Origin of the sequence: Streptomyces sp. NBC_00154 (genome assembly GCF_026342835.1) — a bacterium.
Classification (GTDB): Bacteria; Actinomycetota; Actinomycetes; order Streptomycetales; family Streptomycetaceae; genus Streptomyces.
In genome coordinates, this window is record NZ_JAPEMI010000001.1 from 7,265,013 (window position 1) to 7,322,096 (window position 57,084).

The window sequence follows — 57,084 nt, forward strand, 5'->3', positions numbered from 1 at the left end:
ACGGCCTCTCCTGTGAGATTGCTGGGTGCACACGGCGGCCCTCGGTGTCTGGACACGCCGGCAGTAGGAAGGCGGGGAACCGTCCTGTTTGTTCGGGGAGGGGTTGGTCACGGGCTTCGGGGGCAGGTGACGCGTGGCAGTCAATCGAGGATTGGTGGCGACGTGACGAGATCCATCCAGGCCCAAGGAATGTCCGTAGCACCGGAGCGGACGACATCGTCGGCGCGCAGCGAGCGGATCGTGGGTGACCTGCCGTGGATCGAGGACGCGGGCAAAGTGGCGCCCAAGGATGCGCGGGCCTTGTCCAAGCTGTTCTTGGACCAGCTTCAGGTCCTCGAAGAAGGCACACGCGAATACCAGTACGCCCGCAACACTCTGATCGAGATGAACCGGAGCCTGGTTGTCTTCGCCGCGAGCAGGTTCCGTAACCGCGGCAGAGGCGAGATGGAGGACATCCTCCAGGTTGGCACGGTCGGTCTGATCAAGGCCATCGACCGCTTCGACCTGTCACGCGAGGTCGAATTCACTTCCTTCGCCATCCCTTACATCGTCGGCGAGATCAAGCGGTTCTTCCGTGACACCAGCTGGGCTGTCCACGTCCCCTGAACCGCCCCGGGTTCGGTAGAGAGCTCAGATAGCGGTTGTGACCTGGGGTTTCGTGGTCGCGAGGTAGTAGTTGTTCTCGTACTCGACGGGCGGGACGTGGCCTATTTCACCGTGGAGGCGCCGGTGGCAGTACCAGTCGACCCATTCGGCGGTGGCCAGCTCGACCTGGGAGAGCGTCTTCCAGGGCCGTTGCGGCTTGATCAACTCGGTTTTGTAGAGACCGATGGTCGATTCCATCAGGGCGTTGTCCAGTGCGTCCCCGACGGAACCGATGCTCGCCGCGAGACCGGCGGCATCCAGGTGCTCGGCGAGACGGAAACTCGTGTATTGCGACCCGGCATCGGAGTGATGGATCAACTCGCCGTGCGTATACGGGTGTTGGTCGCGGTCGCGTTGCCACAGTGCCATCTCCAGCGCGTCCAGGACGAGCTGGGTCTCCTTCGATGTGGAGGCGGACCAGCCCACGATGCGACGTGAAAAGGTATCCACGACGAAGGCGACGTAGACGACGCCCGCCCAGGTCGCCACGTGGGTGAAGTCCGCGACCCAGGTGCGGTTGGGCGCCTCGGCGACGAAGTCGCGCTCGACGCGGTCCGGTGCCCGCTCGGCCTTCTCGTCCGGGATCGTGGTGATGACCCTCTTGCCGCGCACCGCGCCGGCGATGTTCAGCTCGCGCATCAGCCGCTCGACCGCGCAGCGGGCCACCGGGATGTCCTGGCGGTTCAGCTCGCGCCAGATCTTCCTCGCCCCGTAGACGCGGTAGTTGGACGCGTAGATCTCCTTGATCTTCTCTTTCAGCCCGGCGTCGCGCACGGTCCTCGCGGACGGCTCGGCCAGCCGCTTGTGGTGGGCGTAGTAGGTGGAAGGGGCGATCTTGCAATCGTGCTCGGTGAGCACGCGGCAGATCGGCTCGACACCGCCGAAGCGGGCCCGGTGCTCGTCGATGAACGCTACGAGCGTGTGTGTGGCCGGTCGAGCTCGGCCGCGAAGAAACTTGCCGCGGCTTTCAAGATGTCGTTCGCGCGGCGGAGTTCGGCGTTCTCCTTCTTCAGGGCCTTCATCGCCGCGGACTCCTCCGACGTCGTGCCGGGCCGCCGACCGGAGTCGATCTCGTCCTGCTTGACCCAGTTCCGCAGGGTCTCGGCCGAGCCGATGCCGAGTTTCTGGGCGACCGTCTTCAGCGCGGCCGACTCGTTCGGGTAATCACCGCGGACCTCGGCGACCATGCGGACCGCTCGTTTGCGCAGCTCAAGGGGATAGGAGGAGGGGCGTGCCATGACTCAATCCTTACATGGAATCGAGTCTCTATTCGAACCGGGGCGGTTCACCCCGCCGTCTGCAGGAACTCCGCTTGGAACTGGCCAAGGCCAAAGAGCGGCTGGCAGTCGCCCTGGACCGTCAGCCCAGCGTTCACGAGCTGGCCGAGTATCTCGACCTGAGCGACGATGAGATCAACGAGGGCCTGGTGGCCTCGAACGGCTACATGGCCGGCTCTCTCGACACTCCCGGCGGGAACGACGACGAATCCGACGGCGGCCCCACCTATGCCGAGATCCTCGGCGACCGCGATCCCGCCATGGAACTCGTGGAAGACCTTCACACTCTGGCTCCGCTCCTGGAAGAGCTCGACGACCGGGAGCGCCACATCGTCGAGATGCGCTTCGGCCAGGAGATGACCCAGTCCCAGATCGGTGCGGAACTGGGCGTTTCCCAGATGCACGTATCCCGGCTTCTGGCCCGCACCCTGACCAAGCTCCGCACCGGCATGCTCACTGACGCCTGAGCCGACCGTCAGAGGCCTTATGGGGACCCGCCCCTTGTATACATGCGTCGCCGGCGGCCAGGACGCGAAAGCGGAGGACCAGTGCGCCCAAGACCGTGCGGGGCGTGCCTGCGAGTCAGGACTCACTCCTACCTCGCTGCCCAGGAACGGTTCAGGCGTGATCCACGAGCTGGGACCGGGACAAACCTTTCTCACGCGCGCAGTGTGCGCAGCAGAAGAACTGTCCGTCAGCCTGCATGCCGTGGCCGAGGATGCGGCACTGGCAGTTGACACAGGTCGGGGCCATCTTCTGGGCGGCGCACTCGATGCTGTCGAAGACGTGGACCGCCCCTCCCGCGGCACGTACCTCGAACGCCAGCTCGTAGTCGTTGTGGCATACCTCGCACACGGCCATGGACGATCCTTCCTTGCTGCTGAATTGATGAGCTGGGGCGCCCGCCCGATTGCCCGTGAAGGCGCGGCGACCTGGACATTAGTGAAAGGGCGCCCCGATCCTCTGGCGGCGCGTGGACTGCGACCCGACCGCCCTGCCGGAATCACTCACATGGCGTCGCGCCCCCGCTCGAGCCCGATCCGGCTTGCTCGGCCCGGCTTGACGGAGGTTGCGCAAGCGGGCCGATGCGGAGAATCGCATGCTGGACGATCTGGGGGTTCGTGGCGTACCGGTTGTGCCAACACCGGCGACGTGGACCGTGTTGTGAACTCCAGTGCCTGCGACGAGGCACGCCTGACGTAGAAGGAACGTCCGGTAAAGCCCTCTTCGACGATCCCGGTCACGCGCTGCGGGCGAACACGCCCCTACGGATGCAACGACGTACGGCCACAGGCGCTGGCGACTGCGCAGCCACCGGTGCGCTCGCCACGAGGTTCCCGATGCCGGGCCGGCGGTCCGCGGCGACGCCGTTGTCCAGGCGCCTCAGTGGGAGCGTCGTCGTCCTGCGATGAGCCGGTAGATGGCCAGGACGATGACGGATCCGACTACGGCGGCGATCCAGGTGGAGAGGTGAAAGAAGCCTTTGATCGAGTGCACGCCGAAGATGACCTTGCCCAGCCAGCCGCCCAGAAGACCGCCGGCGATGCCGATCAGCATCGTGATCAGGCAGCCTCCCGGGTCCCTGCCAGGCATCAACGCCTTAGCGATGGCACCGGCCAGCAGGCCGATCAAGATCCACGCAATGATGCTCATACACACGCACCTTTCACCCAAACGCCGTTGCTCACTGTCCCTCGTGTCCCACTTCGGCCACAACGAACGGTTGGCCACTACCAGCCGGAAAACGTCCAGCATCCGTCAGCGGCTGCCCCGCACCACTTCAACGCGCGGGGCGATGTTGATCTGGCCGAGTGCGGCCATGCCCGAGGCCCAGACGCTGTGAGGACTCGACGAGCACAGCGCTGAGCCCTTCGTCGAGGGCGACGCTTTCTCGACCATACGCAAACCTCACCCTGGGCAGCCGGCCCGCCGATCGACGAGGCCGGAGGGCGCATCGTTTTACGCAGCAGCCCTTGCGGGCTCGATGGGACTGGTCTGTTTCGATCCTCAGCGGAACCGTCTCAGGTCCTGCTCGACAAGCCGTTCACCTCGTCGGTCCGCTGCGACCGTCCGTCCGCCGGACGTGCAGGTCGGTTAGCGGTGATCGCGCGCTGGAGAGAGTTCGGTATCCGCGTCGTGTCCGGTCTGCTGCGCCGCCGCCGTGAACTTCGGCGCGGTGGGTTCGGGCAGTGTGCGTTTCGGAGGAGTTGTGCGCCACCGTCGTGATCGGCACGAGGGCCGCCGGGCCCTCGGTTTAATCCGCGGTCAGAGGACCCTCAAGAGGACCTTAAGGATCACGGATATGCCTCTGAACAGCCTCTTTTCCTCGTCCTGCGCCTCTAGTCTCGCCGCGTGACGATCGAGGCCACTGACGATTCCCGGCTTGCCGACCACCCGGCGCTCGCGGCGTATCTGGCGACGCAGCAACCGAAGGAACAGGTTCCGGCGCGCATCCGCGTGCCGGAACCCGCGCGCCTGTCGCCACAAGGTCTGAAAGTGACGCTCGGCGGCGGTGCCGCGGGCGTCGTCGCGCTCTGGTGCGCCCAAGTGAGGCCGTCGGCGAGGCTCGACTCACTCTTCGCGACCGCCGCCCATCTCACCGGTCTGCTCGCCGGGTACGGCGTGCTCGTCATGCTGCTGCTGATGGCGCGCGTGCCCGCGATCGAACACGGCATCGGCGCCGACCGGCTCGCACGGTGGCACGGGCGCGGCGGACGGCATGTCCTCGCACTGTGCCTGGCGCACATGGGTTTCGCTCTGTGCGGATACGCGGCCCACACCGGCACCGACCTCTTCTCCGCCGTCAAGGACCTGCTCGGATACGGCGGGATCGCTGCCGCCGCTCTCGGCACCGCGCTCCTGGTCGCCGTCGGCGTCACCTCCGCACGTGCCGTGCGCGGGCGCGTCCCGCACGAGACCTGGCGGGCCGTGCATCTGCTCGCCTATTCGGCGGCAGCGCTCGCTTTCGCGCATCAACTCGTGGGATCCGACATCGCGGGCAGCGTCCTCGCAGTCTGGGTGTGGGCGATGCTGCACGCCTTCGTCGCGGTGCTGCTGCTCTGGTACCGAGGCGTCGTGCCCGTACGCCAGGCGCTCCGCCACAGCCTGTGCGTCCTCGATGTACGGCGTGAGGGGCCGGATGTCGTCTCGGTCGTTGTGCAGGGCATCGGCCTGGACGAACTCCGGGCCGAATCCGGCCAGTTCTTCCGCCGGCGTTTCCTTCAGCGCAGGCTCTGGTGCACCGCACTGCCCTTTTCGCTGTCCGCGCCCGTCCGCGACGACACCCTGCGGATCACGGTCAAGGTGATCGGCGACCACACCCGGCGGATACGGCGGCTGAAGCCCGGCACCCGTGTGCTGGCCACCGGTCCGTTCGGGGCGATGACCGCCCACCGCCGTACGCGGCGCAAGGTGCTGCTGCTCGCGGGCGGTGTCGGTATCACCCCGATGCGGGCACTGTTCGAGACGCTGCCGGGCGGCCCCGGCGACATCACGCTCCTCTACCGTGCGAACAACGCGGCCCAACTGGTGCTGCGCGAGGAGCTGGAGGCCATCGCCCGCACCCGGCAGGCCGGGCTGCACTATCTCCTAGGGCCCTCCGATGCCTCCTTCGACCCGCTGGCACCGCAGTCGCTGCGAAATCTGCTCCCCGACCTCGTCGAGTACGACGTGTATCTGTGCGGGCTGCCGGGAATGGCGGACGCCGCGACCGCTGCGCTCACCAGGGCGGGCGTCCCCGTCGAGCGCATCCACTCCGAAAACTTCTCCTACTGGGGCAGGGATCCTCATGGCACGTCACCGCAGACCTCGCAGGACCGGCCGCGGCGCCACTCACCGGTCGCGCCGGCAGCTCGCCACCGGGCTGGTCGGAGCGAGCGCGCTAGCCGCGACCCTGCTGACCCTGATGGTCGACCCGGCCGCCCCGCCCGCCCCGGACCGCTCACCCGCCGCAGGAACCTCGGACGTCGCTCAACTGTCGCGGCATTGATGGACGCCACGCCACCGGGGTCGGACTCCTCACCGTTGTCGGCCGCATCGAGGACGACCACCGTTTCCGCGCCGCCTGCGACCTCGCCCACGGCGCAGTCCTCGGCCGGTCACCCGGCAGTCGCTTCAGGGGCTATTGCACGGTCATGACCCCGGCTGCGGTGATGCCGATGGTGATGATGAGGGCGCGCAGTGCGGTTGGCGGCAGCTTGCGGCCCAGGCGTGCGCCCAGCATGCCGCCGAGGGTGGAGCCGACAGCGATCACTGCGGCGACGGTCCAGTCGACGTCGGTGACCGCGATGAAGATGACGGCTGCGATTCCGTTCACGATGGAGGCGAGGCGGTGGACCGCCGGCACGGGTGTCGCCGACTGGGACACGGCCATCCTCCTCGCAGAGCTCGGCCTCGGCCACGCCGTCGTACCCGCGCTGCCCGACCGCCACGGCGCGGACCACAACAGCGTCCGCCTGATACCGCTTCCGGCACTGCCCGCCCTGTCCGTCGGTTGGGCGGTTCGCCGGTGGGACGCCTTGAGCCCACTGGCTCGCGTGTTTGCCGACACCGTTACCCAGAAATGCGCGGAGATGCCCGGAGCACTCGTAGACCGGACATGATGTCCCGTCTCATTTCACCTTGGCTGTCGCCGGGGCTGTGACATGGGCGGATGCCAGGACGCGTGAGACGGAAACACGCCGGGATCTCAGATGATGGTGTCCTCCCAGCGGCGCCTGTGCGCGGTTGTGTCGCTTGAAGTTGTCGGTCACGGGTGGCGGCACCGGATGATCAGCGCGTCATTGAAAATCGATAGCAGTACCGTGTCTTGCCGGCGTGTCCGGCGGTCCTGGCAGGCGGATAGGCTCCCGTCATGGACGTCCGTGTAGAGATCATCCAGGAAGCGAGTGAGGAACTCGTCGAGGCCTTCGGCCGACTGCTGCCGCAGCTGTCTGCGACGGCCAACCCTCTCGACCATGAAGCGGTCGACCGGATGGTGACGTGTGATGCCAACACGGTGCTGGTCGCCAGGACATCCGACGCGATCGTCGGCACCCTGACGCTGGTGCTGCTGCCCTTGCCGTCCGGACTGCGGACCCGGGTCGAAGATGTAGTGGTTGACAGCACGGCGCGAGGCCAGGGAGTCGCGGGCCTTCTTACCGAGAAGGCCCTGCAGATCGCCAGGGAAGCAGGCGCCCGGACAGTCGACCTCACCTCCCGTCCGGATCGTGTGGCAGCGAACCGGCTTTACGAACGTCTCGGCTTCCAGGTCCGGCAATCTACGGTCTATCGCTTCTCGATCGATCGGTAGGAGAGTCATCCCAGTCGCAACTTGGGTCCCAGGGCAGTCGTCCTCGACGCCATGCATCGGCGGTAGGCCCGACACCCGCTACCAGCCGTCAGTTGCAGCACCGGGATCAGACCAGCTGACTTGATCCACAGGTCTTGACGATTCCTCCATGGACCGGCTGAACAGGCTCGCTCCCGGTCAGGGTTGGGTGAAGGCCGTCTGGAGGAGGTCGGCGAGGAGAGCCGCGCAGGAGCCGTCGGGGTCGAGATCGGGGTCGTAGATGGTGAGGTTGAATCCTACGCAGCGCTCGGACTGCACCAAGGTCCGTAGCAACGGGGCGAGTTCATCAGGCATCAGCCCTCCGGGGTCGGGGCTGTCGACGGCGGGCATGACGGAGGGGTCCAGCACGTCCGCGTCCAGATGTACCCAGAACCCCTCGGTCACGGGCACTTCAAGTGTCTGCAGAACCGCCCCCGCCAACTCCTCGGCGCTCCATTCCCGGATCTCCCCGACCGTCGCGTTTGTGATCTTCAACTCGGCCAGCTCGGACCGCTCTTCGTCGTAGTCCCGGATGCCGAATACTCGTACGTCCTCGTCCCTGACATACGGCTGCAGCCCTTCGAGGTTCGTCAGGTCCGCCTGGCCGCGGCCGGTCGCGATGGCGAGTTCTTCGCCGCCCGCGGCACCGATACGGTCGGAGTTCCCGGGGTGCCGGAAGTCCGCGGATCCGTCGATGACGGCGAGTCCGTACCGCCCGATGCGGCGGAGCGCGAGCGAGGCGCCGAGCTGGATGGAACAGTCCCCGCCCAGGACGACCGGAAAGTCCCCTGCCCGGACGTGGTGCTCGATGCGGTCGGCGAGTTGGCGGGTGTACGTGGCGATCGCCTCAGCGTTGAACACGCCGTCGCCTTCCCTCCAGCCGCCGCGGTCGTAGCGGGGCGGCACGACGACTCCGCCCTCGTACGCCCCGATCCGCTGCACCAGCCGCTGCTCGCGCAGCGCTCCGGCCAGCTTGTAGCATCCGGGCACGGTGCCTTCGGTGGGCGGCCGGAGGCCGAGGTTGGACGGGGCGTCAATGACGACGATGCGGCGCATCCGGCCATTCTGACCGCGCGGGGCGGCGCGGGCCACAGTGTTTCGCCGCTCGCGGAAGCGGAGCGGTCCACGGCGGGCCCCGGGGCCGGCCGGTGCTCAGCGCCGGCTGACGCCGAAGCCCTGGCGAGCTCCAGGGCAGCGTGAGTCAGACACCCCATGTCGTTTGAGGTCAAGCGGCAGAGGTGTAGGCATGGTGTGACCAGGCGGTGGCTTCGTCGTAGTGGGTACGGGTTTTGAGGCAGCCGTGGAGGATGCCGACGAGCCGGTTGCCGAGCTGGCGGAGGGCGGGGTTGTAGCCGACCTCGCGGGCGCGTTGCTTGTCGTAGTAGCGGCGGGCGCCCGGTGATCGCAGGGCAGCGAACGCCTGGGATTGCAGGGCGTCGGCGAGGCGGTTGTTGCGGACGTAGCGGGCCTGGACGCTGTGGCTCTTGCCGGAGGCTCGGGTGATGGGGCTGGTGCCGGCATAGTTCTTGCGGGCTTTCGCGTTGGCGTATCGGGTGGGATCGTCTCCGAACTCGGCAAGCACCCGGGCGCCGGTGATCTCCCCGATGCCAGGCATCGAGAGGTAGATCTCAGCGTCCGGGTGCGCCAGAAAATGGGTCTTCACCTGCTCTTCCATCGCGGCGATCTGCTCGTTCAGCGCGATGATCAAGCGGGCGTGGGCGGTGGCGGTGGCCGCGTAGGCGGCGGTGACCGGTTCGGGCAGACCAAGTTGCGGCTCACGCAGCGCGGCCTGGATGGTGGCCGCTTTCGCGTCCCGGTTGCGGCGGCGGTGTCGCGTCAGGACGGCGGTGATCTGGGTGCGGGTCAGCTTTGCCCCGGCTGCCGGGGCAGGTGCCTTGATCAGCAGTTCCAGCGCGTCCGTGCTGGTCAGTGTCAGGTCCGCGTATGCGGCCAAAGCGGCTGGGAAGTACTCGCGCAGAGTGCAACGCAGCCGCTGGAAGGTGCGGGTGCGTTCCCAGATCAGGCTCTGGTGAGCACGGGCGACGACCTTGACGGCCTGGGCCTGCTCGCTGTCCCCGGCCACCGGTCGAAGCTGGTCCCGGTCGATGCGGACCATGTCCGCCAGCGCGTGCGCGTCGCTCTTGGCGCCGGAGGAGGCATAGCGTTCCTTGAAGCGGTTGACCTGGCGGGGGTTGATCGCGAACACCTGGTAGCCGGAGGCGATCAGGGCCTGCACCCACGAGCCGCGGTCGGTCTCGATGCCGACCACGACCTCGGCTGGGTCCAGGTCCGCGCCGCCGTGGCGGGCGATCAGTTCGTGCAGCTTCGCGATGCCTGCCACCCCTTCGGGCAGGTTCGCGGCGGCCAGTTTGTGGCCGGTCTCGTCCTGGACCTCGACATCGTGGTGGTCCTCGGCCCAGTCATCACCGATCAGCAGCAACAGACCCTCCCCGTCTCGTACTTGACACAGCGGTGCAGCCTGCGGAAGGCGCGGCACGCGGCCTAATGGATCCAGTGCTCACGCCCCCGTGGGGCGGGCACGCCACCCCATCAGCGGTCTGGCCTCCCGGCCGACCAGCAGGGGCACGGTCTGACTCCAGAACTCGGCTGGTTCCGGCGGCGATAGTGCTCACCTGCTGGCGGCTACGGAACCGAGCATTCCCCGACTCCGTAGCTCCCATTAGGCGACGACGGCGTCGCGGCCGAGGTCTGCGTCAAGGGCGTCGAGTTCGGGGCAGTCGGCCAGGACAGTTTGAGTCGTTCGATGTCGGTGAGAGATTCCGGGCGGCCGGGGATCCTGCCCGCCGCCGGGCGGCACGCATTCTGAATGGCCAGTTGTGGGATGTCGGCCGGCCTTTTCCAGGACGGTGCAGATTTCGGGCTGTCGGCACAGACACTCAACCGGGCAGCCGCGGCGTCCGCTCGACGGGAGGTTCCCCCCATCTTGGAGAGGTGGGTGCAGACCTGCCGACGTGAACTTCTGGACCGCACCCCGATCTGGCACCGATGCCATCTCCTCCAGACTCTGCGGGAGTTCGAACAGTTCTCCAGCTCCCGCCGGCCGCATCGGCATCGGCACCGCCCGCTGCACCCGTTGCCCGCGCCGATCACAGATCCGGGCAGACCGTCTGTCCCGAGATGCGGAGACGGGCGCGGCTCGGCGGCATCCTCCATCAGTACCGCCATGTGGCCTGAACTGTCCGGATGACATTTTCGGCTCGTGCAGTCCGGCAGATCGGCTGCGACATGTGGCAGGGTTCATACTCGAACATAAGGTGCGCTTGCAGTGAATCTACGCCAATCGCATTAAATATGGACGAGGAGTCGATTGTTCGATGGCGAAGCTACTTTTCGTGATGACCGGCGCGGCGTACTGGACGCTCAAGGACGGCACCAGGCACGCGACGGGTTACTGGGCCGAGGAGTTCGCGGCCCCGTACAAGGCGCTCACCGAGGCCGGCCATCAGGTCGTGGTCGCCACCCCCAACGGGGTGATCCCGACCGTGGACATGATGAGCCTGCGCCCCGAGATGGCCGGCAGCGCTCAGACCGCTCTCGATCTGGAGGCGATCATTCGCTCTGCAGAGGTGATGCGGCAGCCGATCCATTTGGCGGACGCCCGCTTGGAAGATTACGACGCCGTCTACTTCCCGGGCGGCCACGGCCCCATGGAAGACCTGTGCGTTGACGCGGACGCCGGACGGTTGCTGACCGCGGCGCTCGCCGCCGGCAAGCCCCTCGCCATTGTCTGCCACGCCCCGGCCGCGATGCTGGCGACCAGGATTCACGGCGTATCGCCCTTCGCCGGCTACCGGATCACGGCGTTCACCAACGAGGAAGAGAACGCGGTCGGGCTCGGTCCGAAGGCCCGCTGGTTGTTGGAGGACGAGCTCATCGACCTGGGAGTCGAGTTCACCAAGGGCGAGATGTGGAAGCCCTATACGGTGGTTGACCGCAACCTGTTCACCGGGCAGAACCCTGCCTCGGCAGCCGTGCTGGCCGAACGTCTGCTCAAGGTCCTTTGAGTAGCGTCGCCGCGGTTTGCGTCCCGCAGGGGTCCTGCCTGCGATGCGGCCTGCGCCGGTAGGCGGTGGCCGTTGCTGTCCATCAGGGCACAGCGGTCGCCGTTGACGGATTCCTGGAGGCTTCAGCGGTTCGGGTGCGCCGTATCGCGGAGCAGGGCGGCTGCCTCGGCTGCCTGGGTCGCGACCTGGGCGGCTGCGCGAGCGGCTCGTCCGGTCATCCGCCACGCGAGCATGCGCAGGGCGGTGGCCGGGGCCGGGGGAAAGACGCCGAGTTGGCCGAGCATGGTGATGTCGTCGCGTACTGCTTCGTGCCTGATCACCTTGCCGTCACGGAGGTCGAGTACGTGTATCTGCTCGAAATCGATTGTGCGTCCGGTGGGAGGGATGGCCTGGTCGAGGGCCTCGTTCTTGAAGCGTACGAACGGGCCGGTGTGCCGTCCTTGCATGCGCAGCCGTACCCAGATCTGGTGGTCGTTGCGGGCGACGCCGAGGATGGGAAACCGCAGGTCGCTGAAGGCCGACCGCATCCACGCGCCCGAGGCCAGGACGCCCGCGGGGCCGGGGATCGCGCAGGCCGGGGGCGAGACGGCCGCTTCGCGGTTGTGGAAGTCCTCACCCACCACGTCGGCGGCCAGAACCGGATCCCCTGTCTCGAGTATCTGGAAGAGGCCGTGGGCCAGTGCCGTGGTGTCCATTCCCATGACGTGCATCGCCTTCGCTCGCTGTGTGATCCGGCGGACCCATATTAGGGTTACAAACCACCTAATGAATAGTGCGGCCATGTGATGATGCTGTTTACGATGGCGTCATGTCGTCCAAGCGCGCCTACATCTCCCCCTTGCGTGAGCAGGCCGCCGCGCAGACCCGTGCACTGATCCTCCAGCGGGCGGCCGAACTGTTCGCCGACCGTGGCTATGGACGGGTGACCGTCGCGGACATCGCGTCGGCGGCCGGCGTCGCGTCGAAGACCGTTTTCGCGAGTGTCGGGAGCAAGGGCGACATCCTGGACCGGATCGTTGGCCAGGGCGTGGTCGCGTCCGGTTATGAGCAGGCCATGCGGAAGATCCTCGCCCTGCGGACACCGGAGGCAGTGCTGGAAGCGCTGGCGCGCGGCACGCGGGCGGGCAACGAAGGGCAGTTCACGGTGCACGAGGCGATCCGCAAGGCGCTGCCCGTCCACGAGCACGGCGAGGTGCTGTGGGAGCGCGCCACCGCGGCCTACCGGGACGCGCTCCGCACCGCTGCCCGCCATCTGCACACCCTGACGCCGCCGCCCTCCTACCCGGTGGAGGAGACGGCCGATCTCCTGTGGTTCTGGTTCGGCCCGACGGGCTGGCGCACACTGGTGGTGGAGAACGGCTGGTCGTGGGACCGGGCCGAGGATTTCCTTCGCCGTACCGCAGTCACCACTCTTTGCTGAGCTCACGCCGGGCTGCGAGGTGCGTCGAGTGGAGCCTCTTTCTCGGCGGCGTCAGTCCAGTCGGTTACTCGTTGTAACTGTCGTGGGCTCCACGTCAGGGATCGTTGCGCTCGGAGTCAGTGGTGGTGCTCCGGTGGTGTGCCGGGATACCTACTGCTGATAGGGGGCCCCGTCGGGCTGCCAGGCGTCCGGGGCATGGATTCCGAGGTCGTCGACTCCCTTGGTGAGGGCGTCGACAGCGGCGAGGACCGCCGCGCGGACTTCACTTCTGCGCCAGACCAGAGACCAGGTCCAGTAGACCTTGGGCGCGATCACGGGACGCTGGACCAGGTCCGGCGGCAGCGGTGTGGTCTGGCCCTTGGGGGAGTTGACAACCGGACGGGGGCTGCGGCGGACGTGGTCGAAGAATGCGGGTCCGGTGATGCCGCCGTCGGAGATGCGTACCGCGTGGGCGCCGGTGTCACGGGCCAGTTGTTCGGCGAAGGTGTTCCAGGACGACCAGGAGGTGGTGTCGTCGTCGAGGAGGACCGCGGTGTCACGGGCGGGGATATCGCTGGGGTCATTTCCGGTGGTGACCGCATAGAGCCGGTCGGCACCGATGAGTTGGGCTCGCAGGCCGTGCCGTTCCAGATCCTCGTTTTGTACCCAGCACACGGCGAGGTCGAGGCTGCCGTCGGCGACCCGGGCTGCCTGGGCGTGGGAGGGCGCGATCCAGGTGTCGATGTGCAGTTGGGCGACTGCGGAGGTGCGGGCGATCAGGTCGGTGGGGAGCCAGTTGACGTAGCCGAGCCGGACCGGCTCCGATCCGCCCAGCTCATGGGCACGGCGCTGGAGGTCGTCGGCCCGTTCCAGCAAGGCACGGGTGTGCGGCAGCAGGGCCGTACCGGCCGGAGTGAGGGACACGGAGCGGCGGTCGCGATCGAACAGCCGCACGCCGAGGTCGCGTTCGAGCGCCTTGATCTGCTGGGACAGGGAGGGGCCGGCGATCAGCAGCCGCTCGGCAGCCCTACCGAAGTTCAGCTCCTCGGCGACTGCGACGAAGTACCGCAGTTGGCGCAGCTCCACGCTCTCATGGTACGTCGCTGGGAGGAGGCAGCGCCTTCCAGCAGGGAGGAAGCCGGTCGTGGGGTCTGCCCCGGCGGCAGGCAGACCTTGAGGACGTGACTTCAGGACCAGCTGCTCCTGCTCGCCCCCGGGCGGTCGAACGTCGTCTGATCGGAGCGACCGGCTGTTAACGCCGTACCCCACCTCCGGCGTTCGGCCCGACCGGGCGCCACCCCCAACGGAGAAACCCCATGCGTGAGTTCCTGGTCGAGGTCACCACCGCCATCCCCAAGGCACCGACTCGGCCGAGGTCGACCGGCGCCCTGCTGTCGAAGCAGTCCGGGCCAAGGTGCCGGCCGCCACCGGCGACCTGTTCCGGCTGCGGCACTCGGTCGGCGAACCGCGCAGCATCGGCGTGTGGCGCGCCGCGGACGAGGACGAGCTTCACGAGAGGGTGCTCGGCACCCTGCCGCGCTCATGGATGACGCTCACCGTCACCGCTCTCGAGTCACACCCCAACGGCCCGGGCCAAGCCGACGACACCGCGCGACCGTCAGATCCACTCGCGGTCCTCACCGCCGCCGCCATGACACGGCGGCGGCGGCGAGCCGTGCCCCGCCCGGATACGTCCACCACGTCCTCGAGGGCGTTCGCCGACCGATGGCGGAGCTGGTCAACGGCACGCGGGATCAGTGATGACGACGGCAGGCACGGTCTTCCATCGGAGGACCAAGGCGAGCGATTCCCGTTTCGGGGGCTGGACGAGCCGGTGGACCCGGACGCTGCGTCAGAAGTGGTCCACGTCGATGACAGCCTGAGCGAAGGCTGTGGGCGCCTCCTGCGGCACGTTGTGGCCGATGCCCTTCAGGGTGCGATGGTCGTACTTGCCCGTAAACCTGTCCCGGTACGAGGAGCCGTCTCCCGGTGCGGTGAAGGGGTCGTGCTCGGCGTCGAGGGTTATGGCGGGCACCGCGATGACCGGCCGTGCGGCGAGTTGCTTCTCGAAACGGTCGTAGCGGCGCTCGCCGTCAGCGAGGCTCAATCGCCAGCGGTAGTTGTGGATCACGATGTCGGCATAGTCGGGGTTCTCGAAGGCTGCAGCCGTGCGCTCGAACGTGGCGTCGTCGAAGCCCCAGGTCGGGGAGACGGTGTCCCAGACAAGCCTCGTCAGGTCGTGCCGCTTCGTCTTGTCCTCCATGGCGAGGCGGCCCCGCTCCGTGGAGAAGTAGTACTGGTACCACCAGGCGTATTCGGCCTTGGGAGGCAGGGGCTGCTTGTTGGCCTCGAGGTTCGTGATGAGGTATCCGCTGACGGACACCAGCGCCTTGACCCGCTCGGGCCGGAGCGCCGCGATGATGTCTGCGGTGCGCGACCCCCAGTCGAAGCCGGCAAGAACGGCTTTCTCGATCTTGAGGACGTCCATCAGGGCGATGATGTCGAGGGCGATCGCGGACTGCTGGGCGTTGCGGAACGTCCGGGAGGAAAGGAAGCGCGTCGTGCCGTGGCCGCGGAGGTAGGGGACGATGACCCGGTAGCCCTCTGCCGCCAGCAGGGGAGCGACGTCGACGAAGCTGTGGATGTCGTAGGGCCAGCCGTGCAGGCAGATGACCACAGGGCCGTGGGCGGGGCCGAGTTCGGCGTAGCCGATGTCCAGCAGACCGGCTTTGATCTGCTTCAGCGTCGCGAAAGAGGTGTGTGTGCCGGGGGTGACCGTGAGCGCGGTCGGTGCCGTGGTTCCGTTCTGCGTGGCGGCAGAGGCGGTCGGAAGACCCTGCAGGCCGGCCAGTGAAGCGGCGGCCGCGCCCGTGCCCAGCCCGAGAGCCTTGCTGAAAGTGCGCCTGTTGATCACGTGACATCCTCCGTGCGTTTCGATGCGCTGACCCGCGCGTCACATCTCTGAGTCGATCAACCATGTGCGATTGCCATGGTTCGCCTGCGCGTTGACTGTGGCACGCGAGATCGTCACCGGTCAAACTGGTGACGAAATCTCTTCGGCCGCGCTGCTTGAGCCGGTGTCCTCCATGCCGAGACCCCTGGACCTCGGCGTGGCTTTCTGATCCGGTGCCTCATGGGCTCGATGTGGTCAAGCGGGTGGGTTGCAGAAGTTCGGCGAGGCAGGCGAAGCGGACTGCAGCTCGCCGTGCTGACGCTGGGTCGGATACGGTGCCGCCGCCATCGGTGATCAAGACTGTGGTGCCTTGAAGTCCTGGTTCGGGGAGGGGGTGTGCGGCGCCGTCAGGCGGTCGTTGCGGCGGCCGCGAGCATGTCGACGGAGATCTGCCACAGGCGGGCCGCATGCTGCGGGTCCAGGGCGTGGGCGGCGACCCCGCGTCGTACGCCGGGCTGGTGAGGGCAGGCCTCATTGCAGTCTTCGAAGTACCGGCCGGTTACGCCCTCGGTCAGCGGGGAGGCGGCGAGCAGTACCGAGGTCGCGGCACCCTGCTCGATGTTCTTCCAGGACACGTCGGTGCTGGTGGCGTCGAACGAGGCAGGGCTGTTGGCGATGTCCCCGATACGGCGGCCGAGTCGGGTGCTGGTGATGCGGCCAGGGTTGAGGGCGTTGACGGCGATCAGGTCGGATGCCCAGCGGCGGCCCGCCTCGGTGGCGAACAGGACGTTGGCGGTCTTGGACTGGCTGTAGGCCGCCCATGGGCCGTAGGCGTGCTGCTCGAAGTTGATGTCGTCGAAGAGCACGTCGCCGTTGACGTGGCCGACCGAGCTGACGGCGACCACGCGTGCTCCGCGGGCCGCTGCCAGGTTGGTGTGCAGGCCGGTCGCGAGGGCGAAGTGGCCGAGGTGGTTGGTGGCGAATTGCATCTCCCAGCCCTCCTTCGTCCGCTGCAGCGGCGGGGCCATCACGCCGGCGTTGAGGGCCAGGATGTGCAGCGGCCCCTGCCAGGCCTTTACGAAGGCGCGCACCGAGGTCTGGTCGGCGAGGTCGAGCATCGTGGCGCGCACCGTTCCCGGGCCGCCGGCCGGTGTGATCTCCGCGGCAATCCTTGCGCCCGCGGCCAGGTCGCGGACGCCGATGGTGACCTCTGCACCGGCAGCGGCCAGGACGCGCGCGGTTTCGCGTCCGATGCCGGAGGTTCCCCCGGTGACGATGGCATGGCGGCCGTTGAGGTCGACGTCGGCCAGCACCTCGGCGGCGGTCGTCTGCGCCCCGAAGGGGGTGGTGATGAGGTTGTCGGTCATGACGCTCTCCATGGAGACGGTGGAATGGGCGGCCGGGCGCGGTTGGTGGCGTGGAGGCGCGGGCCGCCGTACTCTCATATCCGGAACGGGTTCCGGTTCGCGCTTTCGACGGTAAGCGGAACTGGTTCCGCTTGCAAGTGACGGCAGAAAGGAGTCGGGATTGACCGGCAACGAGGCGGACGCAGCGGGGCACCGCAGGCCCCTGCGCGCCGACGCGCAACGCAACGAGGACCGGCTGTTGCAGGCAGCAGCAGCCGCCTTCGCCCGCGAGGGTGCGGGCGCCTCGGTCAAGGACATCGCCCGCGAGGCCGGCGTCGGCGTCGGCACGCTCTACCGCCGGTTCCCTTCCAAGGAGCTGCTGATCGAGGCGACCTACCGGCACGAAGTACAGCGCCTGTGCGAGGTGGCACCGCACCTCGCGGCCACGCAGCCGCCGGTGGACGCGCTGCGGACCTGGATGGAGAGCTTCATCGACTTCATGGCCGCCAAGCACGGCATGGCCGACGCGCTGCGCGTGATACTGACCGACGACAGAGAGAGGCTGCACACTCGGGCCCTGCTCGCCGACGCCATCGACCACCTGCTCGCCCCCGCAAAGGGCCGGTCAGTGGCACGGCCGGATGTCGGCGCCCAGGACGTACTGATGGCCCTCGGCGGGATCAGCCTCATGGCTTCGAACGAGGAACAGGGTGACCTGGCCACCAGACTCATCGACCTGCTCCTGCATGGCATCGTGGCGAGCTGACACGATCAGGCGCGCTCCAGGCGGACGCCTCTTGAGGTGCTGGGAGACAGCACGTCCAGGATGCGGGACGTGGTGGTGGACCGCACCGATCCGGGTCGCAGCACGCCCGGGGTGCGGTGCTTCGCCAGATCGGTGCACTCAACCAGGATGTGGAGCGGATGCGTTCACCGCCCTCAGCTCCCGGTGGCACTACCAGGCGGTCGATCCGCCGTCGACCGGGTAGTTGGCGCCTGTAATGTATGCCGCCCGGTCAGAGGCGAGGAACGCCGCCAGCTCGACGATCTCCTCGGGTTGAGCGAAGCGCTTGAGGAGGGTCTTGCTTGCTATCGCGTCCCGGGCCGCCTGGTTGTCGCCGAGGTCGCGGTCGCTGGCCGGGGTCAGGACGGGTCCGGGGCTGATCGCCACCGCACGGATCCCATGGCGCGCGCCTTCGAGCGCGAGCTGTCGCGTCATGCCGATGACGCCGGCGTTCGCTGCCGTGTGCGCGACCATCGGGGGGACCGCGCCGGCGATCATGCCGGCTTCGGATGCGATGTTGATGATGACGCCGCCACCGCGTCGGATCAGGTGCGGCCATGCGAACTTCGTCACCAAGAAGGGGATGTCGAGTTCGCCGGCTATGGTCGCCCGCCAGTCAGCGACAGAGAAGTCGGGCATCGGGCCGAAGCGTTGCATGGCCGCGTTGTTGTAGACCACGTCCAGCCCGCCGTAGACGGCCACGGCGTCCTCAACGAGCTGTCGCGCCTGTTCCGGGTCGGTGAGATCGATCGGCGCGATGCCCGTCATCTCACCGCCGCTGCGACGTACGAGTTCGACCGTCTCGTTGTTGGCGGCGGCCTGGATGTCGCACCCGATGATCTTTGCGCCTTCTCGTGCAAAGATCAGCGATGCGGCGCGACCCTGGCCTCCTCCGGTCCCGGTGATGAGCACGACCTTCTCGTCGAGCGTTGCCATGGCATTCCTCCTGGTCCGTGATTTGTTCGGGGCGGGCCGACTGTGTTTTGCGCCGTCGACGACGGGACAAGGGGACGTTGCCGGCACGGTCCGTCAGTAGCGGCAGGTTGCCGATCCCGATAGGCGCGGCCGCTCCGCGGACGAGCGCACAGCGGCCGCCTTGCGCGTTCCGGTGAGATCACCCGCTCTGACCTCCTGTCGCGCTTCCACGACTCGAGGGTGCGCTGCCACCAGGGGCGACGCTACGACCGGCTTCCTTTCTGTTGGTAGGTGTGGCCTTCCATCGGATATGGCCGAGCGAATGGGGTGCTGCGCAAAGCGCGCTGGTTTCACGCGGTTGCCGAGGGGCCGAACGTCGGTCGGGCCACCGAGCGGCTGCTGATCGCCGGACCTACCCTCTCGCGGCAGATCAAGGTGCGTGAGCGTGACTCCCGGACGGTCCAGGGAGTCCGAACTCTTCTTGACCCAGCGGAAATCCGGTCGCGGCCGACTGGGTCGGTCCTCCGGAATTGCCACATTATGAAGGTCGCTCGATATGTGCTCTGAGCCCCTCACATCTGGACATGATCGACAGTGCCGCCCCAACCCGACCATAGGGTTTGGGTCATGAATGCCTCCTCGTCCGCCAGTCCTTTGTCGCCTGCGGCAAACAGAACGATGCGTCCGGTACTCGGCCCCAGCTGGTTCGCGGCCGTTATGGGCACCGGCATCGTCGCCAACGCGGCGGTCACCCTGCCCCGTAGCTTCCACGGACTGCGGACTGCGGCCACGGTGGTCTGGCTGGGCGCCGCGCTACTACTGATGGTGCTGGCCGTCCGTTACCTCCGGCAGCGGACGCTGCGGGCACACGCGGCTGATCCGATGGTGGCCCAGTTCTTCGGCGCGCCGCCGATGGCGCTGCTCACGGTGGGCGCCGGGGCGCTGCTGCTCGGCCGGAGCCTGATCGGGCTCGAGGCAGCGCTGGCTGTGGACTGGGTTCTCTGGTCGCTCGGTACCGTGCTCGGTCTTGCCGCCGCCTGCACGGTGCCCTATCTGATGGTCACCCGCCACCGCTTCGCGCCGGACGCGGCGTTCGGCGGCTGGCTGATGCCGGTGGTGCCGCCGATGGTCTCCGCCGCGACGGGCGCGCTGCTCGTCCCCTACACACCGGCCGGGCAGCTGCGGCTGGCCCTGCTATTGGGCTGCTACGCGATGCTCGGGCTCGGCCTCGTTGCGGCACTGCTGGTGCTGGCCATGATCTACAGCCGCCTGGTGCACCACGACGCACCCACCGGAACGGTGGTGCCCACGGTGTGGATCGGCCTGGGAGCGTTGGGCCAGTCGGTGACGGCGCTCGGCGCGCTGGCCGTGGTGGCGCCGAGCGTGCTGCCCGCGCCCTACGCGCGGGGCACCGCCGTCTTCGCGCTGCTGGGCGGAATCGTGGTGTGGGGCTTCGCCATGCTGTGGCTGGCGCTCGCCATAGGGCTGACTGTGCGGACGATCCGTGCCGGACTGCCCTTCGCCCCCACTTGGTGGTCCTTCATCTTCCCGGTCGGCGCCTGTGTGACTGCTACCGGCACCCTTGCTGCGCGGACCGGCTCGGAGCCATTCATCTGGACGGCCGTCGTGCTCTATGCGCTGCTCGTCATCGCCTGGATGGTGGTGGCCGGCCACTCCCTACGCCACACCGCCAAGCATGTGCGCCGCCAGCCCGTCGCTGGGCACGCGCGCCGGCGGTCCGTCGAGCCGGACCTGCGGTTCGATGTGGCTCCCGTACTCAGTGGCACCGTCCGCACCGCCATCGACGGCCGCCCGATCTCCGAGGCCCGCGTCACTCTCCTCGACCCGGTGGGCGACGTCGTCGGCATCACGCTCACCGCCGAGGACGGCTCTTACGCGTTCACCGATCTCGAAGCCGACTGCTACACCGTCGTAGCTGCGGGGTACCCGGCTCAAGCGGCACCCCTCACCCTCGATGCCACCGGCCAGGACGCCTTCGATCTGACGCTGGCACACGACGAGGGATGAACAACATCTGTCACTGATGGGGCCCGCTCCGCGCGTTTGGAGCGGGCCCCGGCGTGGCTCTCGCGTGATCATCGGGACAGTGGCTTCGGCGAGGTCATCCGGCACGGCATCTGTCGTTCGGGACTCAAGTGGGCGCTGTTTCGCGGCGAGGCCGAGGCCACCGCCGACCGCGCCGCGGACGCGCTCGCCAGGACGACGCTCCATAGCCACCAGCACGCTGTCGATGCCATGCGCTGCGCACGTGTTCGTGTGGCCACGCAGCGGTCGGCCGAGGGCCGACCGCCTTCAAGCAGCCGCATGTGGCGTCACATCAGCTGCTGATCCCGCCCATTGCGCAGCGCTGCGAGTCGGGCCATTTGCTCGCCCATGCCGCGTGTCCCGGCCAGCGGCGTGCGGGCGTGCGGCCAGATGGTGCGGACGAGGCTGACATGCCGTGCCCCACCGAGGGCCACAACGGGGTCGAGGAGCACGATGTCGCGCATGGCCGCCTGCTTGAGGAGGACTTGGGCCGTTATGGCGTCGGCAGCGCCATGGGGTGTGTCGTACGGCTCGATGACGTCGTCGAGGTCGAGCAGGCCGTGGCGTGCAGAGAGGATGAGCAGTCGGTCGGGCTGCAGTGCATCAGCCGCCTTACGGCACGCACGGTGATACGAGCCGACATACATATCTGCCGCTCGTGCGCGCCGGCCCAGTTTGCGGCTACCGCACGGGATGACGACGAGTTCTGGTTCGAAGCAGTCGAGATAGTCGTTCGCTGTCATTCCTGTCGTCCTGCCTGTTCGCGTTGATGTGAGCGGCACCACTGCTGTGCTCACCCGGTACGAGTCTCATCCGAGGCGGTGTCGCCGGCTTGTCGACCGGGGAACCCGTGATGTGGGACCGGCCGTGGGGTCGACCCGGCGGCCGTGAGATTGCGGCTGATGACTTACAACCGGGCTCTGGACCGAGGCGATGTCGGGTCGCGTGGACTACGAGCCCTCGGATCAGGACGCGCGGCACCGGTAATCAGGTCTCAGCCGTGCGGTGGCAGCGTTCCACGCGGGGCCACCTTCCTGCCGCAATGTCCTGATGTGACGCTGTTATGGCATTCCTGAGTCTCTCTCTCGGCTCCCGCGATGCCATAGCGTCGGTGGTCCGACAGGGTCGGATGGGTTCGCCTCCACGACGGATGTTCAGTGGAAGTGAAGTCTGCGGGCACGATGAGTGATGACCGGCAGTCCGGGCGTGTCCATCATCGGTAGTTCTGAATGAGGAAAGAAGGCGATCCACACAGTGGCGTCGCAATCACGCTTCGGCATCAACGAATGGCTCGTGGACGAACAGTACGAGCGATACCTGCACGACCCCGGCTCGGTCGATCAGACCTGGAGGGAGTTCTTCGCCTCCGCGGCCCCCGTGGCCGTTCCGCAGGCACGCAACGGCGCGATGACTGCGCAGGACAGCACGGACGAGGCGGCGGTCAAGGCGGTGCGTGTTGCCGCGCTCATCGACGCGTATCGAGTTCGCGGACACTTGGTGGCCGATACCGACCCGCTCGCGACAGGGCGGGTGGTGGCACATCCGGAACTCGACATCATGGCATTCGGACTCCGAGACGATGACCTGCAAAGTGAGTTCGTCGTCGACGGCTTTGCCGGGCACGCCACCATGACTCTTCGCAACGTGCTGAATGCTCTGCAGGAGTTCTACTGCCGTACCGTCGGCACCGAGTACATGCACATCCAAAGCTCCCAGGAACGTCGCTGGGTCCAGCAGCGGATCGAGTCGCCTCAGCCCCGGCCGAACGTCGCCGAACAATTGCAGATTCTCTACCGGTTGGGTGCGGCAGAGGCCTTCGAGACGTTCCTGCAGACCAAGTATGTGGGCCACAAACGGTATTCGCTTGAAGGCGGCGAGTCGGCGATCGTGCTGCTCGACGCGCTGCTGCTCCGCTCCATCAGGCATGGGGTGAGGGAAGCTGTCATCGGTATGGCACACCGAGGCCGGCTCAACGTTCTGGCCAACACCATCGGCAAGTCCTACGCAGAGATCTTCCATGAGTTCGAGGATGCAGTAGACATTCGGTCGGTCCAGGGATCCGGCGACGTGAAGTACCACCTCGGTGCGGAAGGGACCTATCGTGCCCTGGACGGCGGCACCATTGCGGTCTCCGTCGTGGCAAACCCCTCGCATCTGGAGATCGTAGGGCCGGTGGCCCAGGGGGTGGTGCGAGCCAAGCAGGAGTCGGCCGCAGACGGTGGCGAAGCCTTCCCTGTATTGCCGATCGTCGTCCACGGCGATGCCGCATTTGCCGGTCAGGGTGTGGTGTCCGAGACGCTCAACATGTCACAGCTGCCCGGCTACCGCACCGGCGGGACGGTTCACATCGTCATCAACAACCAGGTCGGCTTTACGACCTCGCCCGCCAACGGCCGTTCGAGCACATACGCCACCGACGTGGCACGGTCGGTCGAGGCCCCGATCTTCCATGTGAACGGAGACGATCCCGAGGCCGTTGTCCAGGTCGCGCGCCTGGCCTTCGACTATCGTCAGACGTTCCACAAGGACGTGGTTGTCGATCTGATCTGCTACAGGCGCCACGGGCACAGCGAGGTCGATGATCCATCCATCACTCAGCCGGCGATGTACGACCGCATCGACGTCAGGGCTTCGGTGCGCAAGCTGTACGCCGAGGCGCTGGTCCGCCGAGGGGACATCGGCGAGCGGCAGGTGGAAGGGGCATTGCGGGACTATCAGGGACACCTTGAGCGGGCCTTCACCGAGACCCGGGCGCTGTCGGCGCCACTCTCTCCGAAGCCCGTGAACCCTGTGGCCGCTCAGAATGCAGCCGCCCCCCAGGTGGCGACCGCGATCACGGAGGCGACCGCCCGGCACGTCATCGCTTCCCAGACCGGTGTGCCGGAAGGGTTCACCGTTCACGCGCGCGTTCTTCCGCAGCTCCAGAGGCGTGCCACGATGCTGGATGCGGGAACGATCGACTGGGCCACCGCAGAAACACTGGCCATAGGCTCCCTGTTGCTGGACGGGGTTCCGGTGCGGCTGGCCGGGCAGGATTCCCGCCGCGGCACGTTCGGCCAACGGCACGCTGTGCTCACCGACCGGCGCACCGGCGTGGAGCACACGCCGCTGAGCTCTCTCGGCTCGCGGGCCGCGAGCTTTGCACCCTACGACTCGATGTTGTCCGAACTAGGAGCGCTGGCCTTCGAGTACGGCTACTCACTGGCGCGGCCCGACGCTCTGGTGCTGTGGGAGGCCCAGTTCGGCGACTTCGTCAACGGGGCCCAGACAGTTATCGACGAGTACATCTCATCATCCGAGCAGAAGTGGGGGCAGCGCTCCGGGGTGACACTGTTGCTGCCGCACGGCTTGGAAGGGCAGGGGCCAGACCACTCCTCCGGCAGGATCGAGCGATTCCTTCAACTCTGCGCGCAGGGGAACATGACCGTCGCCATGCCCTCCCTGCCGGGCAACTACTTTCATCTGCTCAGGCAGCAAGCGCTCGGCGAGCACAGTAGGCCTTTGGTCGTCTTCACTCCGAAGTCGATGCTGCGGTTGAAGGCAGCCACCTCCGGGCTGACGGAGCTCACCGCGGGCGCGTTCCGTCCGGTCATACCGGACGAGACGGCGGACACCGCCCGGATCAGGCGTGTGCTGGTGTGCTCGGGCAAGGTCTTCTACGACCTGGACGCCTACCGGCGGAGCGCTGAGCTGTCGGACACGGCGATCGTCCGCCTGGAGCGTCTCTACCCGTTCCCGGAAGAGGAGCTGAGCGCGGAACTCGCCCGATTCTCCGCCGAGGCCGAGGTGCGATGGGTGCAGGAGGAGCCGGAGAACCAAGGAGCATGGTCCTTCGTGGGGCCCTACGTGCACCGGCTGGCGAGCCGTCCCATCGAATGCATCAGCCGACCGGAGGCGCCGGCCCCCGCCGTGGGGTCTGCCCGACGGCATGCCGGCGAACAGAAGGATCTCGTTATGTCAGCCTTCCACTGAGCCCTGCCGCGTACGACGGCGCCGAAGACGGGCTCGCGCGCTACGGCCCACGGGCCTTTTGTTCCGGACGCCCCTCGGACCGGATCCGAGGGGTGTCCGGTTGCATGGGGCATGCACGTCAGCGCCATGCCGGCACAGCACCAGTGCCCTGGCATCCGACGGCTGTCAAGAAGCCGGGCTGCGGCCAAAGGTGCGCGTGCATACCGACGCGGCGTACGGGCTTCGCGCATCCAACAAGTGCGTCCTGCCCCCAATGCCGGTGAGTTAGCGCGTCGGTGCAGGTCAGGTGGGGTGCTTGGTGACTTTGAGTGTGTAGCGGACGTTACTGGGAGTGCGGGTCTGGTCCCGTTTTCTGACCTCGAAGGTGTTCTTGGACGGCTTCTTGATGCGCTGGCACTGCCGGTTGCGCCGGGGCGGCAGGAGGGCGGCCAAGAGCTCTGTGGTGGCTTCGCGGCGGGCGGCGGCCAGTGTGGTGACGTCGGCTGCGGCCTGGGCGGCGACGGCCAGCCGGGCGAGCTGCACCGTGACGGTGAAGGAGATCCGGTCAGGATCGGTCCCGCCGTGTTCTGCCGCGCGCGTCTGCAGTGCGCATAGTGCCTGGTAGACGGTGAGAAGGGCGTAGATCTCCTGGTAGATCAGCTCGGGCGCCTTGGAGCGCAGGATGAATCCGGCGCCGCGCAGGCGGTTCTTCAGTTCCGCGAATCCGTTTTCGATCTCCCACCGCTGGTGATATGCCCTCGCCAGCTGGTGGGCCGGGGCGAGGCGGTGGTCCAGCAGGCTGGTGACCAGCCGGAACGTCTCGGTGCGGGGTGGGCCGGCCTGTGGGTGGATGGTCACGGTGTACTCGATGATCCGTACCAGGTGTCCCCGGGGCGGCTCGGTCAGGGTGCGTCCGGCCGCGCGGGCCTGACCGTGGCGGATGTTCTCCGCGGGCGTGCGCATGATGGACAGGTAGGACCCGTCGGACAGCACCCGCAGCGGCACGAAGACCAGGTTCTTCTTGATCCGCCAGGCCAGGTGGGCGCCGGTGGCGCGGGCCAGGCCCCACAGCTGGTATCCGGCGAAGTTGCGGTCGGCCAGCAGCAGCATGTCCCCTCGCAGGGAGGCCAGCAGCCGGCGGGCGAGCTTGTGCTCGCTGAACCTGGCCACGGCGTCGAAGGCCGCGTCGACCAGGGCGTGGGTGCCGCATTCGGTCAGGGCCATCAGGCGGACCTGTGGGTGTCCGCTCTGGTTGACACCACCCTTGCCGGTGAAACCGAACTCAGCAGCGTTTGCCGGGGTGTCGGGGACATCCAGCGCGGTGCCGTCCCAGGCGACCAGCCGCAGCCCGAAGGCGAACGCGCCCGGAGTGACGGTCGTGGCCAGCGTGCCGCACCGCCGCTCGAACAGCGCCTGCAGCGGCTTGTCGCCCAGCCGCTGCCGGGCCCGTGTCAGGGCCGAGCTGGTGGGCAAGCGCTGCACACACAGGCCTGGCAGATGCCGCAGCTTCTCCGTCAACGTGCGCAGGACCGACCGGTATCCCGGCGGCCCGGCACTGTCGGAGCTGCTGAACAGGCACAACGCCAGGATGAAGTAGACCACCGCCCGGGCGGGCAACAGCCGGCGGCGACGCTCGCCGCAGCCGGTCAACTCCACGACCTCGTCAACCAGTTCAGGGCTGATCTCCTCGGTCAACACGCCGAGACGGACGTGCTCGCCAAAGCGCCGGTCCGTGGGGGTCACCAGCCTGTTCAACGGGGCCTGGCTGCCCTCGGTGATGGCAGACGACATGCGGACGATGGCACACTGAGTACCCAACGGAGTTCCCTCGCGGACAGTCGGATCTTGGTCGATCTTCTGTCCTACCGGGAACTCCGTTGCCGTGTCCCGGCCTCCGCCGACACGTCACCAGAAGTGACGGATCACGCAACGTCACCAGGGGATATTCCCAACCAAACCCCGCACTATCAAGTGCCTGACCTGCACCGACGCGCTAACTCACCGGCATTGGTCCTGCCCCTGGGGGCATGTTGTGGAGCAATTGGCTGGCTGAGGCCAGGGCTCAGGACCCGAAGGGCCCCGTGTTCTGGCTCTTGGCGTTCGCCGTGCCCAGCCCTTGTGCGAGTCCCTGGTCCGCTGCCCCGCGCTCCAGCGCCCCGCGTTCCCCCGAGCCGCCTCTGCGCCGCAGTACGACCAAGCAGCCCCCGACCGCGGCCGCGAGCACAACCACCATGGAAACAATGAAGATCATGGGTCCCCCGTTTGTCTGGCGGGACCGTGCTGTGGCCCCTTGTTGAGCTCTATTGTCACTTGCCGCCTGTTCAGAGGGAAGCCCGAGTCCTGCTTGGGCGCCGCAGATCCGTTTCGGAGTACATGCCGCACTCGTGCCATCGAGTGGCTTGGGGTCAGCAGGTCGTCACTGGGGAATCGACGCGCAGGTCCCGGATGTACCAGTCGAACCGTGTGGCGTCCTTCGTGTGTGTCTGCCTGCCGGGGGTGAACCCTGCCCGCCGCGCGACTGCGGCAGATTCGGGATTCTCCGGCTCCACCTGGATCACCGCCTCCTCCCCGCCTTCACTCGCCGCGTACCGGGACACCAAGAGGACCGCGCGGGTAGCCAGGCCACGTCCCCTCCAGGACGGATAGAGGCCGTACGCGACATTCACCTGCCCGGGAGCCAAACCCTCTCCTGCGAACCGCAAGTCGATGGTCCCTGCGAGTGCCTCGCCGGCGCCCGCCCGGATGCCGAAAGCGCGGAGTGGCCCGGCGGTGTCCCACTGTTCCCGGCAGTGCCGGAAGTACGCTTCAACGCCCTCGCGCGTCCCGGGACCGCCGTTGAGCCGGCGAACGAGCAGCTCATCCTCCCCCGCGAGGTGCGCCTCCACATCGTCCGGACGCAGCTGGGACAGAGTGATGGTCCCGTCGGACAGCTTCACTTCATGCATCCGGCGATTCTTGACCCCGGCGCCACGTCGCACCACCGGATTCCGCGGGACATCACACAGAGCCAGGTGGGCAAAGCCACACCAAGATCATCTCCTGCGACTGAGTACCCAATGGGCCGGTCTGAGCGTCGCACTTGGTGTAATCACGGCGCCGGAGCCGTCTTGAACAGCCCCGTTCACCGGGCTGAGGCCGCGCTGCTTCGGCAAGCTGATGACCGCGTTGCGACGCGAAGGCGCGGACGAGGTCAGCAAGTGACTGCCGTGGAGCCTGCCTTGGAGGACCGGGTCCTGCTGGTCGCCGCGTACCGGCGGACGAACCCTACACTGCGGCAGCTCGCTCCGCTGTTCGGGATTGTGACTCCACCGACCCTTGACCTGCCCCTGCCCCTGCCGCAGGCTCAGGCCTTCGCCTGCGGCAGCGAGTCAGGCCGCGTGCTGCCCGGTGTTCTCCGGTATTTTCCGAACTTCGGCGGCCGTCGGGTGAATCCCGAGGAAGCCGACCACTGCGCCGAAGGCCGTCAGACCGGCGGCGACGGCGAAGCTGAAGGCGTAGCCGCGCGCGGTGGCGGCCATCGGGTCGACGCCTGCGTGCTGCAGAACGGTGGCGTGGCTGGTGCCCATGGAGACCAGGGCGGCCAGACCGATGGCGCTGCCGATCTGCATGGACGCATTGTTCATACTGCTGGCGATACCCGCGTCCTCACCTGTGGCACCATCCACTCCGGCGACGGTGGATCCGACGAGAACCAGGCCGCCTCCCAGTGGCACGAGGATCAGCCCGGGCAGCACATCGGCCACATACGTGCCGTGCGCGCTCAGTCCGGCAAGGAAGATGTAGCCGACCGTGGAGATCGCAAGGCCTCCTCCATTCAGTGTCCGCAGCCCGAACCGGGGGAGGAGGCGCGGTGCGATCACAGTGGCGCTGAACAGAATGACCAACCCGAACGGTACGAAGGCGAATCCGGTCGCCAGCGCGGAGAAATGCAGTGTGTGTTGCACGTACAGGCTCAGTGAGAAGAAGAAGGTGGCGAATCCGACGTAGTAGCAGACGCGGACCAGGTTGGCGATGCTCCGGTTGCGCGAGCGTAGGAACGCGAGGGGCATCAGGGGCTGTGCCACCCGGGCCTCGACCAGCACGAAACCGATCAGGAGGAGAACACCGATCCCCACGCAGCCGAGGACGGGGAACGAGAGCCACGCACGATTGCTCTTCTCCAGCAGGCCGAACACGACCAGCAGCAGGCCGAGGGTGACCAGGATGGCTCCGAGGACGTCAGGCCGGCCGCGCTTGGCGGCGCGGCTCTCGGAGACGAGGCGGGGGGTGGCGAGAATTGCGAAGGCGGCGACGGGCAGGTTGATGAAAAATATCCAGCGCCAGGAGGCGAGGTCGGTGAGGATGCCTGAGAGCACGACGCCCAGGGCCACGCCAACTCCGGCCAGGCCGCTCCAGATGGCCATCGCCCGCGCCCTTTCCTGTGGCCGGGTGAACAGCAGCGTCACCAGGGACAGGGCCGCCGGACTGACAAGTGCCGCACCAATGCCCTGCACGAAGCGACTGGCGACGAGTACACCGGCCTGCTGGGCCACTCCGGCGCTCGCCGACGAAAGCGCGAAGATCGCCAGACCGATCAGGAACAGGCGTCTACGGCCCACCAGATCGCCCAGGCGCCCACCGAGCATCAGCAGTCCGCCGTAGGTGACGGTGTAACCGTTGACGACCCACGCCAGGCCGGTGCTCGTAAAGCCGAGATCCTTCTGGATGGGGGGAAGCGCGACATTGACCACGGTCACGTCGAGCAGCAGCATCACCTGCACCAGGCAGATGATGCCGAGCGCGCGCCACCTGCGCGGATCGGGTTCGAGAGTGGATCCGATCGAAGCCATCATTGATCGCCTTCTGTTCGGTGGGGCCGCCACCGTGCCCCTCAAACGCCTTCATACGAGGCGAGGCTTCAGGCCGGCCCGGTCGTCGGGCATTTCCTGACCTGTTCAACTCGCACGGGCTGCCCAGGCATGGCCGCAGCTACGGACGGCACAGGCGCAGATTCAGCCCTCTGACGGTGGGCTCGTCCGAGGACGGCTCGCAGTCCGGTGAACGCAAGCCCTCCTGCAGCGCACCGGGGTGCAGGTCAAAAAGAAGGGACAACCCAGGATCCGGCGCCGTGGTGCCTCTCCCTGCAGGCGTCGACTGCGCATGAGGACGTGGCAAAACCTGTGCAGCGCGCCCCTGTTGGCGAGGTCCAGAGGATTCGGGCTGTCGGACAGGACCGCAGGCTCGCGAAGCCGGCCGAGTTCGGCAGATGGCCGAGGAACGCCCGGGCAAGGCAACCGGGCCCGTCACTTCTCGGAACCCCAGAGGGCAGAGCGGCGGTTGACACCTGCCCTCCCCGATGTGCCCGTAGCCTGGACGGCCCGCTCACTTCCGGACGAGGGAGCTGAAACGGCCCGAGGACACTATGGCCGCCCCGCTCACCGAAGCTCTATTCCAGGCACACCGGAGCGACCCCCGCAGGCAGGGATACGCACGGCCTCGGCGACGATCAGGCCACGACGTGAAACCTGTGGCGAATCCTGCCGCTGTGCCCACCGCACGCGCGCTTCGAGCGACAATCTGCAACGGTGTCTGTATACCGCTGTACCGGAGCTCGGCGCTGAGCCGGCCTCAGGCAGCTGACAGCTCACCGTCATCGGCCCGTTGTGCCTCGACTACGACGTCACCGCCGGGGACACCTGATTCTGTGTGCGCACGCCCCGTCGTCCGGAAGCTGGCCCGGAATGCACCAGGTGTGACACTCAGGTGTCGCACGAACGCTCTGCGGAGCGACTCGGGTGAGCCGAACCCTGTGCGCCGCGCCACGACCGGCATGGGGTCGTCACCCGTCTCCAGCAGCGCCTGGGCAGCTTCCAGCCGGACCTGCTCGACATACCGCGCCGGCGTCGTTCCCACCTCTTCGTAGAAGAGTCGGGTCACGTGACGGACGCTGATGCCTGCCCTGCGGGCCATGGCCGTCAGTGTGTGGTTGGCCCCGGGGTTCTCGGCGACGGCGTCCAGGACCCGGCGGAGCATCTGCTGGTGGGTGTGCGGCGCCCGGGTACGGACGCTGAATTGGGACTGGCTACCCGGTCGCTGCATGAAGACGACCATGTCCTTGGCGACCGATCGAGCGACCTCCGCACCGTAGTGCTCTTCGACCAGCGCCAAGGACAGGTCGATACCGGCACTGACACCTGCCGAAGTCATCATCTGTCCGTCCCGCACGAAGATGGCGTCCGGTGCGACCTGCACGGAGGGGAAACGAGAGGCCAGTTCCCCTGATTGCCGCCAGTGCGTCGTAGCGCGACGGCCGTTCAGAAGCCCGGCCGCGGCCAGCAGAAACGCTCCCGTGCACACCGATGCCGTGCAGCGGCTCTTCTCGTTCAGTTGCCGGACAACATCCAAAAGAGCGTCGTCCTTGATCAGCGTTTCCCATTCCGGACCGCCCGGGATCACCAGAACGTCGCACGGCTCCTGTACATCGTCGACGGAAAGGTCAGCGCCGAGTCGGGTCCCGGCGGAGGTGATCACGTCCGTCCCGTCCTCGGACGCAATCTGCACCCGATAGCGTCCGCCGAACTCGTTCGCCGTCGTGAACACCTCGATGGGACCGGTCACATCGAGCAGCCGCACCCCCGGAAAGACGAACACTGTCACAGTGTGCGGACCTGTTCCAGGGTGCTTGTGCTTCATCGGGTACCTCCGGGCCGTGCATGGTGTGGACACCAGATCGATGGAATGCCGGCGACAGCATGCTCGCCGGCGTGCCGCCGCCACTTCGCCTCAGGATCGAGGCGAACGCCCGACGAAGGCCCAAGTGTCGAAGTGGTTGACCCCGATTGCCTGGTGCGGACCGTCGAACGTGCCCTGCAGAACGCGGCACGGAGTGTCCTGATACGTGCCGCGGGCCGCAGGATCCTGGTCCAAGGGCGGTGACCGACCCCTTGAGGCGCTGGTCGGCGAGTGTGCCCCAGAGATCAGGGACGGGGTTACCGCCGGCCCCGCCCTCGGACTTCTGTGTGCTCATCATGCGCCCGTGACCCGTACTGGAGCCACGATCGGCTTGCTACCTGCTGGGAGGCACAGCCTCCCAGTCCACTCGTCGGGAGGCGCGCGAAGCTGCTGCTTCGACACCTGTTCGCACCGAGATCGCGGTGCCGTGGGACGACGGGCGCAGCGTCGAGCCGCAGACCGTCCAGGAGTGGCAGCACCGCCTGACCGGCGTCGACGCGATGCCCCTTTCCCTGTCCGCGCGGGGGCTGACGCACGGCGACATCTCCGCGTACCTGTCCGAGGCCGACGACGCGAGTGTGTCCAAGCAGATGATCCGGTGATCCGGGACGGCCGAGGGGCAGGACGATTTTCTGGCCCCCTGGCGGATCCTGGGTGGCGCAGCCGCTAAGAACCTCGTCACGGACCTCGAGGACGCCTGCTGCTGGGCACGGTGCCCGGTCCAAGACCGCGACGGGAAGTTCCCCGACCTGTTCGACGCCGTCCTGGGTCACCCGGTCGTTCGTTCGGCGGGGGCCGCCACCACGCCCGGGGCGTCCCCGAGCCAGCCTCGTTCGCGTGCCAGCAGCGCGATCTGGAAGCGGGTCCGCGCGCCGAGGAGCTCTGCGGTCTCGCTGATGTGTTTCTGGATCGTCCGTCGGCTCAGCCCCAGGACCCGGGCGATCGCGTCGTCCGTCAGACCCGCGCGCAAGAGAGTGAGGATGTCGCGCATCCGCCCCGGAGGCTGGCCGTCCGGTTCCGTCGCAGTGATTGGCGGTCGGCCGGGGCCGCTGTCCAGCGACACCGGGGTCGCCCGTTCCCAGACGCTTTCGAAGAGCGCGGTGAGCACTCCGAGAAGTGTGGTCGAGTGCACGATGAGCGAACCCGCAGACGGATCCTCCTGTCGTAGCGGCATGATGCCGACCGTCGCATCGAACACCACCAGTTTCATCGGGAGCCCGGCCAACAGCCGCAGCTCCCCGCCCCGGGCTGTGCCGCTCAGGGCGGTGCGCAGCGAAACGGTGTCGGTCATCCCGTCGGTGTCGTACACCGACCGGAGCCGCACTCCGTCAGGCACGGGGACCTCCGGAGTCGGTGCGTCCGAAACGGCTGCGGGGGCAGTCGGCGCCGAGGTGCCCTCGAGGCGCGCGGACCGCGTGACGTACGGAGGTTTGGCGAGGTGGAGCACCTCGTGCCGACTGGACGCGAGCAGCTGCGCGTAGCGCACCCCGACCTGCTCGGCGCTCTCCACCACCTCGAACAGGTCGGAGGTGACGCGACGGTGCGACGCCGAGCGGTATGCCTCGTGCAACCGCTCCATGTACAGCTCCGCCCGCGCCAGTTCCTGCCGCCTCTGGGCCAGCAGCGAACCGAGGGTGGAGCGGGGCGGGCCCGCGCTCCAACGCGTGGGACGGTCACCTACGCGGACGACCAGGTTTTCGTTCTCCAGTGCCTGTAGGGCGCGTTCGGCGGCTGCCGAGGTGACCCCGAGCGCTTCGGCAACCGCCTCGCTGCTCAGCTCCGGCTGCGTGACCAGGCATTCGAGCACCCGGCCGGCCAAGGGGCCCAGACCGGTCCCGGCCCACGGCAATTCCGACGACACCGCCACAGCTGTCCCCCTTTCGGCGCGTTCGCGAGGCCGATCGTACGCGGTGGAGTCGGCCGGAGCGATCACGTGCTCGTTACATCCCTGTACGGCCGGGGCGGACCCGTTCCGTTCCTGTCTGTTCCTGTTCACATCTGCGCAGTTGCGCGGACCCGCACTCCGGATCTCCTTGCCTGGCGGATCGCGCCCCGGACAGGGTGATCACGAGCCGCCGACGCGACGCAGCCCGAGCCGCTTCAGCCGATACCGGCCGCGGCACTCCCTCTCGCGGCCCTCGCAGAGGGCGGTGACCAAGTCCGTCCCGCACCACCGCAGGCGCGACCGCGTCGACCCACGGCTCGCGCCGCATCGCACCCCTTCACGCCGGAGGAACACCCAGCCTCCGGTTCCCCACCCCACCGGCCGTCACCGCACGTCCGGACAGAAGGAGTTACAGCAGTGCCGAACAACTTCCGTACCAACAGGGCCACGTCGCCGCGTGTCGCGGCAATTGCGGCCGTCGCCATGGCCACGCTCTTCGTTTCGGTCCTCCCCGCCTCGGGCACCGCCTCTGCCTCGGTCGGCACGGATCAAGCACCACGGCAGATCACCGCGGAGCCCCGGCCCGGCGCCCGGTCCGTGACGCTCTCCCCTGGGCAGCGCAGGAAGCTGCTCGAGGCGGCGACCGAGGCAAGCGTCGCCACCGCCCGTTCGCTGAAGCTGAGCGATCGGGAGGAGCTGATACCCAAGGACGTCGTCAAGGACGCAGACGGCACCGTGCACACTCGCTACGAGCGCACCTACGCCGGCCTGCCCGTCATCGGCGGCGACCTGGTGGTCCACGAGCAGGGTGCGGCCCGTACGGTCACCAGGGCCTCGGACGCCAAGGTGTCGGTGCCGACGACCAAGGCCGCCGTCACGGCCGCGACGGCGAAGAAGTCCGCCCTGGCCGCCGCGAAGACCAAGGAGACCGACGACGCGGCCACGGACGGATCGCCGAAGCTGGTCGTCTGGCTCGGGGGCAGCAAGCCCACGCTCGCCTGGCAGACCGTCGTCAGCGGCGTGCAGGAGGACGGAACCCCGAGCAGCCTGAGCGTGGTGACAGACGCCACGACCGGCAAGCAGCTCCAGAGCGTCGAACAGGTCCACTCAGGCACCGGCCACAGCCAGTACAGCGGTGAGGTGCCGATCGGCACCACGCGTAACGGCAGCCTCTACGAGCTGACCGACCCCGAGCGCGGCGGCCACAAGACGTACGACCTGACCGGCGTCGGCGGCAACGGCGTACTGGTCACCGACGACGACGACGTCTGGGGCGACGGAACGGCGGCCGACCGCCAGACCGCGGCCGTGGACGCCGCCTACGGCCAGCGGCAGACGTGGGACTTCTACCACGACCGGTTCGGCCGCAACGGCATCGCTGACGACGGTGTCGGCGCCTACTCCCGGGTCCACTACGGCGACGGATACGCCAACGCGTTCTGGGACAACGGCTGCTTCTGCATGACCTACGGCGACGGTCTGAACAACGCCAGGCCACTCACCGAACTCGACATCGCCGCACACGAGATGACCCACGGCGTCACTTACGCCACCGCGAACCTGACCTACTCCGGTGAGTCCGGCGGCCTGAACGAGGCCACCAGCGACATCATGGGCACCTCCGTGGAGTTCTCCGCGGACAACCCCGCAGATGTCCCCGACTACATGATCGGCGAGCTCGCCGACGTCCGCGGTACCGGCAAGCCGCTGCGCTACATGGACCAGCCCTCCAAGGACGCCTCCGCCAAGGGCACCTCTCAGGACTACTGGACCCCCGAGACCAGAAAGCTCGACCCGCACTTCAGCTCGGGCGTGGCCAACCACTTCTTCTACCTCCTCTCCGAGGGCAGCGGGAAGAAGACCATCAACGGCATCGCCTACGACAGCCCCACATCCGACGGCCTCCCGGTCGTCGGTCTCGGCCAGCGCGACGCGACCGCGGTCTGGTACCGGGCGCTGACCGTCTACATGACCAGTAGCACCGACTACGCGGGCGCCCGCGCCGCCACCCTCCGGGCCGCCGCCGACCTGTTCGGTCCGACCAGCGACGCCTACGAGGCCGTCGGCAACGCCTGGGCGGCCGTCAACGTCGGCGCCCGCTATGTGAACCACATCGCCGTGATCGCCCCCTCCACGCGGAAGTCGGCTGTCGGCCAGCCGACCAGCCGGCAGATCGAGGCGACGAGTTCCCGGCCGGGCCCTCTGTCGTATTCCGCGCACGGGCTTCCCAAGGGCCTGTCCATCGACGCGGAAACCGGCCTGATCAGCGGCACTCCGAAGAAGGCCGGCGACTTCAAGGCCGCCGTCACCATCACGAACTCGCCGAAGGTCAAGCGCACGGTGCACTTCGTGTGGACCGTCCTGGCCTCCGGTGGTGACTTCTTCGTCAACCCGGCCCGGTTCGACATCCCCAACTGGAAGAGCATCGAGTCCCCGCTCATCGTGACCGGCCGCAAGGGCAATGCCCCCAGCGACCTCAAGGTCACGGTCGACCTGTACCACCCGTGGGTCGGCGGTCAGGTGGTCAGCCTGGTCAGCGAGAACGGCACGGAGATCCCGGTCAAGGACTGGTACTGGGACACCGGCGAGGGCGAGCTGCACACCACCTACACGGTCGACGCGTCGGCGGTCCCCGCCAACGGCACATGGAAGCTTCGGGTCCAGGACAACACCCCCGGCATCTTCACCGTCGACCCCGGCTACCTCGACAGCTGGAGCCTCACCTTCTGACCGTTCTTCTCCACCGCACCGCGCACACCTGCCGCGCCCGGCCAAACGGGCGCGGCGGTACGTGTTCCTCCCTGCCGGCGGCCGGTCGGCGGGGCTGGGGTGGTGGTGATCAGTCTCGGGAGCGGCGGTCTGCCGGCGTGACAGCCCGGTGCTGTCGATGCGCCCACACGCGGGGGCGAGCGTCTCCCTCGCCAGGAAATCACTCTTGACGTATCCGTCCTTACCGACGACGGCCGCCGTCGTATCAGGCAGGGCGGTGTGGCCGGTGAACAGCTGCCAGACCCGAGTGAGGCGTCACGCGGCCGCTTGTCAGAGCCGTCCGTCATGCTCAGCGACATGAACGAGAACACCTTCTGGCAGTTCATCGACGACTGCAGTGTGGCCTTACGATGCCGAGCGGGACGGCATTGCGGCGATCATCTGCAGCACAACTTCTGTGGCAAGCCTGTCCGGTGCGCCGTCGTCACCTCCCGCCCCGTCGGGCCGTTCACGGCGAGGCCGTGGGTCCCGGGCCGGTCCGACTCCCGCGACCGGGCAGGGACTGCCCGCCGACTACCTGACGTGCGGTTCCGGGCGATCCATCCTCATGGCCGCATGTCATAACTGCGCCATGGCCAAACAGCGCCAGCCTGAGCCTATTGCTCAAGGCCAAGGACAACCCCATGCTCCGGATGATCTCCCACTCTCCTTAGCCCTTGAGGGGTCTCCTTGTCCATTCTTCCCACCCCCCGGCTTGGGCCGATCGCGCTCGGCGCGGTCGCCGCCCTGGCAATCGGGGTCATACCAGCCATCGCCGCGGCACCCGCGGACCCGCCCGACCCGGCACCGCCCGCCGGCGCCGCATCGCAGGCACCCGCAAGCGGCAGCAGCCACAGCGTCACCCTGATCACCGGCGACAAGGTCACGATCGGCACCGCCGCCGACGGCACCGTCATCCGGTCTGTGGAAGGCCCGAACGGAACCACCTCCGGCTTCCACCGCGTCGTCATGGACGGTTCGACATACGTCTACCCCGATGCGGCCCTGCCCTATGTCGGCGCGGGGCTGCTGGACGAGCAGCTGTTCAACGTGACCCGGCTGATCGCCGACGGGTACGACGACGCGCACGCAAAACGGCTGCCGCTCATCGTCCGCTACACCGACGCAGCCGACAAGTTGCGGACCGCGCCGAACGTGGCCGGCTCGACCGTTGTCCGCCGGCTGGACAGCATGCAGGGCGCGGCGGTCGCGCAAAAGCGCGACAAGGCCCCGGCGTTCTGGTCCGCGCTCACCGGCGACTCCGCGGCAGCAAGGGCACGCCGCGGATCGGTACGGCCCACCTTCGCGGGTGGTATCGCCAAGGTCTGGCTCGACGGCAAGGTGAAAGCCGACCTGGCCGAGTCCACCGCACAGATCGGCGCGCAGCAGGTCTGGGCGGAGGGCAACACCGCCAAGGGCGTGAAGGTCGCTGTCCTCGACACCGGGGTGGACAGCGAACACCCTGACCTCATCGGGCAGATCGACGCCAGCACCAGCTTCGTTCCGTACGAGGAGGACATCGCCGACTACAACGGCCATGGCACCCACGTCGCCTCGACCATCGCCGGCACCGGCAGCGCCTCCGACGCAAAGGAACGGGGTGTCGCGCCCGGAGCCCGGCTGGAGATCGGCAAGGTGCTCGACAGCGAGGGCGGGGGACAGGAGTCCTGGATCATCGCCGGTATGGAATGGGCCGCCCGGGACGCACAGGCCAAGGTCATCAGCATGAGCCTGGGCGGCGGCGGCGACAGCACCGACCCGATGAGCGAGGCGGTGGACCGACTCAGCGCCGAGACCGGTGCGTTGTTCGTGGTAGCGGCCGGCAACGGCGGGCCGCACAGCATCAGCAGTCCCGGTGCCGCGGACTCCGCGCTGACCGTCGGAGCCGTCGACGCCACGGACAAGCTCGCCGAATTCTCCAGCCAGGGCCCGCGGGACGGCGACGCCGGGCTGAAGCCGGAACTCACCGCACCCGGTGTCGACATCCTCGCGGCCCGCTCCCACTACCGGCGGGGCGGCTCGGGCTACTACACCACGATGAGCGGCACGTCGATGGCTACACCTCACGTCGCCGGCGCCGCCGCACTGCTCGCCGCCACCCACCCCGACTGGAGCGGTCCGCAGCTGAAGGCAGCACTGGTCAGCAGCACCAAGGCCACTGAGTCGTACACCCCGTACGAGGCGGGCAGTGGGCGGCTCGACGCCTCCGCAGCCGTGCACGCGTCCGTCTTCGCAACCGCCAGCGCCTTCTCCGGTTTCCACACGTGGCCCACGAAGCCAGGAGAGACCGACGTCCGGAAGGTGACGTACACCAACGTCGGCGACGCCCCGGTCACCCTGGACCTTGCGATCGATGCCGATGCCCCGGCGGGCTTGTTCACCCTCTCCGCCGACCGGGTCACCATTCCCGCACACGGCACCACCTCGGTCAACCTGACTGCGGAACTGGACCGGCTTCCCGCCGACCGGCAGATCAGCGGCATGATCACCGGCTCGGACAACGCCAAAGTGGTGCGCGCCCGGACCTTGATCGGCGTCGGCAAGGAGGGGCGTAGGCAGAATCTGACCATCGTCGCGAAGGACCGGTCGGGCAAGCCGCTCTCCGGCCGGGTCCTCCTCACCGCGGAGCACCTCTTCACGACGATCGAGCTCGACGAGTCCGGCACCGGCACCGGGCGCCTGCCCGTCGGTAGCTACAGCGGATGGCTCACCGCCGATGTGCGGGGGGCCAACGGGCCGCACTCGCTCGGCATGGCGCTGCTGAGCTTCAACGACGTTCAGCTGGACCAGGACCGCACCGTTACCCTGGACGGCCGCAAGACTCGCCAGATCCTGGCACACGTGCCGCGGCAGACCACGGCGGTCGCGCCGCGGCTGGACATCCACCGGTCGTTCACCGACAGCCTCGTCGAGAGCTCGATGCTGCCCAACGAGACGTACGACAGCATCTGGGCGCTCCCGACCGGCAAGAAGGTCACCGACGGCGAGTTCGAGTTCGGCGCCCGCTTCCGCCTCGAGCAGCCGGCGCTGACCGTGGGCACGAAGTCGGAGACCTTCGACGACCCGCTGGTCAAGCGCGCGGCCAAGCCGCTGCCGGCCGGCACGCGGAAGCTGACGGCGGTCTTCGCCGCCGAAGGTACGGCCAAGGACCTGGCGCGGAAGAATGTCCGCGGCAAGGCTGTGGTGGTGCGGCGTAGCGACACCGTGGCGATCGAGGAGCAGGCCAAGGCCGCCGCAGCGGCTGGCGCGCGGGTACTCCTGGTCGCCAACGACGGCATCGGCCGACTGCGGCCGTGGGACGAAACTCCCTGGAGCCCGCAGAACCCGGCTCCGCTGACGGTGGCGACGCTCAACGCCGACCAGGGCGGTGACCTGATCGACTCGCTCCAGCGGGGCAGCATCGAGCTGAAGGTCACCTCCCACCCCACGACCGACTACCTCTACGACGTGGTGCGTCACTGGTCCGGCACCGTCCCGGCGGACCCGACCTGGCGGGTGAAGCCGAGCGATCTGGCCCGGGTGGACGTCTCGTTCCGCAATTATCGGCCGGGCAAGGCGCTGGAGTACCGCTCCGATGTCTGGCGGGGCTGGGCCGTCGGAAACCAGCTCACCGCTCCCGCACAGGGTGAGCGGACCGACTGGGTCACCCCCGGTGCCGACTGGCTGGACGACGCCTTCACCGTCGGCGAGACCGGGCAGCACTCGATCGACGTCCTTCGCTACCGGGCCGGGAAGACCGCCGAGGTCAGCTGGTTCGGGCCGATCCAGCGGCCCCGGATGGGTCCGATCGGCTACCAGCCGGTGCGCTATCTCGACACTGTCTACATTCCCGCGCCCGGCTGGGGCGACTCCGGCTCCGGCCATGTCGGAGAAGCTCACGGCAACTTCGACGTCAAGGACTGGATGTCGCTCTACCAGGGTGATCGGCAGCTCAACTGGGGCAACGCGGAATTCCTGCGGGTTCCCGAGCTCGCGGCGGAGCGCCTGCCCTACCGGCTGGTGGTCGACAACGACCGGGCAGCCTGGGCCAATCCGTACTCGACGCACACCTTGACCGAGTGGAACTTCACCTCCGCGGCGACCGGCGCCGACTCGGCCGAGTCTCTTCCGTTGATCCAGCTCGACTACGGGGTGGACACCGACAAGGCGGGCCGGGCGGACCAGCGTGCCGAGCTGACGGTGGCGGCCTCCCACTTGCCCGGCACAACGGCGGGCATCCGGAAGCCCTCTGTCGAAGTTTCGTACGACGACGGGGCGACCTGGCAGCGGTCCGAGCTGAACCGAGACGGCGTCGCATGGCGGACGGCCCTGAAGGCGCCGAAGTCCGCGGACTTCGTCACGCTTCGGGTCACTGCCCGGGACAGCGCCGACAACAGCGTCTCCCAGACGATCACCCGGGCCTTCGGCTTGCGCTGACGTCATTGACGGAGCACATACTGGGTGGGGTCGCAGCCGGCGGCCCCACCCGGTGGTGTTCCGCCCGTTACTCGGGACGGGCCGCTCGCCGCGTCCGGCCGCAGCCACGGTGAGGCATCCACTGCCAGAACCAGATGGCCGTCTGCCCCCGGCAACGGCAGCCCGGCCAGGCTCCGGCGGAGCCGGTCGACGTCGATAGGGCCTTTGTCGAATGCGCCGTACAACGAGCCATGGCCACGGGGATGTTCAGGAGCCAACGCGAGATCGACGAGGGCCCGGACCGGACCGCACCGTCCTCAGATTGAAAGGGGCTCAGTGTCTGAGGGGTGGGACAGATGCGAGCGGGGGACCGCACGCGTACGCATCAAGCAGCTATGTGCCGAGAACCGTGACCGCCCCGGTAGGGGCGAGCCACGGAGTGCCATAAAACCATTCTAAAGAGCGAATGGTCCGATCCGGTGGAAAAGGCAAAGAAAGCGATCATGAATGTGGTCTTCTGCCGATATCGGGCGGGAGGTGACTTCCACCTGCACCTGTGACCCCCGATTTGAGGATCAAGATGCGCAGAAGTATCGCGGCTGCTTCGCTCGTTGTCGGCCTGGTGGCGGCTCTGTCCGTTCCCCTGCCGGCTTCGGCCGATCAGAGTGGGACCACGCCGGTGACGCTCTCGATCACCACCGGCACCATCGACATCACTGTGCCGACGGGGCCGGTGAGCCTGGGCACCGTCGCCGCCAGCAGTAGCCCCCAGACGGTCAGCGCACAGCTGGGGAACGTCACTGTGACAGACAACCGGGGTGGTACGACCGGCTGGGTCGTCACCGCGAACGGAACCGACTTCACGGGACCGCAGAGCATCTCGGTCTCCGCCCCCGGCTCCAGCAGCTACAACACGCCGTCCGCCACGGTCACCGGCAACGCGATCGTCAACGCCAGCAACCTGGACCCCCTGTACCCGCCAGGTCCTGTCCAGACGGCCACCAGCGTGTCCGGGATCAACACCGCCGTGTGGAACCCGACCATCTCCGTCACGGTCCCGGCGGACGCACTGGCCGGCACCTACAGCTCGACGATCACCCACTCCGTGGCCTGACCCACACACCGAAAACACTGGGGGGATCTCCACCTTGCGCAGTTTCGTTCCCGTCCTGGCACTGGTGGCCGCGGCACTCATCGCGGCCACCGGCGCCGGCTCACCTGCGACCAACACAGCGGCCGCGCCAGCACGTTCATCAGGCTCCGGCCAGGGAAGCGTCGGCGTACGCCTCGTCGACATCCCGGCCGACCTGGCCGACGATCCACGCGCACGGCACTACATCGTCGACAACCTGAGACCGGGCACGACCGTGCACCGCCGCATCGAAGTACTGAACACCACTGACTCCACCCTGCACGTCGAGGTGTATCCGGCCGCCGCCACCATCACCCACGGCTCGTTCGTAGGAGCAGCCGGCAGGAAGCGGAACGAACTCTCGTCCTGGACAAAGCTGCGACGCAGGACGCTCGATGTTCCCGCCCACGACACCCTCCGCGACACCGTGACAATCAGAGTGCCCAGGGACGCGGCACCCGGCGAGCGTTATGCCGTGGTCTGGGCGCAAGTCAGGGGCGGTCGAGGTGGTGGAGTCGCCCTGGTGAGCCGCACCGGCATCCGGATGTATCTCTCAGTCGGCGGACACAACCCCCCGGCCCCGAACTTCACCGCGCGCACCATGACGGCCGAACGCGGCCCGGACGGCCACGCGATCGTGCGTGCCCAGATCATCAACACCGGTGGCCGCGCTCTGGACCTGTCCGGCACCCTGAAACTCGCCTCGGTGTCCGGAAGCCTGAGCGCAGGCCCCTACCAGGTACAACTGGGCACCAGCCTGGCACCCCACCAGTCCGAGCCCGTGATCATTCCCGTCACCGACGAAGTGGCCGACGGCCCCTGGCGCGCCACCCTTGAACTCAGAAGCGGACTGCTCGTCAAGAAGTTCCACGCGAAGATCAAATTCCCGCACACCCACGGCATGGCCCCGGCAGCCGCGGTGGACTCCGAAGCGTCCGGCGGTGGCGCACTCAAGGGGCTGGTCGCGGGGATCCTCCTGCTGGGTACCGCCCTTCTGATCGTCGCCAACCGCGTCCGTCGTCGGCACGACGGTAGAACGGCTGACGCCGGTTCAGGCACCACCACCGGTTGACCTGTCGAGCCCACGGCTTCCTGGCGCTCACAGCGTGACCCGCAGTAGGTATGCACCGTCGGAAAGCGGTCCGCCTCTCCATGGCTTCGCCCGCTGGTCCCGTCCCGACGCCCTGGCCGGCTCACGTCACAGCGTCAGATGTTCGGTCGAGCTGACCTCCAACTCCTCGGAAAGTGAGTCCTGCTGTGACTCAGGCTGTGCGAAATCGACAAGCGCCCAGGCCGCCCCCGGTGCTACCCGACCCGCGCCCTCCGCCACTCCACTTCCTCGGCAGCCATCGGGGCCTGGATCTTGTACACGTCGCCGACCCGCAGATTGTCCGGCGTGCTGTACTCGCCGTAGGTGCCTATGACGGAGACGGCCACACGGGAATCGGGCTGCCAGAAAGTACGGAAGTAAGGGGAGTTCGCCGGGATTTCCGGGATCTCGAGCAGGGGGACACCACGCCGCTCCAGTAGGCGTTGCAGCTTTTCGAACCGAAGCCTGGGAGTGAACCGCCCGTACCGGGCGCGAACCGTCTCGTTGACGAGGGCGCGGTCCCGGTACGCGAGCCTGTGAACCTGCAGGGTGAAGTGGTGGCCCGACCATGTGTGTTCGGCGGAAGCGCGGTCCCAGAAGAACTCGGCGAGGCCGTAGTCACGGCACATGCTGTGGTCGTCGAAGGTGTTCTCACCGAAGTTCGACCCCAGGGCCATGGTCACGCGGTCGGGAGGGGCCGCGGGGCCCACGCCGAGCACGGTGCCAGTGGTGACGACGTCCACGTAGAACGCCAGGGAGTAGGGGGTCAAGACTGATCCTCGATGTGGTGTGGTCCAACGTGAAGTGGGGGCCTCCAGGACTCACGCTCCGCACGTCGCCGGAGCACACCTTCTGACCGGAGGTCCGGGCGGGAGTGGACGGGTGAGCGGCCGGAGGTCCGCCCGTCCACTCCCGCCGCGAGTCAGCGCGGCTCCGAAACCGGCCATGCGCGCGGGTACGGCACGCGCAGCGTTTCGGCCGCCACAGGGGTGTGGTCGGCGGCGGCGTGGAGGCGGCCGTCGCGGAGAACGACGGCGCCGCTGCCGAGCATGGTCGTGACCAGCTCGGCGGCGAGCGCCTCGGGCGTGAGGCCCAGGAGCCGGGCGGCGTCGGTCAGCCAGTCTCGAGCGTGCAAGTACGGCTCGACGTCGTCGGCCGGGATGCCGCCGCGGATCATCAGGGCGAATGCGAAGATCCGCCGGGCGCCGTACCGGACCGTCCCGTCCGGGTCGTCCACGAGCCGTTGCGCACGGCGCAGGGCGGCGGCGAAGGCAGCACCGGGGTCGGCGGGGATCGGGCCGTGGGAGGGCAGGATCACCCGCGGGGCGAGGTCGGCCATCCGCTTGAGGGAAGCGAGCGCGGTGGTGGCCGCGTCGAGCCCGTCGAGGGCGAGGTTCACCCAGCCGACGTCGTAGTCCGACAGTGCGTCCCCGGCCACGAGCAGCCGCTCCTCCGGCTGCCACAGCGCCAGATGCCCAGGTGTGTGCCCGGGGGTCCGGACGACTTCCCACTCGGTGTCCCCGAGCCGGAGGACCTGTCCGTCGTCGAGCGGCACGTCGACCGTGTACGGGGCGACCGGCTGGTCCAGGTACTCGGCCGCGCAGCAGCCCGGGTCCCGGCGTCGGATGGCCTCGGCCTCCAGGGCCCCGGCCGCGACGGCGGCGCCGTGCGCCTGGAGGAGGGCGTTGCCGCCGACGTGGTCGGAGTGCCAGTGGGTGTTCACCACCAGACCGACTTCCCCGGCGTGCGCACGGGCCCAGTCGGCCGTCTCTGCGGCATGACCCACGAACCCGGTGTCGACCAGGGCCGGTTGCCGTCCGTGGAGCAGCAGTGTGTTGGCGTCCGGGAACGGCCGCTGCCACCACGTTGCCCAGGACGGCAATGACGGCTGCGGGCTCACTGCTCGGGCGGCTTCACGCGGATCAGCGTCTGCTGCCCGTTGGCGACGAGCTTCCGCCCGCCGTCGTCCGTGACGCCGAACACTTCCAACTGGCAGACGGTCAGCGTGCGTCCGGCCTTCAGGACCGTTCCGACCGCCTCGAGGTACTCGCCGACCGCGGGCGCGAGGAGGTTGATCTTGTACTCGACGGTGAGAACCTCGGTGTCCTCGGGGAACAGTGTGTAGGCGGCGTAGCCGCCGGCGGTGTCGGCGATGGTGCTGGTGGCGCCGGCGTGGAAGTAGCCGTGCTGCTGGGTCACTTCGGACCGACTTGGGAGCACGATGTGCACGCGCCCCGGTCCGATGTGGGTTATCCGTGCACCGAGGTGGGCCATCAGCCCCTGGCAGTCGAAGCTGTCCTGGATGCGCTTCTGCACCTCGGGGCTCGCCTGTTCGTGCTGTGTCTGGTCTTCCACGTGCTCTCCTTCGACGGGGACATCACGGTCTCTGAACGGGGCGGGGCGGGTTCGTCAGCCGGCCAGGCGTTCCACCAGCAGGAAACCACCGATGACGATCATCATGGCACCAGAGACGCGGGTGACCGCCCGGGCCGCCGAGGGCCGGGTTTCAGGACACTGCGTCTGACCTCCACCCTCGTCATGAAGCACGTCATCGATGACCGACCGTTGCCCGAGTAGCCATCGCCGGAAGTCCGAGCACCTGGTACGCCGCAGAGCGGCGACTTAGACAACTCGGGCGGCGTGCCCGTCGCCCGTGGTCGCGAAGGAACCCGCGCCCGAGTGGTGGCCGGGCGGCGCCACAAGCCGGCACCTGTAACCCAGTGGAAAGGTGCAGATATGACTGCCTTCACCGATGCTCAGCGTGCCTACCTGGCCGGCCAGCGGCTGGGTCGCATGGCCACTGTCGACCCCAAGGGCCCGCCGCAGGCCAACCCGGTCGGATTCTTCCTCCAGGCGGACGACACCGTTCTCATCGGCGGACACCGCATGGGCGCCTCGAAGAAATGGCGCAACCTGCAGGCCAACCCGAAGATCTCCCTCGTCGTCGACGATCTCGCGAGCGTGACGCCATGGAAGCCCCGCTTCGTGGAGATCCGCGGAACAGCTGAGCTGCTCACCAGCTCCGACGCCCTGGGCCCGGGTTTCAGCCCCGAGGTGATCCGCATCCACCCTCATAGCGTTCACAGCTGGGGCCTCGACGACTGACCCCCGCTCGGCCGACCCATTCCCCGTACTTGCGTCCGACGTCTGCATCTCCCGGTCGTGCCGGGGCAACTGGCAAGCGGGGGCGACAGGCCGGCAGGGCGGCGCCGTCGCCGCCGTCACAGCCGGAATGCCGATCGCGCGGGCCGACTGCCTCCGCTGCACCACGAGTGGCCCGAACCAGCCCTATGCGGCCCTCAGGCCCTTTTCCGGATGGCAGATCCGGCATGCCTCGATGTCGGGTTCGTTCAACGCGATGATCGCCTCTTCGCGGTTGATGAACCCGAGTTGGGGTGACAGGGAGCAGCCCCCGCGGTGCAGCATCGCCGTGTCCCTGGAGAGCTTCGGCTGGATCTTCCACGACTGCTCCGCCTGCGCCCGCTCGTGGGCACGCTGCTCCTGCCGCTCTGCGACCTCCAGCTCACGGATCCGGATCCGGGTCCGGCGCAGCTGCCACTCCAGCCAGTCGGCCAGAGCACGGTTCTTGTCCAGGTCGGATATCCCGCCGGATTCGGACACCGCTACGCCTCGGCCGGCTGTTCGTGGACGTGCTTCAGCGCCATACGGGCATCGACGACGCCACTCTCCACGCTGCTCCAGAACGGGTGCGTGGACACGATGATGCCGAGTTCGAGGATGCGGGCCTTGAGGCGGGTGATCTCCGCGGCCTGCTCGTCGGTGTAGCCGGGGCTGTCTGTTTTTCCGGAGCGGAAGCTGGTGTACGGCTGTTTCTCGCTCTCCCAGCCGGGCATCGGCTCAGCCGACCACGGCAGGGTCCGGGCGTACTGCTCGTACTGAGCACGGGTTTCGTGCAGCGCGAGCTGGGCGTCGCGCAGGTCCTGGGGGAAGTCGTACGTGGGCACACGTGAATGGTACGCATGTTCGATTTTTGGATGCGAGCGGCACGACGAGCTGCTCTGGCGAATCCCTCGGATGGAGCAGGACGAGCGCCCCCGGCGTCGAAACCGCGCCACTTGGAGCGCGGTGTGCCGCCGGCGACGGTGACTGGGTTCTCGCCGGGCTCGACGTCGCCGGAGCTCTGGCCTTCCTCGCGTACGGAGCTGCCGCGGTGCGTGGACGGTCCTCTTCAGCCGCAGTAAGTGTGTGTGGGCGTCGTTCGAGGGTGGCGGGGAGTGCCCGCACCCCCCGGTGGCCAGGCCCGGTGTGGTGCCGACTGCCCACTCCGAGAGTGTGAGCGGACAGAGCCATGTCCCGGGCTGGGAGCCCGGGACCGTGTTGTTCTCCTGCAGTGCGGGCCGACGCTGTCGGGGCCGCACCGACCTCCCGTCCGAGGTTGCGTGCTGGTCGTGGACGACTGGCTATCGGGCGGTGCTGGGGAGGCGGAGACGCCCGTCGTTGACTTCGGCGACCTGGTCGACCGAAGTGAGGTGGGTGCGGTCGTGAGTGACCAGGACGGTCGCGGTGGCCTGTTGATGAGTGAGGCGGATGATCAGGTCGATGACAACGGCGCCACGTTCGTGATCGAGGGAACTGGTGGGTTCGTCGACCAGGAGAACGGTGGGGTCGTTCATCAGGGCGCGGGCGATGTTGACGCGCTGGCGCTGGCCGCCGGAGAGCTGGTGGGGGCGCCGGCCGGCCTGGTCGGCCAGGCCGACGGCGTCGAGCAGTTCCATGGCCCGGTTGTGGGCGGTGCGCGGGTTGCGACCGTCGATCTGTGCCATGACCTGGAGCTGTTCGGCGGCGGTGAGGGAGGGCAGCAGGTTGGGCTGCTGAAAGACGATGCCGATCTTGTTGCGGCGCAGGTCGGTGAGTTCACCGCGGGTCAAGCCGGTGGTGGGCGTGCCGTCGATGGTGACCGTGCCGGTATCGGGGGCGATGAGGGTGGCGGCGACGGCGAGAAGGCTGGACTTGCCGGAGCCGGAGGGGCCGACGACGGCGGTCAGGCTGCCCTCGGGCACCTGAAGGGTGACCTGGTCCAGTGCGGTCAGGCGGGATACGCCGTCGGGGTAGGTGAGGGTGATGTCGGTCAGGTTGAGGCTCATCGGGCGCTCCCCAGGGCGGTCAGTGGGTCGACGGAGGTGATGCGGCGGATGGACAGGCCGGCCCCGAGCGCGCCCAGCGCGATTGTCACGGCGGCGGGAACGAGGGCGGTGGTGGGGGTGAGGAGGAACGGCACCGCGCTGCCGGCGACCAGGGCGCCGAGGCCGGCGGCGATGCCGGTGCCGATCAGGGTGCCGCCGGCCAGCAGGACAAGGGCCTGGCCGAGCGCGTCCGTGAGCAGATTGGCGGTGGAGGCGCCCAGAGCCTTGAGGACGGCGACGTCGCCGCTGCGCTGGATGGTCCACACGGTGAAGAAGGCGCCGATGACCAGGGCGGAGATTGCGAACAGGAAGCCACGCATCAGTTGCAGGGAGCCGTTTTCGGAGGTGTAGGAGCCGATCGCGGACAGCGAGTCGTCCTTGGAGACCGTCTTGGTGCCCGCCGCCTGGTCAGCGGCCTTGAGGTCGGTGCCGGAGGTGGTGTTGAGGGCGATGACGGTGGCGGTGGGCCCGTCGGCGGTGCCCGTGGGAGGTGCGGTCTTCTGCCAGGTGTCGAGGCTGGTCCAGATGACGGGGGTGTGGCTGAAGGAGGCGTCACCGCTCACCGCGGCGACGGTCAGTTTCTGCCCGGCCAGGGCGATGGTGTCGCCCGCCGCGACGCCCAGGCTGTCAGCGGCGGCGGTCGAGAGGACCACCGCGTGACCGTCGATCTTGTTGCTGTCGGGGGCGAGCGTGGAGCTGGGCTTCACGCCGAAGGCGGAGACGCCTGTGCTCCTGCTCCCGGCGGTCGCCTTGGTGGTGGTGATGCCCAGCGCTTCGGCGCTGCTCACGCCGGGCGTCCTGGCCCACTGTTGCCACTGCTTCTCGGTGACGGTGGAGTTCGAGTACGACGGGTCCTCGCCCTCGCCGGGCGCGCCGAAGGTGATCTTGTCAGCGGGCAGGGACGTGATCGCGGAGATGTTCTGCCGGCCCAGCCCGGCGGTCAGTCCGGACAGCAGCCCGACCAGCAGGGTGATCAGCACGATGACGGTGCCCATCAGGGCGAAGCGCCCTTTGGCGAATTTCAGGTCTCTCCAGGCGACGAACACGGCTTGGACCTGCTCTTTCATGGGCGGAATCGGTATGTCCCCACCGTCGCTGCCAATCCCCTCCAGAGGCATCTGGCCCAGGACAGCACTTGGCGCATCGAAAGGCGGCAGCCCGGTTGTAACTTTCGATGGAAGCCGCGCAGAGGTTTTCTCCTTAGGGTGGAAGGACTGTGAACACCACCGCCCCCGCCTTGACCCCCACCACCAGAGCCCTGGCCTGGTGCCTGCACCTGCTGGTCATCGGCCTGCTCGCCCTGGCGGCCGGCCGGGCCGTGACCGATGGCCGCCCGCACGCCGGGTGGGTCGTCGCCGCGGCCGCGGCTTGCGGCCTCGTCTACGCGGCCGGCCCGCTGCTGCCACGCGTCAGCCGCTCGCGGCCGGCCGCAGCGCTGTGGCTGGCCGCTGTAGGTGCTGTCTGGCTGGTGCTGCTGGCCCTGTCCGCCGACGGGGTGTGGGTGGCATTCCCGCTGTACTTTCTCGAGCTCCACCTGCTGGCCCGCCGCGCCGGACTGGCCGCCGTGGCGGTCACCGGGCTGGCCGCCGTCGCAGGCTTCACCGCACATCAGGGCACCTTCAGCGCTGCGATGGCGATCGGCCCGGCCCTCGGCGCCGCCGTGGCGGTGGCGGTGGTGTGGGGGTATCAGGCTCTGTACCTGGAGAGCGAACAACGCCGGCACCTGATCGAGGAGCTCACCGCCACCCGCGCAGATCTGGCTGCCGCCCAGCACACCGCCGGCGTGCTGTCCGAGCGCGAACGTCTGGCCCGCGAGATCCACGACACTCTGGCCCAGGGCCTCTCCAGCATCCAGCTGCTGCTGCGCGCCGCCGAACGCGCCCTGCCCGGCACCCCCGAAAGTGCCGCCCGCTACGTCGACCAGGCCCGCCAGGCCGCCGTCGACAACCTCGCCGAGGCCCGCCGCTTCGTCGCCGCCCTCGGCCCGCCCGCCCTGGAAGGCACCACCCTGGCCCGCGCTCTGGAACGCCTGTGCGCCACCACCAGTGCCCGCCACCGGATCACCGCCCGCTTCCACCTCACCGGCGACCCGCTACCGCTGCCGACCGCCCATGAGGTCGCACTGCTGCGCATCACGCAGTCCGCCCTCGGGAACACCGTCCGCCACGCCAAGGCCACCGCAGCCGAGGTCACCCTCAGCTACCTCGGCGACCACGTCGCCGTGGACATCGTCGACGACGGGCGCGGCTTCGATCCCCACCACCTGCCCGTCCCCGACCCGGAGGCCGGGGGGTTCGGGCTGGCCGCCATGCGCGCCCGCGTCCACGGTCTGGGGGGCACCCTCATCATCGAGTCCACTCCAGGTCACGGCACTGCCCTGGCCGCCCAGCTCCCTCTGACCCCCTCCGCCCAGAACGAGCCCGAGGCCCGCCCGTGACCGACACCCCCATCCGCCTGCTCCTGGCCGACGACCACCCCGTCGTGCGCGCAGGGCTGCGCGCCGTGCTGGAGACCGAAGCCGGCATCGAAGTGGTGGCCGAAGCCCCAACCGCCGAGGAAGCCGTCGCCCGCGCCGCCCAGGGCGACATCGATGTCGTCCTCATGGACCTTCAGTTCGGCAAGGGAATGAACGGCGCCGAGGCCACCGCCGCCATCACCGCACGCCCCCAAGCCCCCCGCGTGCTGATCGTCACCACCTACGACACCGACGCCGATACCCTTCGCGCCATCGAAGCCGGCGCCACCGGCTACCTCCTCAAGGACGCCCCACCCGAGGACCTGGCCGCCGCCGTACGCACCGCGGCGGCAGGCCGCACCACACTGGCACCCACGGTCGCGGACCGGCTGATGAACCGACTGCGCACTCCCGGCACCACCCTGACTCGGCGCGAGACCGAAGTTCTCGCACTGGTCGCCGTGGGCCTGTCCAACCAAGCCATCGGCAACCGGCTCCACCTCACCGAAGGGACGGTCAAGTCCCACCTGGCCCGCATCTACGTGAAACTCGGCGTCGACTCCCGCACCGCTGCCGTCGCCACCGCCACCGAACTCGGCCTCATCCGGCGATAACGACCCAAGGCAGTTCGCCCGGCGCACCGGCCCGCCCGCCCGGCCACACCTCCCTGAGCGCGAACCCGTTCGGTTGTGCCGTCACACATTGCAGCTGCCACCCAAGGTCGACCAACCAGGTCTGAAGCGCTCGTGACAGCCCTTGCGTCAGTGCTTCCAATGGTCACGCAGCGGCAGCCAGTGCCGCATCAGACAACGCTCGCCCTGTTGTGACCACCTGGAGAATCATCCCGAAAGGAAGATCGCGATACCCGCCTTCTGGCGTCAGGGACAGGCACCACGAGATGATCACGCCTATGGCAGATGTGATTTTCTTCGATCTGGACGGCACCCTGGTCGATCATCGCAGCGCGGTCTTGGAAACGATCGGCCAGATCGTCCAGGCCGCGCCGAACGCGACGGCTCCTTCGGAGGAGTTGGTGACGTTGTGGTGGACGCTGGAGGCGCGCCACATGCGGGAATACCTGGCTGGTCAGTGCTCTTTCGCTGAGCACTACCGACGCAGGCTCCGTTCCTTCCTGCCGATGCTCGGCGAGCCGGTTCCTGAACGTCCCGGCCTTCTGGATGCCTGGATCGCCGAGCGCTACCTCACCGTGTTCGAGGAGTCCTGGCGGTGCTATCCCGATGTTCAGCCATGCCTGGAGACCCTGAAACGGCTTCCCCGAGGACCGCGTCTGGCTGTTCTCACCAACGGGGACCCCGAGCAGCAGCGCGCCAAACTCGCCCGCTTCGGCCTCCTCGAATACTTCGAAGCCGTTCTGACCCCGACCGAGCTCGGTGCGGCCAAGCCCGTCGCCTACGCCACCGCCTGCCGGCGGATGCGGACGGACCCCGCGCAGGTGGTCAACGTGGGCGACATGCTGGAAACCGATGTAAACGCAGCCGCCCTCGCCGGGCTCACCGGCATCTGGCTGGACCGCGGCATCGACTTCGTCACCGGTGGACCATCGCCGACGGCAGACCAGACGGTGCTCCGCATCGAACGGCTCACCGACCTCCCCAACCACCTGTCACGCACGAATGCCTGACCGGCTCTCACGGCCGTCGTAAGTGAGCGACCCGGGTCAACGCCTTCCCCCGGGGCACGCATCAGCTGGTTCCAAGAATCATGGCCAGGTTCCAACTACCGTGGCTCGGCTCAACGAACCACTCAGCCCTTGGCCGTGAGATCGATGATGACGAGGGCCGGCGGCTGCTGCGGATCATCCGCAGGGGCACCGGCTCGGTGGTGACGTGACGGCGCGCGCAGAGGGTACTGCTGTCTACCCAGGGCGTGCTCGTGGCGAAGATCGCCGAGGTGACGTTCACCAGCCCGGACCGGGTCCGCGATGTGATCCATGACTTCAACACCGACGGCTTCGAGGCGCTCTACCCGAAGTACAAAGGCGGACGCTCGAGGACCTTCACCCTTCCGGAACGGCGCGAGATCAAGAAGATCGCCAAGTCCAAGCCGGCCGAGCACGACCTGCCGTTCTCGACCTGGAGCCTGGCCAGGCTGGCCGACTTGCTGGTCGCCGAGGGGGTGGTCGACGACATCAGCTACGAGGGCCTTCGGGTCCTGCTCCGTGAGGAGGGCGTCTCCTTTCCAACGCGAAGACCTGGAAGGCCACGCCAGGCCGAGCCATTCCGACTGCGCGCGGCTGTCTCCTTCATCAGATGGACGAACAAGCGAGGCCTGACCCGGAACCTGGAGTGTCCCGGACGTCCCCGGCCCTTGACGTCGGTCTTGGGCGGCGCTGGCCGAGGACAGCTGGTCCAGCTATCTCACGGCCCTCAGGGTTGCCGAATAGCTCCTTGTCGTCAGACGTCGCCCTTACCGAAGCGTGCCAGGCAGTGCCAAACCTTCTTGAGATCCTGGAGGGCGTAGAGGCCTGTCCGAGCAGCGTCGCCGATGATCCTCGGATCAAGCCGGCCATCAACGGCGATCTCGGTACCGAGGTCAACGTATTCCTGTCCGCGATAGCTCGGATGGTGCCGCAGTTCATCCACGCCGAGCCGAAAACCTGGATGCCATTCGATCGGGCAGGACAAGCGGCGAGCTGCGGATTCGACGGCTGTGCCGCGATAGCTGGGATCCAGCACCAGTGCCTCTACATCACGGTCGAACCGAACCGGACCGTGAATCTGTGCCTCGATATGACAGTCCAGGGCATCCAAATCCTCGGCCTCAGCCAGTTCGACGAGCGAGCAGCGGGCGGCGACACCAAAGGCGGAAGGCTCAGTGGAGCTGTCGGGGTAGCAGAACGTGGTGCGCGCAAGAGCCTCAGCGGTTAGCCGGAAGTACGAGGAGCCGAACCGCGGCGCGCCGCCGATCGGATCACGACGGTAGTTCAACGCCCCGTACACGGGACGCTGGTCGGCCGCAGCGTCGTCGTATGCGCCGGCGAAGATATGACTCTCCCAGCGCCACCGATCCCCGCCGGGATGAGCGGTCAGACCGCCGTTGCTCGTACCTGTCACGAACTGCGAGCGATAGACACCATCTTCCGCCATCTTGGCCAGGACGGGACGGTTCCCCGCTGCACGATCGGGATGGAAATGCATCGTCACCCGTAGGTCGTGAGCAAGTGGTTCTCCCCTGGACGAAGCCGCGACATATCGCAGAGCTCTCTCCTGAAGCGATAAAGCAGTGTCAGCACGCATGCGTGGAGTGTGTACGGACTGCAGGCGCCAACGCACCACAGTTTGAACGGCTCCAGCGCCTTGCGGGCCCATCGGCCCCCGCAGTAACTACGCACACCGAATAGTGCAGGGCTGGAACACCGCCTGTTCACCGGTACGGCACAACCAAGGCCGGCCGCCAAGTTGCGGCCTGCATCGCGGGCCTGGACTGGGCCCCGCGACGAGCAACAACAGGGCCGCTGGAATGAACAGATACATGCCGATGACGGTGCCGATCAGGGCCCAGGCCAGCAGGCCCGCCCCGACGACGCAGCAAGCCGGTTCGAGGTCTAGTTGGTCGGCGCTGGCGCTGAAGTTGGCCGCAGGGTAGCGGTTCACGACCGCAGCGAGAACCAGGGGTGCCCCTTCTGGGCGTGCGCCGGTGTGATCCGGGAGAGGCTGACCCGAAAGCCAGTCCGTGAACGGCCGCCATCCTTCCCGCGACTGGACGACGACAGACCGCGGCGAAGTGCCGCTTGTCCGATGGGAGGCAGTCGTGACCGAACGCGATGTCCTGCTCAACGAACTCGCTCAGGGGCTGCGCCCGATGTCGCAGGGCATCGAATGGTTCGACGCGCTCGGCCCAGAGGAGCAGTCCGAGGCGTTGCTGTTCCTGTGCCACCACTGTGTCCAGGCGCGCGCCGTCGCCGAGGACGGACCGGAGAGCATCCGTCGTGCCGGGCTGCGCCCGACGCACACACCCGCGGTCCTGATCACGCGCGGCCGCATCGAGCACCAGTTGGGGAAGATCGCTTCTCTCACCCCCCTCGACGAACGCCGTAAGGCGTTCCGGCTAATGGTCGCGGTACTCGCAATCGCCGATGGACGACGGCGCAAGCGCTTCTGCTCAGACGGGTGCGGTCACTGGTGGCACAGGTTGTCCGCCGCTGACTGATCCCTCCGTCGGCACCTGCGCACGACGCCGCTCCTGAATCAGACGGGTACGTGGCCAGACGGACCGACAGCAGCGTCGAGTCACTGCTGCGGATGCCGACTCACATGAGGGTGACGCGCATCCCGCGCTCGGCCAGGACTTCGAGTACCGTGGTGACCAGGTCATACGGCTCGCCCTCCGGCGTCAGGAGGCGGGACAGGTGATCGCGCGCGGTCGCGGCATCCCGCCAGAGCAGGGGCGCGGGGGCGATGTAGCCGAAGTTGCCGCCCAGGCAGTCGACGAGGGCGCCCAGGCAGCCGCCGAAGTAGCCGCCCGGCCCGTTGACGGCCTCGCCGAGTGCCAGGTAGAGGCTCGGTTTGTCGGTGATGTGCCGGCCCTCCGGCACGTACGCGTGTCCGGCCGGCTGGTCCTGGTGCTCGAGCCGGCAGCCCCGCTCACGGACGAGATCGAGCCAGGCCCCGCGCTGCCGGGTGTCGAGGTCGACCCATGCACCACGGGCGTCCGGCGGGCCGGCCAGCCAGCGCTCCCAGATGGGTCGGGCGTATCCCGGTACGGGTGCGAGCTCGCCGTCGAGTTCCAGATCGATCAGATGCGGCCCGCGGGAGGAAGGGCGCCACGAGCGCACTGTGGGCCGCAGCAGCCGGTCGGTGAGCGGGTACGGCGGCAAACACGTGCGCCTGCTCCGGCCCGACCACCTCGATCCGCACGTCTGGGTCATTCACCGGCTCCGTGAGGTCGCGGCGCAGCGGTGTCCACGGCTGGTCGGCGTTCCAGCCGTCCTCGAACAGCAGATCTTGGACCAGTGCACCCATCGGCGCCTCGATGTTCGCCTTCCCCTCGGGCAGCACGCCGCGCTCCGGCTCGGTCACGTCTTCAACCAACTGCTGCGCCAGCTCCTCGTCCTGATGAGCGTCCGGCGCGATCGTCAGCCGCAACAGTCCGGGACCGTCCAGCAGTCCGACAGCGAGAATCCGTCCTTCCCGGCTCCACGTCCTGACCGCCGCGGCGGTCGCTTCCGCACCTAAACGCCAGAACCAGCCCAGGTCCCCCGGATGCAATTGCATCGGCGCCCCGTCGTACTGCCACCCCCGCAGCACGCCCACAGCCTCGCTCAGCCCGTCGACTCCCGGCTTGCCTAACACAATCGCCATACCCCCGATCACACACCACCGCACCGACACTCCGCACCCGGTTCCGACCGGTCGGCCGGAACGAGTTCGCCTGTGCGCCGGTTTCGGCGGACCAGGAGCTGGTTGTGTCCGGGGAAGCGGGCTTGGTGGCGAAGCCAACATCGGCGGGGATGCCGGCCGACGCGCACCGCTGGCGGTCCTCGGCCCAGGAGCGCGGGACGTACAACTCCCGTTCGATGGCGGCGTGTCCGGTCTGCGCGGAGTAGACCAGGTAGACCGCGACCTGGGCATTCTCGATCCTGCCCGCGGTGCCGGTGTACTGGCGCTGCACTCCGACCGTCGTGGTGCCCTTCTTCAGGTCGCCGGTCTCGTCCACGACCAGGACCGCTTCCTCGTCGCGCAGGTGGTCCAACACGTAGGGCCGAATGTCGTCGCGGACCGAGTCGGCGTCCCACTTGGCACGGCCGAGTAGGTGCTGCATCCCGTGCGGGGTGGGCTCCCCGACGTGCTCGGCGATCGTCCAGCAGTTCTTGCGCGGCAAGTCCGACAGCAGCCCCAGTACCAATGAGCGGGCCCGGCGGCGGGGTTCCACCCGGGAGAACCGACCTGCGATTGTTCAACGTCTACGCTGTGACCTGCGGCCAATGCTTGATCCTTCGTTGTTTCACAAACCACGATGATCTTCGGTGGCCGCACGATTTCCCAGGCGAGAGATCACGACTCCCGGCCCTGGATTACTGGCTCCGCCCGACGATGGAGAGCCCTGATGAGTCGCTACGAGTTGAACGAGCGCGAAGCCTTCGTAGCCATGTCGCGGTTCGTGTGGCAGTTCGCGAACCGCGCCGGGGACGACCTTCTCACGCTCCTGGGCGACATCGGCATCGAGGCGGACGGCAGGACAACGGACCCCGCAGCCTTACGCCGCCCGCAAGAACCGCGCCTACCTACGCAGACGCCGTATGCGCTGCACCATCCCGGACAGGGCCGATCAGGCGCGCAGCCGAAAGAAACTCGGCTCCCACGGTGACCGCCCGCCGAGGTTCGACCCGGAAGATTACAAGGCCCGACATGCAGTTGAGTGCGGCATCAATCCTCTCAAAAGGCACCGCGCCATGGCCACGAGGTACGACAAACTCGCGGTCCGATACGAGGCGACCGTCCTGGTTGCAGCCATCAACGAGTGGCTGTGACCGAGCCCTTCGCTCACCTCCTCGTTAGTCTGAGCGATTGTGAACAGACGGCGGCAAAAGAAACTGTCGGAGCGTCTCGTCGGGGCAGCGACCTTCGGCGACAGCGCCCATATCAATGCACTGCTGCTAGCCGGGACCTGTCCGGAGACAGGCAACACCGAGGGCACCACGCCTCTATACGCGGCATCAGTCCACGGAGCCACCGACAACGTCCTCTGTCTGCTGGCAGCCGGGGCCTCGCCCAACACCGAAAGCGGACGCGGCGCGGAAGGCACACCCCTGTGCGCGGCAGCATGCTGGGGCCATACCGAAACGGTGCGTGCACTCCTCACCTACGGCGCCGATCCCAATCTCCACGAAGATCACGGCATGGGCCGTTCGCCGCTTCAATGGGCGACGACCGGGCCCTACCCCGAGACGATCGCCGTGCTTCTCGCGGCAGGTG

General features: G+C 68.0%; 46 protein-coding genes and 11 pseudogenes (1 of these 57 cut by a window edge). 27 read left to right on the forward strand and 30 right to left on the reverse strand.

The features are described 5' to 3' along the window. Positions 1-189: 189 nt before the first annotated feature. Positions 190-603: pseudogene (locus OHA03_RS32505) on the forward strand (sigma-70 family RNA polymerase sigma factor); the annotation flags it as partial. Between the two features lie 27 nt (positions 604-630). Here the strand turns inward: OHA03_RS32505 and OHA03_RS32510 are convergent. Then, positions 631-1,883, reverse strand: a protein-coding gene (locus OHA03_RS32510; protein ID WP_267007271.1) for an IS3 family transposase whose coding sequence is annotated in 2 segments (ribosomal slippage) — positions 631-1,601 and positions 1,601-1,883 — 1,254 coding nt in all. Because the reading frame shifts where the segments join, the coding sequence is not laid out codon by codon here. 50 nt (positions 1,884-1,933) lie between these two features. On the opposite strand from OHA03_RS32510, the pseudogene OHA03_RS32515 reads away from it, so the two are divergent. Then, positions 1,934-2,389, forward strand: a pseudogene (locus OHA03_RS32515) (sigma-70 family RNA polymerase sigma factor); the annotation flags it as partial. Between the two features lie 151 nt (positions 2,390-2,540). Here the strand turns inward: OHA03_RS32515 and OHA03_RS32520 are convergent. Beyond that, entirely contained in the window at positions 2,541-2,783 is a 243-nt protein-coding gene (locus OHA03_RS32520; RefSeq protein WP_267007272.1) for a hypothetical protein, read from the reverse strand. Between the two features lie 522 nt (positions 2,784-3,305). Beyond that, complete coding sequence (locus OHA03_RS32525) at positions 3,306-3,575, reverse strand: GlsB/YeaQ/YmgE family stress response membrane protein (protein WP_267007273.1); 270 nt, start codon at positions 3,573-3,575, stop codon at positions 3,306-3,308. Positions 3,576-4,274: 699 nt separating this feature from the next. Here OHA03_RS32525 and OHA03_RS32530 point away from each other — a divergent pair. Further along, on the forward strand, positions 4,275-6,059 hold the full coding sequence (locus tag OHA03_RS32530) for a ferric reductase-like transmembrane domain-containing protein (RefSeq protein ID WP_267007274.1): 1,785 nt from the start codon (positions 4,275-4,277) through the stop codon (positions 6,057-6,059). On the opposite strand, the gene OHA03_RS32535 is transcribed toward OHA03_RS32530, so the two are convergent. After that, complete coding sequence (locus OHA03_RS32535; RefSeq protein WP_267007275.1) at positions 6,043-6,294, reverse strand: TSUP family transporter; 252 nt, start codon at positions 6,292-6,294, stop codon at positions 6,043-6,045. The genes OHA03_RS32530 and OHA03_RS32535 overlap by 17 nt on opposite strands. Between OHA03_RS32535 and OHA03_RS32540 the strand changes: the two are divergent. Together OHA03_RS32540 and OHA03_RS32545 are read left to right on the forward strand one after the other, a co-directional pair. After that, a pseudogene (locus OHA03_RS32540) lies at positions 6,260-6,523 on the forward strand (LysR substrate-binding domain-containing protein); the annotation flags it as partial. The gene OHA03_RS32535 and the pseudogene OHA03_RS32540 sit on opposite strands and share 35 nt — an antisense overlap. Positions 6,524-6,774: 251 nt before the next feature. Further along, the gene (locus OHA03_RS32545; protein ID WP_267007276.1) at positions 6,775-7,212 is read left to right on the forward strand and encodes a GNAT family N-acetyltransferase; all 438 of its coding nucleotides are present in this window, start codon (positions 6,775-6,777) and stop codon (positions 7,210-7,212) included. A 177-nt stretch (positions 7,213-7,389) separates the two neighbouring features. Here OHA03_RS32545 and OHA03_RS32550 read toward each other — a convergent pair whose 3' ends face one another. Together OHA03_RS32550 and OHA03_RS32555 are read right to left on the reverse strand one after the other, a co-directional pair. Beyond that, complete coding sequence (locus OHA03_RS32550; protein WP_323181283.1) at positions 7,390-8,286, reverse strand: arginase family protein; 897 nt, start codon at positions 8,284-8,286, stop codon at positions 7,390-7,392. A 169-nt stretch (positions 8,287-8,455) separates the two neighbouring features. Beyond that, positions 8,456-9,670 (reverse strand): IS110 family transposase, encoded by a 1,215-nt coding sequence (locus OHA03_RS32555; RefSeq protein ID WP_267007277.1) that lies wholly within the window; start codon positions 9,668-9,670, stop codon positions 8,456-8,458. Positions 9,671-10,565: 895 nt separating this feature from the next. Here OHA03_RS32555 and OHA03_RS32560 point away from each other — a divergent pair. Further along, complete coding sequence (locus tag OHA03_RS32560) at positions 10,566-11,255, forward strand: type 1 glutamine amidotransferase domain-containing protein (RefSeq protein ID WP_267007278.1); 690 nt, start codon at positions 10,566-10,568, stop codon at positions 11,253-11,255. A 122-nt stretch (positions 11,256-11,377) separates the two neighbouring features. Here OHA03_RS32560 and OHA03_RS32565 read toward each other — a convergent pair whose 3' ends face one another. Next, the gene (locus tag OHA03_RS32565; RefSeq protein ID WP_267007279.1) at positions 11,378-11,956 is read right to left on the reverse strand and encodes an ester cyclase; all 579 of its coding nucleotides are present in this window, start codon (positions 11,954-11,956) and stop codon (positions 11,378-11,380) included. A 107-nt stretch (positions 11,957-12,063) separates the two neighbouring features. On the opposite strand from OHA03_RS32565, the gene OHA03_RS32570 reads away from it, so the two are divergent. Further along, positions 12,064-12,675, forward strand: a complete 612-nt coding sequence (locus OHA03_RS32570; RefSeq protein WP_267007280.1) for a TetR/AcrR family transcriptional regulator — start codon at positions 12,064-12,066, stop codon at positions 12,673-12,675. 150 nt (positions 12,676-12,825) lie between these two features. Here OHA03_RS32570 and OHA03_RS32575 read toward each other — a convergent pair whose 3' ends face one another. Continuing rightward, a complete protein-coding gene (locus OHA03_RS32575) occupies positions 12,826-13,740 on the reverse strand; it encodes a LysR family transcriptional regulator (protein WP_267007281.1) in 915 nt (304 codons plus the stop codon). Positions 13,741-14,059: 319 nt separating this feature from the next. Between OHA03_RS32575 and OHA03_RS47875 the strand changes: the two are divergent. Further along, positions 14,060-14,179, forward strand: a pseudogene (locus tag OHA03_RS47875) (muconolactone delta-isomerase); the annotation flags it as partial. 327 nt (positions 14,180-14,506) lie between these two features. On the opposite strand, the gene OHA03_RS32585 reads toward OHA03_RS47875, so the two are convergent. Beyond that, a complete protein-coding gene (locus tag OHA03_RS32585; protein ID WP_267007282.1) occupies positions 14,507-15,568 on the reverse strand; it encodes an alpha/beta fold hydrolase in 1,062 nt (353 codons plus the stop codon). 386 nt (positions 15,569-15,954) lie between these two features. Further along, complete coding sequence (locus OHA03_RS32590; RefSeq protein ID WP_267007283.1) at positions 15,955-16,914, reverse strand: SDR family NAD(P)-dependent oxidoreductase; 960 nt, start codon at positions 16,912-16,914, stop codon at positions 15,955-15,957. Positions 16,915-17,074: 160 nt separating this feature from the next. Between OHA03_RS32590 and OHA03_RS32595 the strand changes: the two genes are divergently transcribed. Continuing rightward, positions 17,075-17,659, forward strand: a complete 585-nt coding sequence (locus OHA03_RS32595) for a TetR/AcrR family transcriptional regulator (RefSeq protein WP_267007284.1) — start codon at positions 17,075-17,077, stop codon at positions 17,657-17,659. 189 nt (positions 17,660-17,848) lie between these two features. On the opposite strand, the gene OHA03_RS32600 is transcribed toward OHA03_RS32595, so the two are convergent. Beyond that, complete coding sequence (locus OHA03_RS32600) at positions 17,849-18,613, reverse strand: SDR family NAD(P)-dependent oxidoreductase (protein ID WP_267007285.1); 765 nt, start codon at positions 18,611-18,613, stop codon at positions 17,849-17,851. A 306-nt stretch (positions 18,614-18,919) separates the two neighbouring features. Here OHA03_RS32600 and OHA03_RS32605 point away from each other — a divergent pair. Both OHA03_RS32605 and OHA03_RS32610 read left to right on the forward strand, forming a co-directional pair. Next, positions 18,920-19,042: pseudogene (locus OHA03_RS32605) on the forward strand (LysR family transcriptional regulator); the annotation flags it as partial. Positions 19,043-19,270: 228 nt separating this feature from the next. After that, positions 19,271-20,620 carry a carboxypeptidase regulatory-like domain-containing protein gene (locus OHA03_RS32610; RefSeq protein ID WP_267007286.1) on the forward strand — a complete coding sequence of 450 codons (1,350 nt, stop codon included), beginning with the start codon at positions 19,271-19,273 and terminating at the stop codon, positions 20,618-20,620. 305 nt (positions 20,621-20,925) lie between these two features. Here the strand turns inward: OHA03_RS32610 and OHA03_RS32615 are convergent, their stop codons facing one another. Then, positions 20,926-21,381, reverse strand: a complete 456-nt coding sequence (locus tag OHA03_RS32615; RefSeq protein WP_267007287.1) for a DUF6884 domain-containing protein — start codon at positions 21,379-21,381, stop codon at positions 20,926-20,928. A gap of 511 nt (positions 21,382-21,892) precedes the next feature. Here OHA03_RS32615 and OHA03_RS32620 point away from each other — a divergent pair. Continuing rightward, positions 21,893-24,610, forward strand: a complete 2,718-nt coding sequence (locus OHA03_RS32620) for a multifunctional oxoglutarate decarboxylase/oxoglutarate dehydrogenase thiamine pyrophosphate-binding subunit/dihydrolipoyllysine-residue succinyltransferase subunit (RefSeq protein WP_267007288.1) — start codon at positions 21,893-21,895, stop codon at positions 24,608-24,610. A 282-nt stretch (positions 24,611-24,892) separates the two neighbouring features. Here OHA03_RS32620 and OHA03_RS32625 read toward each other — a convergent pair whose 3' ends face one another. The 3 genes from OHA03_RS32625 to OHA03_RS32635 form a co-directional block, all read right to left on the reverse strand. After that, on the reverse strand, positions 24,893-26,380 hold the full coding sequence (locus tag OHA03_RS32625; RefSeq protein WP_267000869.1) for an IS4 family transposase: 1,488 nt from the start codon (positions 26,378-26,380) through the stop codon (positions 24,893-24,895). Between the two features lie 271 nt (positions 26,381-26,651). After that, a complete protein-coding gene (locus OHA03_RS32630) occupies positions 26,652-26,840 on the reverse strand; it encodes a hypothetical protein (protein ID WP_267007289.1) in 189 nt (62 codons plus the stop codon). Positions 26,841-26,994: 154 nt separating this feature from the next. Further along, positions 26,995-27,534: a GNAT family N-acetyltransferase gene (locus OHA03_RS32635; RefSeq protein ID WP_267007290.1), complete on the reverse strand. Its 540-nt coding sequence runs from the start codon at positions 27,532-27,534 to the stop codon at positions 26,995-26,997. A 184-nt stretch (positions 27,535-27,718) separates the two neighbouring features. Between OHA03_RS32635 and OHA03_RS32640 the strand changes: the two are divergent. Next, positions 27,719-27,888 (forward strand): annotated as a pseudogene (locus OHA03_RS32640) (transposase family protein); the annotation flags it as partial. Between the two features lie 69 nt (positions 27,889-27,957). Here the strand turns inward: OHA03_RS32640 and OHA03_RS32645 are convergent. After that, entirely contained in the window at positions 27,958-29,421 is a 1,464-nt protein-coding gene (locus tag OHA03_RS32645) for an MFS transporter (protein WP_267007291.1), read from the reverse strand. Between the two features lie 775 nt (positions 29,422-30,196). Further along, a complete protein-coding gene (locus OHA03_RS32650; RefSeq protein WP_323181284.1) occupies positions 30,197-31,219 on the reverse strand; it encodes a DJ-1/PfpI family protein in 1,023 nt (340 codons plus the stop codon). 503 nt (positions 31,220-31,722) lie between these two features. On the opposite strand from OHA03_RS32650, the gene OHA03_RS32655 reads away from it, so the two are divergent. Beyond that, positions 31,723-31,902 (forward strand): hypothetical protein, encoded by a 180-nt coding sequence (locus tag OHA03_RS32655; RefSeq protein ID WP_267007293.1) that lies wholly within the window; start codon positions 31,723-31,725, stop codon positions 31,900-31,902. Positions 31,903-32,069: 167 nt separating this feature from the next. Here the strand turns inward: OHA03_RS32655 and OHA03_RS32660 are convergent, their stop codons facing one another. Continuing rightward, positions 32,070-33,161 (reverse strand): LuxR family transcriptional regulator, encoded by a 1,092-nt coding sequence (locus OHA03_RS32660; protein WP_267007294.1) that lies wholly within the window; start codon positions 33,159-33,161, stop codon positions 32,070-32,072. Between the two features lie 441 nt (positions 33,162-33,602). Here OHA03_RS32660 and OHA03_RS32665 point away from each other — a divergent pair, with 441 nt between their 5' ends. Together OHA03_RS32665 and OHA03_RS32670 are read left to right on the forward strand one after the other, a co-directional pair. Beyond that, entirely contained in the window at positions 33,603-35,915 is a 2,313-nt protein-coding gene (locus OHA03_RS32665) for a M4 family metallopeptidase (protein ID WP_323181285.1), read from the forward strand. A gap of 708 nt (positions 35,916-36,623) precedes the next feature. Further along, positions 36,624-40,349, forward strand: coding sequence for a S8 family serine peptidase (locus OHA03_RS32670; protein WP_267007295.1), 3,726 nt, complete (start codon positions 36,624-36,626; stop codon positions 40,347-40,349). A 71-nt stretch (positions 40,350-40,420) separates the two neighbouring features. Here the strand turns inward: OHA03_RS32670 and OHA03_RS32675 are convergent. Next, positions 40,421-40,636: pseudogene (locus tag OHA03_RS32675) on the reverse strand (transposase); the annotation flags it as partial. Between the two features lie 272 nt (positions 40,637-40,908). Between OHA03_RS32675 and OHA03_RS32680 the strand changes: the two are divergent. Together OHA03_RS32680 and OHA03_RS32685 are read left to right on the forward strand one after the other, a co-directional pair. Further along, positions 40,909-41,442: a hypothetical protein gene (locus OHA03_RS32680; protein WP_267007296.1), complete on the forward strand. Its 534-nt coding sequence runs from the start codon at positions 40,909-40,911 to the stop codon at positions 41,440-41,442. Positions 41,443-41,476: 34 nt separating this feature from the next. Continuing rightward, positions 41,477-42,532, forward strand: a complete 1,056-nt coding sequence (locus OHA03_RS32685) for a hypothetical protein (protein WP_267007297.1) — start codon at positions 41,477-41,479, stop codon at positions 42,530-42,532. Positions 42,533-42,765: 233 nt separating this feature from the next. On the opposite strand, the gene OHA03_RS32690 is transcribed toward OHA03_RS32685, so the two are convergent. From OHA03_RS32690 to OHA03_RS32700, 3 genes are all read right to left on the reverse strand, one after another. Beyond that, complete coding sequence (locus OHA03_RS32690) at positions 42,766-43,320, reverse strand: hypothetical protein (RefSeq protein WP_267007298.1); 555 nt, start codon at positions 43,318-43,320, stop codon at positions 42,766-42,768. A 152-nt stretch (positions 43,321-43,472) separates the two neighbouring features. After that, on the reverse strand, positions 43,473-44,432 hold the full coding sequence (locus tag OHA03_RS32695) for an MBL fold metallo-hydrolase (protein ID WP_267007299.1): 960 nt from the start codon (positions 44,430-44,432) through the stop codon (positions 43,473-43,475). Positions 44,433-44,446: 14 nt separating this feature from the next. After that, on the reverse strand, positions 44,447-44,905 hold the full coding sequence (locus OHA03_RS32700; protein ID WP_267007300.1) for a PaaI family thioesterase: 459 nt from the start codon (positions 44,903-44,905) through the stop codon (positions 44,447-44,449). 381 nt (positions 44,906-45,286) lie between these two features. On the opposite strand from OHA03_RS32700, the gene OHA03_RS32705 reads away from it, so the two are divergent. Continuing rightward, positions 45,287-45,655, forward strand: coding sequence for a PPOX class F420-dependent oxidoreductase (locus OHA03_RS32705; RefSeq protein WP_267007301.1), 369 nt, complete (start codon positions 45,287-45,289; stop codon positions 45,653-45,655). Between the two features lie 183 nt (positions 45,656-45,838). Here OHA03_RS32705 and OHA03_RS32710 read toward each other — a convergent pair whose 3' ends face one another. From OHA03_RS32710 to OHA03_RS32725, 4 genes are all read right to left on the reverse strand, one after another. After that, a complete protein-coding gene (locus OHA03_RS32710; RefSeq protein WP_267007302.1) occupies positions 45,839-46,171 on the reverse strand; it encodes a DUF6233 domain-containing protein in 333 nt (110 codons plus the stop codon). A gap of 2 nt (positions 46,172-46,173) precedes the next feature. Next, entirely contained in the window at positions 46,174-46,515 is a 342-nt protein-coding gene (locus tag OHA03_RS32715) for a hypothetical protein (protein WP_267007303.1), read from the reverse strand. A gap of 456 nt (positions 46,516-46,971) precedes the next feature. Beyond that, complete coding sequence (locus OHA03_RS32720; RefSeq protein ID WP_267007304.1) at positions 46,972-47,655, reverse strand: ABC transporter ATP-binding protein; 684 nt, start codon at positions 47,653-47,655, stop codon at positions 46,972-46,974. Further along, entirely contained in the window at positions 47,652-48,740 is a 1,089-nt protein-coding gene (locus OHA03_RS32725; RefSeq protein ID WP_267008247.1) for an ABC transporter permease, read from the reverse strand. The genes OHA03_RS32720 and OHA03_RS32725 overlap by 4 nt, the downstream gene beginning before the upstream one ends. Positions 48,741-48,910: 170 nt before the next feature. Here OHA03_RS32725 and OHA03_RS32730 point away from each other — a divergent pair, with 170 nt between their 5' ends. The 4 genes and pseudogenes from OHA03_RS32730 to OHA03_RS47880 all read left to right on the forward strand — a co-directional run. Beyond that, positions 48,911-50,131 (forward strand): sensor histidine kinase, encoded by a 1,221-nt coding sequence (locus OHA03_RS32730; protein WP_267007305.1) that lies wholly within the window; start codon positions 48,911-48,913, stop codon positions 50,129-50,131. Further along, complete coding sequence (locus OHA03_RS32735) at positions 50,128-50,763, forward strand: response regulator transcription factor (protein ID WP_267007306.1); 636 nt, start codon at positions 50,128-50,130, stop codon at positions 50,761-50,763. Before OHA03_RS32730 ends, OHA03_RS32735 begins: the two co-directional genes overlap by 4 nt. A gap of 296 nt (positions 50,764-51,059) precedes the next feature. Then, positions 51,060-51,791, forward strand: coding sequence for an HAD family hydrolase (locus OHA03_RS32740; protein ID WP_267007307.1), 732 nt, complete (start codon positions 51,060-51,062; stop codon positions 51,789-51,791). Positions 51,792-51,871: 80 nt separating this feature from the next. Further along, positions 51,872-52,368: pseudogene (locus OHA03_RS47880) on the forward strand (helix-turn-helix domain-containing protein); the annotation flags it as partial. Positions 52,369-52,563: 195 nt separating this feature from the next. On the opposite strand, the gene OHA03_RS32750 reads toward OHA03_RS47880, so the two are convergent. Beyond that, positions 52,564-53,307 (reverse strand): DUF3626 domain-containing protein, encoded by a 744-nt coding sequence (locus OHA03_RS32750; RefSeq protein ID WP_267008249.1) that lies wholly within the window; start codon positions 53,305-53,307, stop codon positions 52,564-52,566. A 613-nt stretch (positions 53,308-53,920) separates the two neighbouring features. Here OHA03_RS32750 and OHA03_RS32755 point away from each other — a divergent pair. After that, the gene (locus OHA03_RS32755; protein WP_267007308.1) at positions 53,921-54,319 is read left to right on the forward strand and encodes a DUF5958 family protein; all 399 of its coding nucleotides are present in this window, start codon (positions 53,921-53,923) and stop codon (positions 54,317-54,319) included. A 100-nt stretch (positions 54,320-54,419) separates the two neighbouring features. Here the strand turns inward: OHA03_RS32755 and OHA03_RS32760 are convergent. From OHA03_RS32760 to OHA03_RS32770, 3 pseudogenes are all read right to left on the reverse strand, one after another. Next, positions 54,420-54,974: pseudogene (locus OHA03_RS32760) on the reverse strand (hypothetical protein); the annotation flags it as partial. 1 nt (position 54,975) lies between these two features. Further along, positions 54,976-55,470: pseudogene (locus OHA03_RS32765) on the reverse strand (GNAT family N-acetyltransferase); the annotation flags it as partial. Then, positions 55,466-56,062 (reverse strand): annotated as a pseudogene (locus OHA03_RS32770) (IS701 family transposase); the annotation flags it as partial. The pseudogenes OHA03_RS32765 and OHA03_RS32770, both read right to left, overlap by 5 nt. Before the next feature lie 153 nt (positions 56,063-56,215). On the opposite strand from OHA03_RS32770, the gene OHA03_RS32775 reads away from it, so the two are divergent. The 3 genes in view from OHA03_RS32775 to OHA03_RS32785 are tightly spaced (at most 39 nt apart) and all read left to right on the forward strand, a layout consistent with a single transcriptional unit that may run on beyond the window. Beyond that, a complete protein-coding gene (locus OHA03_RS32775; protein ID WP_267008289.1) occupies positions 56,216-56,476 on the forward strand; it encodes a hypothetical protein in 261 nt (86 codons plus the stop codon). After that, positions 56,409-56,639 carry a hypothetical protein gene (locus OHA03_RS32780; protein ID WP_267007309.1) on the forward strand — a complete coding sequence of 77 codons (231 nt, stop codon included), beginning with the start codon at positions 56,409-56,411 and terminating at the stop codon, positions 56,637-56,639. Before OHA03_RS32775 ends, OHA03_RS32780 begins: the two co-directional genes overlap by 68 nt. 39 nt (positions 56,640-56,678) lie before the next feature. Then, positions 56,679-57,084: the 5' portion of an ankyrin repeat domain-containing protein gene (locus tag OHA03_RS32785; protein ID WP_267007310.1), read on the forward strand. The gene runs 26 nt beyond the window's last position; the window shows 406 of its 432 coding nt (coding positions 1-406); it begins with the start codon at positions 56,679-56,681; its stop codon lies beyond the right edge, outside the window.

Excerpts from the sequence above, each read along its gene's own strand:
- OHA03_RS32520 (WP_267007272.1), bottom strand. The coding sequence starts at position 2,783 with ATGGCCGTGTGCGAGGTATGCCACAACGACTACGAGCTGGCGTTCGAG.
- OHA03_RS32525 (WP_267007273.1), bottom strand. The coding sequence starts at position 3,575 with ATGAGCATCATTGCGTGGATCTTGATCGGCCTGCTGGCCGGTGCCATC.
- OHA03_RS32535 (WP_267007275.1), bottom strand. The coding sequence starts at position 6,294 with ATGGCCGTGTCCCAGTCGGCGACACCCGTGCCGGCGGTCCACCGCCTC.
- OHA03_RS32545 (WP_267007276.1), top strand. The coding sequence starts at position 6,775 with ATGGACGTCCGTGTAGAGATCATCCAGGAAGCGAGTGAGGAACTCGTC.
- OHA03_RS32550 (WP_323181283.1), bottom strand. The coding sequence starts at position 8,286 with ATGCGCCGCATCGTCGTCATTGACGCCCCGTCCAACCTCGGCCTCCGG.
- OHA03_RS32560 (WP_267007278.1), top strand. The coding sequence starts at position 10,566 with ATGGCGAAGCTACTTTTCGTGATGACCGGCGCGGCGTACTGGACGCTC.
- OHA03_RS32565 (WP_267007279.1), bottom strand. The coding sequence starts at position 11,956 with ATGGGAATGGACACCACGGCACTGGCCCACGGCCTCTTCCAGATACTC.
- OHA03_RS32570 (WP_267007280.1), top strand. The coding sequence starts at position 12,064 with ATGTCGTCCAAGCGCGCCTACATCTCCCCCTTGCGTGAGCAGGCCGCC.
- OHA03_RS32590 (WP_267007283.1), bottom strand. The coding sequence starts at position 16,914 with ATGACCGACAACCTCATCACCACCCCCTTCGGGGCGCAGACGACCGCC.
- OHA03_RS32600 (WP_267007285.1), bottom strand. The coding sequence starts at position 18,613 with ATGGCAACGCTCGACGAGAAGGTCGTGCTCATCACCGGGACCGGAGGA.
- OHA03_RS32610 (WP_267007286.1), top strand. The coding sequence starts at position 19,271 with ATGCGTCCGGTACTCGGCCCCAGCTGGTTCGCGGCCGTTATGGGCACC.
- OHA03_RS32615 (WP_267007287.1), bottom strand. The coding sequence starts at position 21,381 with ATGACAGCGAACGACTATCTCGACTGCTTCGAACCAGAACTCGTCGTC.
- OHA03_RS32625 (WP_267000869.1), bottom strand. The coding sequence starts at position 26,380 with ATGTCGTCTGCCATCACCGAGGGCAGCCAGGCCCCGTTGAACAGGCTG.
- OHA03_RS32630 (WP_267007289.1), bottom strand. The coding sequence starts at position 26,840 with ATGATCTTCATTGTTTCCATGGTGGTTGTGCTCGCGGCCGCGGTCGGG.
- OHA03_RS32635 (WP_267007290.1), bottom strand. The coding sequence starts at position 27,534 with ATGCATGAAGTGAAGCTGTCCGACGGGACCATCACTCTGTCCCAGCTG.
- OHA03_RS32645 (WP_267007291.1), bottom strand. The coding sequence starts at position 29,421 with ATGATGGCTTCGATCGGATCCACTCTCGAACCCGATCCGCGCAGGTGG.
- OHA03_RS32680 (WP_267007296.1), top strand. The coding sequence starts at position 40,909 with ATGCGCAGAAGTATCGCGGCTGCTTCGCTCGTTGTCGGCCTGGTGGCG.
- OHA03_RS32705 (WP_267007301.1), top strand. The coding sequence starts at position 45,287 with ATGACTGCCTTCACCGATGCTCAGCGTGCCTACCTGGCCGGCCAGCGG.
- OHA03_RS32720 (WP_267007304.1), bottom strand. The coding sequence starts at position 47,655 with ATGAGCCTCAACCTGACCGACATCACCCTCACCTACCCCGACGGCGTA.
- OHA03_RS32740 (WP_267007307.1), top strand. The coding sequence starts at position 51,060 with ATGGCAGATGTGATTTTCTTCGATCTGGACGGCACCCTGGTCGATCAT.
- OHA03_RS32750 (WP_267008249.1), bottom strand. The coding sequence starts at position 53,307 with ATGCATTTCCATCCCGATCGTGCAGCGGGGAACCGTCCCGTCCTGGCC.
- OHA03_RS32775 (WP_267008289.1), top strand. The coding sequence starts at position 56,216 with ATGAGTCGCTACGAGTTGAACGAGCGCGAAGCCTTCGTAGCCATGTCG.
- OHA03_RS32780 (WP_267007309.1), top strand. The coding sequence starts at position 56,409 with ATGCGCTGCACCATCCCGGACAGGGCCGATCAGGCGCGCAGCCGAAAG.